Here is a 57,671-nt window from a genome sequence, read left to right as displayed (position 1 = left end):
GCCGCCGAGACCGACGTGATCATCGAGAACTTCCGGCCGGGGACGCTGGAGCGCTGGGGCCTGGGCTGGGCGGAGCTGCACGCGGTCAACCCGCGGCTGGTCCTGGTCAGGGTCACCGGGTTCGGACAGTTCGGCCCGTACGCGCACCGCCCCGGCTTCGGCACCCTGGCCGAGGCGATGAGCGGGTTCGCCGCGATCACCGGGGAGCCGGACGGGCCGCCCACGCTGCCGCCGTTCGGGCTCGCCGACTCGATCGCGGCGCTGGCCACCGCGTACGCCGTGATGGCCGCGCTCGCCGGACGGGAGCGCACCGGCCAGGGGCAGATCGTCGACATGGCGATCATCGAGCCGATCCTGACCGTGCTCGGCCCGCAGCCCATCTGGTACGACCAGCTCGGCTACGTACAGCCGCGCACCGGCAACCGCTCCCGCAACAACGCCCCGCGCAACACCTACCGCACCTCGGACGGGCACTGGGTCGCGGTCTCCACCTCCGCGCAGTCGATCGCCGAACGGGTGATGCGCCTGGTCGGCCGGGCCGAACTGATCGACGAGCCCTGGTTCGCCACCGGCACCACCCGCGCCGAGCACGCCGACGAGCTCGACGAGGCGGTCGGCAACTGGATCGCCCGGCACACCCGTCAGGAGGCGGTATCGGCCTTCGAGAAGGCGGAGGCGGCCATCGCGCCGATCCACGACGTCCAGGACGTGATGGAGGACCCGCAGTACCGGGCCCTGGACTCCGTCACCGAGGTCGACGACCCGGAGCTGGGCCCGCTGCGCATGCAGAACGTGCTGTTCCGGCTCTCCGCGACACCGGGCGCGATCCGCTGGGCGGGCCGGCCGCACGGCGCGGACACCGAGGAGATCCTCACCGCACTGGGCCTGTCGGGCCCGGAGATCGCGGCGCTGCGGGCGGAGCGCGTCCTGTGACGGCGGCGGTCCCGCTCACCTGGCTGTACGTCCCCGGGGACCGGCCGGAGGTGGTGCGCAAGGCGCGGGATTCGGGCGCGGACGTGGTGATCGTGGATCTGGAGGACGCGGTCGCGCCGGACCGCAAGGAGTACGCGCTGTCGGCCACCATCGAGCTGCTCTCCGAAACGGCCGGGGACACCGCCGTGCCGGTCCACGTCCGGGTCCACACCGAGGCGGACGTGCTCGCCCTGGCCGGGCTGCCGGGGCTCGCCGAGCTCCGGCTGCCCAAGATCACGCATGCGGCGTCCGTCCATCACATCGCGGCCGTGGCGCCGGGGGTCGCGCTCTGTCCGCTGCTGGAGTCGGCGCTCGGCATCGAGCACGCGTACTCGGTGGCCGCCTCCCACCCCCAGGTACGTTCCATCGCCCTCGGCGAGGCGGACCTGCGCGCCGATCTGGGGGTTCGGGACGACGCCGGGCTCGACTGGTCGCGCAGCCGGGTGGTGGTCGCCGCCCGCGCGGCCGGGCTCGCCCCGCCCGCCCAGTCGGTGTTCCCGGACGTCCGGGACCTGGACGGTCTGTGGGCGTCCTGCGCGCACGGCCGGGCGCTGGGCTTTCTGGGCCGGGCGGCGATCCATCCCCGCCAGCTCGCGGTGATCGAGCGGGCGTTCCGCCCGACGCCGCAGGAGATCGAGGCGGCGACGGAGATCGTGGCGGCGGCCGTGGCGGACGAGGGCGCGCTCGCGCTGCCGGACGGCCGGTTCGTCGACGCGGCGGTGGTGGCCTCGGCCCGCCGGACGCTGGCGCTGGCCGACGGGTGAGACCACATGCGTGGGGCCCCGGACCGCGATCGGTCCGGGGCCCCACGAACGGGTTCACACGGCTCAGCCGTTCTTGGCCGCTTCCGCGGTGTCGTTCTTCTCCAGAGCCGTGACGGCGGCCTCGGCCGTCTTGGAGTCCACGTCGCTCTTGACTGTCGCGTCGCTCTTGGCTGCCGCGTCGTCCTTGGAATCCTCGGCGCTCTCGGAATGCGCGTCGGCCTCGGCGGTCTCGACGCCCTCGGCGTCACCGGTCTTCGCCGCCTCCGCAGCTTCCGCGGCCTCGGCCGCCTCCTCCGCGGCACCCGGCTCCACGATCTCCTCGCGCCCCGGCCGCAGCTTCGCCGAGATCACGAAGTACACCACGGCCAGCACGAAGACGATCAGCGCGGTCCACACGTTCAGGCGCAGGCCCAGGATGTGGTGGGCCTCGTCGACCCGCATGTACTCGATCCAGGCCCGCCCCGCGCAGTACGCGGCGACGTACAGGGCGAACACCCGGCCGTGTCCGAGCTTGAAGCGGCGGTCCGCCCAGATCACCAGCAGGGCGGCACCGACGCACCACAGCGACTCGTAGAGGAACGTCGGGTGGTAGGTGCCGGCGACCCGGTTGGGGCCCTCACTGATCTTCAGCGCCCACGGCAGATCGGTCGCCTTGCCGTACAGTTCCTGGTTGAACCAGTTGCCCCAGCGGCCACAGGCCTGGGCCAGGGCGAGGCCGGGGGCGAGCGCGTCGGCCCAGGCGGGCAGCGGGATCCCGCGGCGACGGCAGCCGATCCAGGCGCCCACGGCACCGAGCGCGACCGCGCCCCAGATGCCGAGGCCGCCCTGCCAGATCTTGAAGGCGTCGACCCAGTTCTCACCCTCGCTGAAGTACAGCTGGTAGTCGGTGATGACGTGGTAGAGCCGTCCGCCGACCAGGCCGAAGGGCACGGCCCAGACGGCGATGTCGGCAACGGTGCCGGATCTGCCTCCCCGGGCGACCCAGCGCTTGTTGCCGAACCAGACGGCGACGAAGACACCGATGATGATGCAGAACGCGTAGCCGCGGAGCGGGATCGGGCCGAGATTGATCACGCCGGTCGACGGGCTGGGAATATAGGCAAGGTCCATGGCAAGGTCGACGCTACCTTGCCGGGTGGGGCGTTCGGCAACCCACCCGACAACTTCTGGGTAACGGGCAGGTCATCGATTCCCCTTGCCGGACCCCGCCCGGGGAGCGGTCAGGAACCCGACGGGGCGGGGGTGGCGGCGGCCGGCCCCGAGGGAGTGGGGGTGGCCTTGGCCGGCCCCGAGGGAGTGGGGGTGGCCTTGGCCGGCCCCGAGGGAACAGGGGTGACCTTGGCCGGCCCCGAGGGAGCAGGGGTGACAGCGGCCGGCTTCTTGCCCTTGTTGGCCTCGGCCACCCACTTCTTCAGGTTCTCCACGGTGATCGGCTCGTTCCCCTTCTTCGGGAAGATCGATTCCCCGTTGAGCAGCGCGGTCGGTGTGCCCTCGAATCCGCCGTTCTGGAACGCCGTGTTGGACTTCTTGACCCAGCTGTCGTGCGTGCCGTCGTTCACACAGCTGCGGAAATCGGGGGTGTCGAGCCCGGGGACCTTCCCCGAGAGCTCGATCAGCTTGTCGTTGTCGCTGAAGCCGTCGACGGTCTCCTGCGGCTGGTTGCGGTAGAGCACGTCGTGGTAGGCGGGGAACTTGCCCACGTCCTGTGCGCAGGCCGCCGCGTTGGCCGCCCGCAGCGAGCCGCTGCCGCCGAGATTGCCGTCGATGATCGTGGCCAGGTGGTACTCGATCTTGAGCTGTCCGCTGTTCTCCAGCTGGTGGATCGTGTCGCGGAAGGCGTTCTCGAACTGGGCGCAGACCGGGCAGCGGAAATCCTCCCAGACGGTGAGCGTGGACGGGGCTCCGTCCGCGCCGACCTGGATGGCCAGGCTGTCCTTCCCGGTCGCGCCGGACGGTGCGACCACGGGGCCCGAAGCCTCGCCCTTGCCGCTCTTGCCGCCCGAATTCGCGGCGATCACGCCGACGACGGCGGCCAGCGCCAGCACGCCCACCACCGCGCTGGTGACGATCAGCGTGCGCCTGCGGCGCTCGCTCACCCGCTGGCGCTCACGCTGCTGTACGAGCCGGTCTCGCGCGGCCCTTTTTCCCTTTTCGTTCTTCTCGCTCACACCCGCAGCAACGAACCGGGGAGGCACGTGCGTGCCTCCCCGGTCCAGGTCCACCCGTTCGGGTTACACCCGTTTCACCGCTTTCGAACGCCTTCGGCGAGTTCGCCCGCCAGGGAGCGGACGGCGGCCAGGCCGGCCGCCTCGTCGGGGGCGTCCAGGACGGCCTTGACGAAGGCCGAGCCGACGATCACCCCGTCGGCGAAGCCCGCGACCTCGGCGGCCTGCTCGGCGTTGGAGACGCCCAGGCCGACGCAGACCGGCAGCCGAGTGGTGGCGCGGGTGCGCAGGACCAGCTCCTGGGCCTGCTCGCCGACCGAGGCGCGGGTCCCGGTGACGCCCATCAGCGAGGCCGCATAGACGAAACCGGAGCCGGCCGCGGTGATGGTGGCGAGGCGCTCGTCCTTGCTGCTCGGCGCGACGACGAAGACGGTCGCCAGACCGTGCTTGTCGGCGTGCTCGCGCCACAGCTCGGACTCCTGGACCGGCAGGTCGGGCAGGATGCACCCGGCGCCGCCCGCCTCGGCGAGCTCGGCGGTGAAGCGCTCGACGCCGTACCGGTCGATCGGGTTCCAGTACGTCATGACGAGGATCGGGACGCCGGTCGCCTCGTGCGCCTCGCGGACGGTGCGCATCACGTCGGCGATCTTCACCCCGCCGCGCAGAGCGATGTCGTCGGCGGTCTGGATGACCGGTCCGTCGAGCACCGGGTCGCTGTGCGGCAGCCCCACCTCGACGATGTCGGCGCCGCCCGCCACGACCGCCTTCACGGCCTCGATCCCGCCGTCGACGGTCGGGAACCCGGCCGGGAGGTACGCGATGAGGGCGGCCCGGTTCTCCGCCTTCGCCTGTGCGAGGGCGGAACTCAGCAGCTCCACGTTGCCGCTCACTTGGTGACCTCCTCTTCCCCGTCGGCCACATCGGCCTCGACGACACCGTCGGCTCCGTCGTACAGCCCGAAGTAGCGGGCTGCCGTGTCCATGTCCTTGTCGCCGCGGCCGGACAGGTTGACCACGAGCAGCCCGTCCTTGCCGAGCTCCTTGCCGACCTCCAGGGCACCGGCCAGCGCGTGGGCGCTCTCGATGGCCGGGATGATCCCTTCGGTGCGGGACAGCAGGCGCAGCGACTGCATGGCCGCGTCGTCGGTGACCGCGCGGTACTCGCCGCGGCCGATGTCCTTGAGGTACGAGTGCTCCGGGCCGATGCCCGGGTAGTCCAGACCGGCCGAGATGGAGTACGGCTCGGTGATCTGGCCCTCGTCGTCCTGGAGGACGTAGCTGCGCGAGCCGTGCAGGATGCCGGGCTCGCCCGCGGTCAGGGTCGCCGCGTGCTCGCCGGTCTCCACACCGTGTCCGGCGGGCTCGCAGCCGATGAGCCGGACGTGCGCGTCCGGGATGAAGGCGTGGAAGAGCCCGATGGCGTTGGAGCCGCCGCCGACGCAGGCGATGGCGGCGTCCGGCAGCCGGCCGGTGCGCTCCAGGATCTGGCGGCGGGCCTCGACGCCGATGACCCGGTGGAAGTCGCGGACCATGGCCGGGAAGGGGTGCGGTCCCGCGACGGTGCCGAAGAGGTAGTGCGTGCGGTCCACATTGGCGACCCAGTCGCGGAACGCCTCGTTGATGGCGTCCTTCAGGGTCCTGGAGCCGGACTTCACGGCGATGACCTCGGCGCCGAGCATCCGCATCCGCGCCACGTTCAGCGCCTGCCGCTCGGTGTCGATCTCGCCCATGTAGATGGTGCATTCGAGGCCGAAGAGCGCGCAGGCGGTCGCGGTGGCGACGCCGTGCTGGCCGGCGCCGGTCTCGGCGATGACCCGGGTCTTGCCCATGCGCCTGGTGAGCAGCGCCTGGCCCAGCACATTGTTGATCTTGTGCGAGCCGGTGTGGTTGAGGTCCTCGCGCTTGAGGAAGATCCGGGCGCCGCCCGCGTGCTCCGCGAAGCGCGGGACCTCGGTCAGCGCGCTGGGCCGGCCGGTGTAGTTGACCATGAGCTCGTTGAGCTCGGCGGCGAAGGCCGGGTCGTGCTTGGCCTTGTCGTACTCGACGGCGACCTCGTCCACGGCGGCGACGAGCGCCTCCGGGATGAACTTGCCGCCGAACGCACCGAAATACCCCTCGGCGCTGGGGATCAGACCCTCCGGGTCCGGAATGAAGAAGTCAGATGACATCCGACGTGCTCCTCGACATCGCAATGGGTGGATTCACCGTATGCGCCATGAGCGGAGCGCCACCGCGACCGGCGATCGGTCGGGCGGTGCGGTCGTACGTACGACGGGAGTGGTGCGGGTACGTCGGCCGGGGCTCGCTACAGCGCGGTCCCCGTGCGCCATCGCATGCCGTTGACCTGGCCGGGCTCGTCGCCGATCACGTACCGCACCCGCCGGCCGTGCACCCGGCGCGCGGGGGCGCGGCAGCCGCGGGGGCGGCAGCCGCGCGCCAGCGGCGCGTGCGGAACCCGGGCCGTGGCTCCGGTGGGGCGCAGACCCCGCCGGCGACGGGACGCGGGACGTTCGGCGGACACGGGTCGGGTCAGCTCCGTCCGTGCCGAAGGGCGGGGTGGGCGCCGGCGGCGACCAGGTCGGCGACGGCGGCCCGCGGGTCGCGGCCGGTGACCAGCGACTCGCCCACGAGCACCGCGTCGGCGCCCGCGTTGGCGTACGCGATCAGGTCGTGCGGGCCCCGGACGCCGGACTCGGCGACCTTGACGATGTGGTTCGGGATCTCGGGGGCGACGCGCTCGAAGGTGGAGCGGTCGACCTTGAGGTCCTTCAGGTTTCGCGCGTTGACACCGATGATCTTCGCGCCGGCGTCCACGGCACGCTCCGCCTCCTCCTCGTCGTGCACCTCGACCAGCGGCGTCAGGCCGATGGACTCGGCGCGCTCGATCAGGGAGACCAGGGCCTCCTGGTCGAGGGCTGCGACGATCAGCAGGGCGAGGTCGGCGCCGTAGGCGCGGGCCTCCCAGAGCTGGTAGGAGGTGACGATGAAGTCCTTGCGCAGGACCGGGATGTCGACCTTGGCGCGGACGGCCTCCAGGTCGGCGAGCGAACCGCCGAAGCGGCGCTCCTCGGTGAGGACCGAGATGACGGACGCGCCGCCCGCCTCGTAGTCCGCGGCGAGCGCGGCCGGGTCGGCGATCGCGGCCAGGGCCCCCTTGGAGGGGCTGGAACGCTTGACCTCGCAGATGACGGTGACGCCCTCGCCGCGCAGGGCGGCGACTCCGTCCTTGGCCCCTGGAGCGCGCGCGGCGCGTTCCTTCAGCTCGTCGAGGCTGACACGCGCCTGCCGCTCCGCGAGGTCGGCGCGTACGCCGTCGATGATCTCGTCGAGCACACTCACGCGAGCGGCCCCCTTCCGGGACGGTGATGAGGGAAACAGCAGAACAGGATCAGCCATATCAATGCTATCCGCAGGAGGGCTTTCGGCCCGAATCGGCCGGTGGATGTCCCACTACCTGGGCACTCAGGGCGCCAGAGCCGAACCGAACGGCAGGTTCCGTACCACCGAGAAGACCAGCAGTACGGCCCCGATCCCCCACCAGACGACGGGCTTCGCCGCGATGCTCATGGGCCGGCCCCGCCAGGCGCGGACCACCCAGAGGGCCCAGAGGACGGCGAAGGCCGCGTAGCCGGCCACCGCGAGCGCGTTGGAGCCGAGGGCGGCGGCGATGTCGCCGTGCGCGACGGCGTGGGCGCTGCGCAGTCCGCCGCAGCCGGGACAGTAGAGCCCGGTGAAGCGGAGCAGCGGGCAGACCGGGTAGTGGCCGGGCTGGTTGGGGTCGACGGCACCCACGTAGCCGAACGCCCCGACGACGACGGCCATCACACCCGCCGGTACGGCCAGCCGCCGGACGCGCGAGGCGGGCACGGGGGCCGGTGGGAGGACCGGCGGGAACGGGTGGCCGGGAGCGGGCCCGGGGGCCGGGGCCGGCACTGCGGCGGGGGTAGGCGATGCGTCCACCCGGTGATTGTCCCCGTTGACGCGGAAAGGCGCAGCCCGGACCGGGCTGCGCCTCGTGTGCGTACGGCTGCCGCGTGGTGTCAGGAGACCTGGGCCTGTGCGGCGCGGGCCCGTGCCTGGGCCATCTCCGCGGACTCCTTCGGCATGCCGAGGCCCGCTGCCTTCATCGCGAGACCGACGACGCCGCCGAGGAGGACGATGGCGATGCCGGCCCAGAAGCCGACGACGTTGGCCGCGACCATGAAGACGCCTGCGACGCAGAAGCCGATGAAGGAGATGATGACACCGGTCCAGGCGGCCGGGGTGTGTCCGTGGCTGCTGCCCGCCATGAGTTGCTCCTTGTTGGTGATGCGCTGTTGGTATCGCTGTACGCAAAGCTGGTGGCGCTGTTGGTGCCGCTGTGCTGAAAGCTCGACTTCATTGTCCCGTACGTACGGGTAGGACGTGAGTTGGGGGTCACGTCTCGCGCGTCGGGTCCTCGCCGCGGTCCAGGGCCTTCCAGAGGTCCTCGGGCCGGTCCGGGTCGGGGGCGGTGCGGGCGGCCTTGCGGGGGCGGGGGGTGCCGTCCCGCTCGTACCGTCCCGACATGGTGGGCCAGAGCTTTCCGTAGCGCAGGGCGAGCAGCCCGGCGAGCAGGATCAGCAGGCCGCCGGCGGCGGTGACGTAGGGCCACGCGGTGTGGGTGAGCGCGTCGATGGTCGCCGAGGTGTCGCCGGTCGACTGCGCCGCCTTCTCGTCGAGCGCCGCGCTGTCCGAGGCGCCGAGGCAGGCGCTCAGTCCGGCACCGAGGCCGCTGAGGGCGAGGAGTCCGGCGACGAGCAGCCGGCCGGCCCGGCGGACCGCGAAGACGGCGACGAGGGCGGCCAGACCGACGATGGCGAGGGCCGCCGGGAGGCCGGTGACGTCCTGGCCGTCGGCGGTCAGGGGCAGTGCGCCGCCGCCGACGGACGCCTCGCCCTCGGCCCAGGTCTGGCTGGAGGCGAGCAGGACGACGGCGGCGCCCACCGCCCCGAGGAGCAGGCCGGCGGCCAGGCTGCGGCGGCTTCCCGCGCCGCCGGACGCGGTCGCGGCTCGGGCACGGGGCTGGGGTACGGGGACAGCACTCACATACCCCACTATCCCCTACCGCCTCAGAGCGTGTGGAGCCGGTTGGCCGTATGCACCGCGCGGAGCACCGCCGCGGCCTTGTTGCGGCATTCGGTGTCCTCGGCGACCGGGTCGGAGTCGGCGACGACGCCCGCTCCGGCCTGGACGTACGCGGTGCCGTCGCGGAGCAGGGCGGTGCGGATGGCGATGGCGGTGTCGGAGTCCCCGGCGAAGTCGAGGTAGCCGACGCAGCCTCCGTACAGTCCGCGGCGGGTCGGTTCGAGCTCCTCGATGATCTGCATCGCGCGGGGCTTGGGGGCGCCGGAGAGGGTGCCCGCGGGGAAGCAGGCGGTGAGGACGTCGAAGGCGGTGCGGCCCTCGGCGACGCGGCCGGTGACGGTGGAGACGATGTGCATCACGTGCGAGTACCGCTCGATCGACATGAAGTCGACGACCTCGACGGTGCCCGGTGCGCAGACCCGCCCCAGGTCGTTGCGGCCGAGGTCGACCAGCATCAGGTGCTCGGCACGTTCCTTCGGGTCGGCGAGGAGCTCCTCGGCAAGCGCCTGGTCCTCCTGCGGGGTGGCGCCGCGGTGCCTGGTGCCGGCGATCGGGTGGACCATCGCGCGTCCGTCCTCGACCTTGACCAGGGCTTCCGGGCTGGAGCCGGCGACGTCGAAGCCGTCGAACCGGAAGAGGTACATGTACGGCGAGGGGTTGGTGGCGCGCAGCACCCGGTAGACGTCCAACGCGCTTGCCGTGCACGGGGTTTCGAAGCGCTGGGAGGGAACGACCTGGAAGGCCTCGCCGGCCCTGATGCGTTCCTTCACGTCCTCGACGGCGTCCTGGTACGCCTCGCCGCCCCACAGTGCGGTGTACGGGGGCAGCTCGGACGGCGGGAGGGCGGCGGGGACGTTCTCGACGGGGCGGGAGAGGTCCCGTTCCATGGCGTCCAGGCGCGCGACGGCGTCCGCGTACGCCTCGTCGACGCCGGTCGTCAGGTCGTTGTGGTTGATCGCGTTGGCGATCAGCAGGACGCTGCCGTCCCAGTGGTCGAGCACCGCCAGGTCGGAGGTGAGCAGCATCGTCAGTTCGGGGACGTGCAGGTCGTCCTCGGCACTGTCGCCGATCTTCTCCAGGCGGCGCACGATGTCGTAGCCGAGGTAGCCGACCATGCCGCCGGTGAACGGGGGCAGTGCGTCGTCGACGACCACGTCGTGCGGGGTGTGCAGGGTCTCGATGGTGGCGCGCAGGGCCTGAAGCGGGTCGCCGTCGACGGGGACGCCGACGGGCGGGACGCCCAGCCAGTGGGCCTGTCCGTCGCGTGCGGTGAGGGTGGCGGCGCTGCGTACCCCGATGAAGGAGTAGCGCGACCAGGTGCGGCCGTTCTCCGCGGACTCCAGGAGGAAGGTGCCGGTGCGCTCGCCCGCGAGTTTGCGGTAGAGCCCGACCGGGGTGTCGCCGTCCGCGAGGAGCCTGCGGCTGACGGGGATGACGCGCCGGTCGACGGCGAGTTTGCGGAAGGTGTCGAGATCCATGGCGGCTGGCCCTTTACTGCGCGAGCGGGAGGACGTCGGCGTCGAAGCAGGTGCGGTCGCCGGTGTGGCAGGCGGCACCCGTCTGGTCGACCTTGACGAGGACGGTGTCGGCGTCGCAGTCCAGGGCGACGGACTTGACCCGCTGGATGTGGCCCGAGGTGTCGCCCTTGACCCAGTACTCCTGGCGGCTGCGGGACCAGTAGGTGCAGCGGCCGGTGGTGAGGGTGCGGTGCAGGGCCTCGTCGTCCATCCAGCCGAGCATCAGCACCTCGCCGGTGTCGTACTGCTGGGCGACGGCCGGGACGAGTCCGTCGGCACCCCGCTTGAGCCGGGCCGCGATGGCCGGGTCGAGGTTGCTGGACGGCGGCGGGGTGCTGGGCGTGGGCGCGCTGGTCATGCGCCCATTGTGCCGTGGCCCCGGCAGCGTTCCGGTGCGGCGTCCACTGGGCGGACCGGGCGCGTCGGCCGTACGCTGGCGACCATGTCGACCCATGCGAAGCGTGAACGACTTCTGCTCGCCGACCTGTTGGAGGCGGCGGGACCGGAGGCCCCGACCCTGTGCCACGGCTGGACGACCCGGGACCTGGCCGCCCATGTGGTGGTCCGGGAGCGCCGGCCGGACGCGGCGGGCGGGATCCTGCTGGGCGCGTTGCGGAACCGGCTCGAACGGGTGCAGGCCGAGTTCGCCGCGAAGCCGTACGAGGAGCTGATCCAGCTGATCCGTACGGGGCCGCCGCGATTCTCCCCGTACGCCGTGAAGCAGGTGGACGAGGCCGCCAACACCGTCGAGTTCTACATCCACGCGGAGGACGTCCGCCGGGCCCAGCCCGACTGGTCGCGGCGGGAGCTGGACCCGGTGTTCGCCGATGTGCTGTGGGCGCGCGCCGAGCGGACGGCCCGGATCCTGGGCCGCAGGTCCCCGGTGGGTCTGGTGCTGCGCCGCCCGGACGGCCAGACGGCGGTGGCGCACAAGGGGACCCCGGTGGTGACGGTGACCGGCGAGCCGGGCGAGCTGCTGCTCTTCGCGTTCGGGCGGCAGGACGCGGCCGTGGTGGGCCTGGAGGGCGACAAGGAGGCGGTGGACCGGCTGCACACGGCGGAGCTGGGGATGTAGGGCGTACGGGGGCGGGCTCAGCCCGGGAGTTCCGCGCGGCGCAGCCGGGTGAAGGCCAGGCCCGTCAGCGCTCCGGCGGCGCACAGCGAGGCGCTGGCGGCGAAGACCGGGCCGGTCCCCCAGATCGCGACGGCGGCACCCGTGACCGGGTAGCTGAGCGGGGCGATCGCGTGGGTGAACAGGGTCGAGACCGAGGTGACCCGGCCGAGGTAGGCGGGTTCGGTGACGGTCTGGATCAGGGCCCCGCACAGGGAGCCGCCGAGGCCCGCGAAGAGCCCGACACAGGCCGCCGCGGTGGCGGCGAGGGCCACCGAGGGCAGCTGGGCCAGGGAGCCGATGGCGACCGCGCCGACCAGCACGGCCAGGCACATCACCAGTCCGGCGCGCGGCACCCGGCCGCGCACGGCGAGCAGCAGTGCCGTCGCGCCGGCGCCGATCCCGAAGGCGGCGATGATCCAGCCCATGCCGGACGCCCCCCAGTGGCGCTCCTCGGCGAGCAGGATCAGGCCGAGGTTGAGCGGCCCGACGAAGCCCAGTTCGCTGACGGCGACGACGATCATCAGCGGTCCGAGCAGCGGGTGGCGGCGGATGTGGCGCAGCCCGTCGGCCAGGTCGTGCCAGGCGGTGCCGGACGGTTCGGCGCCCTTCCGGTCGGGCAGCGGGCGGATCCGCAGGGACAGCAGCAGCGGCAGCGACACGGCGAAGAGCACCCCGGCGGCGGCGAACGCGAGCGTCGGTCCGCCGAGGGCCACCGCGACGCCGCCGAGCGGGGCGCCGACGACATTGGCGAGGCGTGTGGCGAGCCCGCGCATTCCCTGGACGCGGGCCAGCTGTCCGGGGGCGGTGACCCGGGGCGGCAGCGCGCCGACGGCGGGCAGGAAGAGGGCGTCGACCACGCCGAACACGAGCGCGACGGCGATCAGCATCCACAGCGCGGGCGAGGTGAGCAGCAGCGCGCCGGCCAGGCCGAGGACGACCAGGCAGCGGGCGGCGTCGCTGCCTATGACCACGCGGCGCGGGCCGATCCGGTCGGCGAGCACTCCCCCGCCGAGCATCAGCACGGCCCGGGGTATGGAGCCGACGGCGAGAACGACCCCGGTCTGGGTGTCGCCGCCGGTGCGGGCGGCGGCCCAGGCGAGCGCCATGTAGTAGACGCTGTCGCCGATCATCGAGGCGGTGTAGGCGCCGAGCCAGCGCAGGACGTTGGCATCGCGGTGGGCGGGGCGTTCGGCGGCTTGCGGGGGCGCGACTGTGACGGTCATGGCTCGTCCTCCTCGGGTGGCCGGTTCAGGTCCGGAACGGGAATCCGTACACGTGCAGGGCTACTTGTTCGCGGCCCTCCGAACCACCGGCCTCCTCACGGGCGCGGCTGGCCTCCTGGTATCGGTCGATCAGCTCGTGCATCTCGCGGGAGAGCGCGGCGAGCTCCTCGGCGGTGAGCCGGGGCAGGTACTCGGAGGAAAAGGAGGCACTGCGCCACTCGGGGGCCCAGGACTGGGCCGAGTCGAGGTGGCGGCGGTAGAGCTCGACGTGCTGGTCGAAGGAGAGCCGGCCGACGGCGGCGTGCGTGGCGACCAGCTCGGGGGCGTCACTGAAGTCCTCGTCGTGGAAGCTCAGCCCGTCCGAGGCGAGTTGCCACCAGCGTTCACGGCCGTCCTTCCCCTGCTGCTCGGCCTCCTCGATCAGGCCGTGGTCGGCGAGCTTGCGCAGGTGGTAGCTGACGAGCGAGACCGCCTCGTCGACCTGGTCGGCCAGTTGGGACGCGGTGGCCTTGCGGGCGATGTAGAGCGCCCGGTAGAGCCGCATCCGCAGGGGGTGACCGAACGCCTTCAGGGTCTCCAGGTCCGAGATCCGGCGTGATTCCTTGCTTGCCATGCCCCGACCGTAGATGGAAAAGAAAACTTGCGCAATATTAATTGCGCAATAAAAGCTGCGGAATCGTGGACGGTGGAAGAGCCAGACGCCGGGCGGGGCCGGTTCCTCGGCTCCGCCCGGCGTCGGGCTCGGTGAGTGCTGCGGGTCAGCGGACCGGGTGCCCGGCCTCCCTGAGCGCGTCCTTGACCTCGGAGATCCGCAGATCGCCGAAGTGGAAGACGGAGGCGGCGAGCACCGCGTCGGCGCCCGCCTCGATGGCGGGTGCGAAGTCCGCGAGCCGGCCGGCACCGCCGGAGGCGATGACGGGGACGGTCACGTGCTTCCGTACCGCCGTGATCATCTCGGTGTCGTAGCCGTCCTTGGTGCCGTCCGCGTCCATCGAGTTGAGCAGGATCTCGCCCGCGCCCAGCTCGGCGGCGCGGTGCGCCCATTCGACGGCGTCGATGCCGGTGCCCTTGCGGCCGCCGTGCGTGGTGACCTCGAAGGTGCCGGCGGGGGTGCGCCGGGCGTCCACGGAGAGCACCAGGACCTGGCGGCCGAAGCGCTCGGCGATCTCCCGGATGAGGTCGGGGCGGGCGATGGCGGCGGTGTTGACGCCGACCTTGTCCGCACCGGCCCGCAGCAGCTTGTCGACGTCGTCGGCGGTGCGGACGCCGCCGCCGACCGTGAGCGGGATGAAGACCTGCTCGGCGGTGCGGCGCACCACGTCGTAGGTGGTCTCCCGGTCGCCGCTGGAGGCGGTGATGTCCAGGAAGGTCAGCTCGTCGGCGCCCTCGGCGTCGTACAGCTTCGCCATCTCGACGGGGTCGCCCGCGTCGCGCAGGTTCTGAAAGTTGACGCCCTTGACGACCCGGCCGTTGTCGACGTCCAGGCAGGGGATGACGCGTACCGCGAGGCTCATCGCGCACCTGCCCGGTAGGCCTCGACCTCGACCTCGACGACCAGGCTCGGGTCCACGAAACCGGACACGATGAGCATCGAGGCGGCGGGGCGCACGTCGTCGAAGAGCTCCTTGTGGGCGCGGCCGACCTCGTCCACGTCCCGGGCGTGCGTGATGTACATCCGGGTGCGGACGACGTCCTCGCGGCCCAGGCCGAACTGCTTCAGCGCGTCGAAGGCGACCCTGAAGGCGGTGACGGCCTGCTCGTACGGGCCGCCCGCGGAGATCTGGCCGTTCTCCACCGAGGTGCAGCCGGCGACCAGGACGAGGCCGTTCGGCAGCTCCACCGCGCGGGAGTAACCGAACTTGTCCTCCCACGGGCCGCCGGAGGAGACGCGGTTGACGGTGTCGCTCATCCGGAGACCACCTGCAGCGCTTCTTCGAGGGTGAACGCCTTCGCGTACAGCGCCTTGCCGACGATCGCGCCCTCGACGCCGTCCGGGACGAGCGAGGCGATGGCCCGCAGGTCGTCCAGCGAGGAGACGCCGCCGGAGGCGACGACGGGCTTGTCGGTGGCGGCGCAGACGTTCTTCAGGAGCTCCAGGTTGGGGCCCTGGAGCGTGCCGTCCTTGGCGATGTCGGTGACGACGTAGCGGGCGCAGCCCTCGGAGTCGAGGCGGGCGAGCGTCTCGTAGAGGTCGCCGCCGTCGCGGGTCCAGCCGCGGCCGCGCAGCGTGGTGCCGCGGACGTCGAGGCCGACGGCGATCTGGTCGCCGTGCTCGGCGATGACCTTGGCGACCCATTCCGGGGTCTCCAGGGCGGCGGTGCCGAGGTTGACCCGGCGGCAGCCGGTGGCGAGGGCGGCGGCGAGCGAGGCGTCGTCGCGGATGCCGCCGGAGAGCTCGACCTTGATGTCCATGGCACCGGCCACCTCGGCGATCAGCGCCCGGTTGTCCCCGGTGCCGAACGCGGCGTCCAGGTCGACCAGGTGCAGCCACTCGGCCCCGGCGCGCTGCCAGGCGAGGGCGGCCTCCAGCGGGGAACCGTAGGAGGTCTCGGAGCCGGACTCGCCATGGACGAGGCGGACGGCCTGGCCGTCGCGGACATCGACGGCGGGGAGCAGTTCAAGCTTCGGCATCAGAGTGTCTCGATCCAGTTGGTCAGCAGCTGGGCGCCGGCATCGCCGGACTTCTCGGGGTGGAACTGGGTGGCCCACAGGGCGCCGTTCTCCACGGCGGCGACGAACGGCTCGCCGTGGGTGGCCCAGGTGACCCGGGGGGCGCGGATCTTGGGGTTGGTGACTTCCAGGCTCCAGTCGTGCACCGCGTAGGAGTGCACGAAGTAGAACCGGGCCTCGGCGTCGAGACCGGCGAAGAGCTGGGAGTCCTCGGGGGCCCGCACGGTGTTCCAGCCCATGTGCGGGACGACGGGGGCCTTCAGCGGGGCGACGGTGCCGGGCCATTCGTCCAGGCCCTCCGTCTCCACACCGTGCTCGATGCCGCGCTCGAAGAGGATCTGCATTCCGACGCAGATGCCCATGACGGGGCGGCCGCCGGAGAGCCTGCGGCCGATGATCCATTCACCGCGGGCCTTCTTCAGCCCCTCCATGCAGGCGGAGAACGCGCCGACGCCGGGCACCAGCAGCCCGTCGGCGTTCATCGCCTTGTCGAAGTCGCGGGTGATCTCGACGTCCGCGCCGACATGGGCCAGGGCCCGCTCGGCGGAACGGACGTTGCCGAAGCCGTAGTCGAAGACGACGACCTTCTTGTTGTCGCTCACAGCTCGTTCCCTCAGTCCCAGAGTCCCTGGATCCGCAGAATGCCTGCCACCAGGCACATCACGGAGGCGAGCGAGAGCAGGACGATGACGCCCTTGGGCATGCCCTGCTTCGCGAAGGAGTAGACGCCGCCGGCCAGGAAGAGGCCGACGACGATCAGGATGGTGTTGAGGCCGGTCACAGCGCGCCCTTCGTGGAGGGGAGTATCCCGGCGGCGCGCGGGTCGTGTTCGCTGGCGTAGCGCAGGGCGCGGGCGAGCGCCTTGAACTGGCACTCGACGATGTGGTGGGCGTTGCGCCCGTACGGCACGTGGACGTGCAGGGCGATCTGCGCCTGCGCGACGAAGGACTCCAGGATGTGCCGGGTCATCGTCGTGTCGTACTCGCCGATCATCGGCGCCATGTTCTCCGGCTCGGTGTGCACCAGGTAGGGGCGGCCGGACAGGTCGACGGTGACCTGGGCGAGCGACTCGTCCAGCGGGACGGTGCAGTTGCCGAAGCGGTAGATGCCGACCTTGTCGCCGAGCGCCTGCTTGAACGCGGCGCCGAGGGCGAGGGCGGTGTCCTCGATGGTGTGGTGCGAGTCGATGTGCAGGTCGCCGTCGGTCTTGACCGTGAGGTCGAAGAGGCCGTGCCTGCCGAGCTGGTCGAGCATGTGGTCGTAGAAACCGACCCCGGTCGACACATCGACCTTGCCGGTGCCGTCGAGGTCGATCTCGACGAGTACCGAGGTTTCCTTGGTGGTGCGTTCGACTCTTCCTACGCGGGCCGCGCGAGTCATGCGTCGTGCTCCTTCTTCAGTTCGCGTACCGCATCGAGGAACGCGTCGTTCTCTGCCGGGGTGCCAGCGGAGACCCGCAGCCATCCCGGTACGCCGTTGTCCCGGACCAGGACGCCCCGGTCGAGGATCCGCTGCCAGGCGGTGTGGCTGTCGGCGAAGCGGCCGAACTGGACGAAGTTGGCGTCCGAGTCGGTGACGTCGTAGCCGAGGGCGCGCAGCTCGGTGACGATCCGGTCGCGTTCGTCCTTGAGCTGCGCGACGTATCCGAGCAGCGTATCGGTGTGCTCCAGGGCGGCGAGCGCGGTGGCCTGGGTGACGGAGGACAGGTGGTACGGCAGCCGCACCAGCTGGACCGCGTCGACCACGGCCGGGTCGGCGGCGAGGTAGCCCAGGCGCAGCCCGGCGGCACCGAACGCCTTCGACATGGTGCGCGAGAGGACCATGTTCGGCCGGCCCTCGATCAGCGGGAGCAGCGAGGCATGGTGGCTGAACTCGCCGTACGCCTCGTCGACCACGACCATCGACGGCCCGGCCGCCTGGGCGGCGTCGTACAGCGCGAGCACGGTCTCCGCGTCGACGGCGGTGCCGGTGGGGTTGTTGGGCGAGGTGATGAAGACGACGTCGGGGCGGTGCTCGGCGATGGCCTCGCGGGCGGCCTCGACGTCGATGGTGAAGTCCTCGTTGCGCGGTCCGGAGATCCAGCCGGTGCCGGTGCCGCGGGCGATGAGGGCGTGCATGGAGTACGAGGGCTCGAAGCCGATCGCGGTGCGGCCGGGGCCGCCGAAGGTCTGGAGGAGCTGCTGGAGCACCTCGTTGGAGCCGTTGGCCGCCCAGACGTTGGCGAGGGAGACCTCGTGCCCGGCGGTGCGGGTGAGGTAGCGGGCCAGTTCGGTACGGAGCTCGACGGCGTCCCGGTCGGGGTAGCGGTTGAGGTCGCGGGCGGCCTCGCGGACCCGCTCGGCGATCCGGTCGACGAGCGCCTCGGGCAGCGGGTAGGGGTTCTCGTTGGTGTTCAGCCGCACGGGCACGTCGAGCTGCGGCGCCCCGTAGGGGGACTTGCCGCGCAGTTCGTCCCGGATCGGGAGGTCGTCGATGCGGGTGCGGGGGGTGTTGCCGTTCGTCACTGCTGCGGGACCTTCCAGCCGAACCTGGCCTTGAGCGCGGCGCCGTGGGCGGGGAGGTCCTCCGCCTCGGCGAGGGTCACGACGTGGTGGGTGACCTCGGCGAGCGCGTCGCGCGTGTAGTCGACGATGTGGATGCCGCGCAGGAAGGACTGCACGGAGAGGCCCGAGGAGTGGCAGGCGCAGCCGCCGGTGGGCAGGACGTGGTTGGAGCCGGCGCAGTAGTCGCCGAGCGAGACCGGGGACCAGGGACCGACGAAGATCGCGCCGGCGTTGCGGACCCGGTCGGCGAGTGCGGCGGCGTCTGCGGTCTGGATCTCCAGGTGCTCGGCGGCGTACGCGTCGACGACCTTGAGGCCGTCCTCCAGGTCGTTGACCAGGACGATCGCGGACTGGCGGCCGGCCAGCGCGGGCTCGATCCGGTCGGTGACGTGCTTGGTCGCGGCGATCTGGGGCTTCAGCTCGGCCTCGGTGGCCGCGGCCAGCTCCTCGGAGTCGGTGACCAGGACGGCGGCGGCCATCGGGTCGTGCTCGGCCTGGCTGATCAGGTCGGCGGCGACGTGCACCGGGTCTGCGGTGGAGTCGGCGAGGATCGCGATCTCGGTGGGGCCCGCCTCCGCGTCGATGCCGATGCGGCCCTTGAGGAGGCGCTTGGCGGCGGCGACGTAGATGTTGCCGGGGCCGGTGACGAGGTTCACCGGAAGACATTCGGCCGTTCCGTACGCGAACATCGCGATGGCCTGGGCGCCGCCCGCCGCGTACACCTCGTCGATGCCGAGCAGGGCGCAGGCGGCGAGGATCGTGGGGTGCGGCAGGCCGTCGAAGTCCTTCTGCGGCGGGGAGGCGACGGCGATGCCCTCGACGCCCGCCTCCTGGGCCGGTACGACGTTCATGACCACGGACGACGGGTACACGGAGCGGCCGCCCGGCACGTACAGCCCGACGCGCTCGACCGGCACCCACTTCTCGGTGACGGTGCCGCCGGGGACGACCTGGGTGGTGTGCGTGGTGCGGCGCTGCTCGCGGTGGACGAGGCGGGCGCGGCGGATCGACTCCTCCAGGGCGGCCCGCACGGCCGGGTCGAGCCGCTCGACGGCCGAGGCGATCGCCTCGGCCGGGACCCGGATCGAGTCGAGCCGTACGCCGTCGAATTTCTCCCCCCACTCGATCACTGCCGCGGAGCCACGATGGCGTACGTCCTCGCAGATGGGCCGCACCGTCTCCAGGGCGGCTTCCACGTCGAACTCGGCACGGGGCAGCAGGTCGCGCAGGGCTCCACCCTCGGGGAGGGCATCGCCGCGCAGATCGATTCGAGAGATCACACCGCAATTCTCGCAGACCGGCTCCGGCGTCCGGTCGCCCGTATCACTGGCTGATACATGTCCCGGACGTCACTGCTGACAAAAAGCGTTCACGTCGTCACCCAGAGGGAAGAACAGCTCCGAGCGGAAGGGGCACCCGTGACCGAACCGCACGACGGCGATTTTCCGGACGGTCTGAGCGCGGCCGAGCTGGGCATGTGGCAGGCCTTCCGGAACGGCAGCACCTACGATCTGCGCGCCCGCGATCCCGCGCGCGACGATCCGTTCGCACCGCGTGTCTGGGGACCGGAGCGCAGTGTGGACGGGCGCGTCGTCGCCCGGCTGCTGCTGTCCGGGCCGCCGCCACGGCCGGGACGGGTGGCCGCGCTGAAGCTCCGGGGCGTCCGGATCACCGGCACACTCGATCTCGCGGGCGGGCGCGTCGCGCCGTACGTCGAGATGACCGGCTGTCGCTTCGAGAACGAGGTGGTGCTGCCGGAGTGCCACTTCACGACGTTGCGGATCGTCGGCTGCGCGATGCCGCGGCTGGAGGCGGCCCGGCTGCGCACCGAGGGCGATCTGCATCTGCCGCGCTGCCGGATCCCGCGCGGGATCCGGCTCACCGACGCCCAGATCGGCACCGATCTGCTGATCAACCAGATCGAGATCGGCCCGGACCGGGGCGGGCGGGCGCTGGCCGGTGACGGGCTGGCGGTCGCCCAGGACCTCCAGGCGGAGCTGATCGAGGCGCGCGGCGAGCTGAGTCTGCGCGGGGCGAAGGTCGGCGGTTCGCTGAGCCTGCGCGGCAGCCGGCTGCGCGGCAGGGAGGGGCGGCGCGCGCTGAACGCGCCTCAGCTGACCGTGGAGCGGACGCTGTACATGAGCGAGGCGTGGGTGAGCGTCGACACCGGCATCCAGGGCACCACTCCCCCGTACGGCATCGTCATGGCGTCGACGCCGGCGAACGGCACCCGTGCGCAGGGCTTCGAGTGCCGCGGCGGGGTGCGCCTGGACGACGGGCGGTTCGGTGACGCGGTCGATCTGCACAAGGCGCGGTTCGTGCTGGCCCGGCACGAGGAGCTGTCGCTGCGCCGGATCGTCACCCCGGAGCTGCGGTTCAACGCGGAACGGCCGGAGGAGGGCCGGGTCGTGCTGAACGGCGCGAAGGTCGTCACGCTGATCGACGTGTCGACCAGCTGGCCGGGTCCCGGCGGGCTGGCGATGGGCGGTTTCGTGTACGAGAACCTCGTCCCGTACGGGCACTTCCCGCTCTCCCGGCGCCTGGAGTGGGTGGCGGCGGCGACCCCGGAGTACGTCCCCGAGCCGTACGAGCGGCTCGCGACGGTGCTGCGCAACTGCGGGGAGGACGCGGACGCCCGGGAGGTGCTGCTGGCCAAGCAGCGGCGGCGGCGCGAGACGCTGCCGCTCGCCGGGAAGCTCTGGGGCTACCTCCAGGACTGGACGGTGGCGTACGGCTACCGGCCGGGGCGGGCCGCGCTGTGGATGGCGTTGCTGTGGGCGGCGGGGGCGATGGCCTTCTCCCGGCACGTCCCGGCGGCGATCAAGCAGGACGAGCATCCGCAGTGGAACCCGGCGCTGTACGCGCTGGATCTGCTGATCCCGGTGATCAATCTGGGCCAGGACGGCTACTGGCGGATGGAGGACGGCTGGCAGTGGGCGGCGGCCGTGCTCGTACTGCTGGGCTGGATACTGGCCACGACCGTGGCGGCGGGCGCCTCACGGCTGCTGCGGCGGGGCTGACGGGATCCGGCCACCACCGGCCGGACGACGGGCCGCCCGGCCGCTCGCGGCCCGTCGTGCCGAGCGGCCGTCCGGCGCCTGCGGACCGCGGTCGAACGGGCGCCCGAGCTGCGTCCGAAGTACCGCACACCATTGGCCGGACCAGCGGGAACAAGCCAGATTCCGGACTTTCCTTTACTTCTTCTTGACTCGGTCCGGTACAACCCATTCACTCGGCACCAAAGCTTCACAGCGAGCCTCTGGCGCCGCCCCGACCAGGGCTTTTCAATGGTCTGCACCATGCCAATCCTTCGTGCTCTGCTCCGCGCCGCGCGCGCGGTCCGGCTCCCTTCGCAGGGGCCCGCCGGACTGCCCGCGGACGACGAGGTGCTGCTCGACGCCCCCGACGAGCGGCTCTCCCCGGCACTCGTCGCCGCCGCCCTCGGGGAGTACGGACCGGCCGCGAAGCTCCTCGCCACCACCCGGGACGGCGCCGAGTGGGAGAACCGCGACCGCTACCTCGGCCGGCTCGTCACCTTCGCCCGCAACCGCGACGGCTGGCTGACCGACTGGCTCGCCGCCTCCCCGCACGACCCGGACGCGCTGCTCGTCAAGGCCGAGCTGGCGGTCCGCCGGGCCTGGGAGTCGCCCGCCCGCGCCGAGCAGCTGCGCGAGGTGGGGCCGCTGATCTCGGCGGCGGCCGAGAGCGATCCGCGCGACCCGGTGCCCTGGCGCCTGGCGCTCGACCACGCCCGCGGCACCCACGCCACGCACACCATGTTCGAGGCGCTGTGGGGGCAGGCGATCCGGCGCTCCTCGCACCACTACGGCTGCCATGTCGCGGCGCTGCGGTACCTCTCCGCGGCCTGGTACGGCTCGCACCGCGAGTGCTTCGACTTCGCCGAGCGGGCCGCCGAGGACTCGCTGCCCAGTTCGCTGGTGCAGGCGCTGCCGCTGCGGGCCGCCTTCGCCCTGCTGATCGAGGGGCCCGGCGCCCGGACCACCTCGGTGCAGGAGGAGCGGATCGACGCGGCGGCCGATCTGGCCATCGAGCTGTCCGCCTCGTTCGAGCCGGGCGACCCGTGGCCCGCCGAGGTCCGCAACCTGCTGGCGTTCGTGCTGGTCGGCCGGGGGCGCTGGGACGAGGCCCTGGAACAGTTCCGGCAGATCGGACCCCATGCGGCGTCGTTCCCGTGGTCGTCGGTCTCCGACGATCCGCTCGGCCGGTTCCTGGAGGCGCGGGACGAGACACGGCTCCGGGCGGCCTGCGCGGCAGCGATCCCGGGACGGGCCGACCGGGGCCGGGCCCGCGGCCATTACGCTTGACCGTTGTGACCACCGCTCGCCTGCCTCTGTTCCCGCTGAACGCGGTGCTGTTCCCCGGCCTCGTGCTGCCGCTGAACGTCTTCGAGGAGCGTTATCGCGCCATGATGCGCGAGCTCCTGAAGACCGACGAGGACGAACCCCGCCGGTTCGCCGTGGTAGCGATCCGCGACGGCCGCGAGACCGCCCCGACGGGCGCCGGAATGCCGGACGCGGTGAACGTCCCCGCCGAGCGCGGCCCCGCGGACGGCTTCGGCCCCGACCCGGTCCAGACCTTCCACCGGGTCGGCTGCATCGCCGACGCGGCGAAGATCCGGGAACGGCCGGACGGCAGCTTCGAGGTCCTGGCCACCGGCACCACCCGGGTCAAGCTGCTCTCCGTGGAGGCGAGCGGCCCCTTCCTGACGGCCGAGCTCGAAGAGCTGGACGAGGAGACCGGCGAGGAGGCGGGGGCGCTCGCCGAGGGCGTACTGAGGGCCTTCCGCAGCTACCAGAAGCGGCTGGCCGGGGCGAGCGAACGGTCGCTGACGACCGGCGCGGACCTGCCCGACGACCCCTCCGTCGTCTCGTACCTGGTCGCGGCGGCGGCCGTACTGGACGTCCCGACCAGGCAACGGCTGCTCCAGGCGCCCGACACCGCGACCCGGCTGCGCGAGGAGCTGACGCTGCTCCGCTCCGAGACCGCCGTCATCCGCCATCTCCCGTCCCTGCCCGCAGTGGATCTGACCCGCGCCCCGACCCACCCCAACTGATCCGAAGACCGACCGATCGACCGAGGACCGCTCCCCGTGGCGAAGAAGCCCAAGAAGCAGCAACAGTCCGGCGGCACCCCGGCAACGGTCGCCCTGACCGCGTCCGGCACGGCGTTCACCATCCACTCCTACGACCACGACCCGGCCTCGGCCTCCTACGGCGAGGAGGCGGCCGAGGCACTGGGCGTCTCCCCCGACCGGGTCTTCAAGACCCTGGTCGCGGACGTCGACGGCACGCTGACCGTGGCGGTCGTCCCGGTGGCCGGCTCACTGGACCTCAAGGCCCTGGCCGCCTCGGTGGGCGGCAAGCGGGCCACCATGGCCGACCCGGCGGCCGCCGAACGCACCACCGGCTACGTGAGGGGCGGCATCTCCCCGCTGGGCCAGCGGAAGCGGCTGCGTACGGTACTGGACGCGTCGGCACGGTCCCACGAGACGATCTGCGTCTCGGCGGGCCGCCGGGGCCTGGAGGTCGAACTCTCCCCGACGGATCTGGCGTCACTGACGGGGGCGGTGTTCGCGGAGATCGGCCGGGACGACTGACCCCGTTCCGGCCCGTCCGGCACCGCTCGCCCCGTCCGCGCCTGTTTCAGCCACCCGCGCCCATATCAGCCCACCCGAGCCCATTCCAGCCCGTCCGGCGGTCGAGGACCGGGGTCCGGGGCAGAGCCCCGGTTCCGGGAAGGGGCGGGTAGGGGACGAGCCCCGCGCAGCGGCCCACCCACCCGCACCCGCACACCTACGACTGCGCCGACGCCTCCGGGGAACCCGGCGCACCCGGAGCGCCCGGAGCGCCCGGAGCGCCCGGAGAACCCGGAAACACCCCCCACTCCGGCTCCGGATCCCGCGGCCCGAACATCGCGGTCAACCCGAGATGCACCGCCATCGCCCCCAGCGGCCACGCCAGCAGCGCCCCCTTCGCCCGCAGCTGGAGCGGCGCGTCGAAGACCACGCCCTTGCCGACCGCCCGCGCGTGCGCGACCACGTCCTGCGTCGGCCCGAGCCACACCCCCAGCCGCCAGGCCAGCAGCGAACCGAGCAGCCCGCCCAGCGCGAGCCCCACCACCAGGGCGATCCCGCCGCGCCGCTGGAACCAGAAGACCAGCGCCGCGGAGACCGCCCCGAAGGCCAGGGCCAGCAGCACGAACGTACCGTCGGCGCCGATCGCCTCCTCGCCCTCGCTGTCGCTCAGGAAGACGGCGGTGCTGTCGGAGATCAGCGGAACCCTCGGCGCCAGCCACAGCCAGAGGAGCCCGAGCGCGACGCCCGAGACGGTCACCAGAGCGGCGACGACCGCGGCCCTGCGCAGTTCCGGCGCGAGAGCCTTCTCCTCGGGCGCTCCCGGCAGCCCTCCCGGCTGGTGCGCACCGATCAGGTGCGAGCCCCCCGGGCCACCCCAGTTCGGCGGGGTCTGCCAGGGATCGTTGGACGAGGGCTGGTGAGGCGGCGTCAGAGGTGCGGTCACCGTGCCATCGTGCCAGGCGCCCCCGCGCCGCGCCTCACCGGACCGCTGCCCTGCGGTACGCCCACGTCGCCACGGCCAGCGAGAGCACGCCGACCACGGCACAGACGGCGAGGTCCAGCACGACTACCGCCCAGTCCGGGTGGGCGTCGAAGGACCGGGCCAGCGCCTCGACGCCATAGGTCGAGGGCAGCAGATCGCGCGCCCAGCCGACCGGCGTCGGCAGCCGGTCCGCGGGGAGCACACCGAGCAGCAGCGCCGCCGACATGCCCAGCTGGCCGAGGAGCGTGGCCAGCTCCTGCCGGGGCGCGAGCAGCCCCAGTGCCGCGCCCAGCCCGGAGAGCGCCGCCCCGGAGAGCGGGATGACCGCGACGAGCACCCACAGATGCGTCAGCGGCAGCCCGAACATCACGCTGCCGGCCACCGCCGTGACGATCGTGCCGGGCACGGTGAAGGAGGCGTACGCCCCGGCCGCACCGAGCACCACCGAGGCGGGCGGCACCGGCAGGGTCGCGTAGTGGTCGAGCCCGCCGCCGGCCCGCAGCTGCCCGAAGTACTGGGCGAGGAGATTGAGCGCGACGAAGGCCACGACGAGGACGCTGGAGCCGGCGACGACGGCCCGCGCCTCGGAGCCGCCGTCGACCACCCCGCGCATCAGCACCATGATCCCGACCGACTGGAAGGTCGCGACGAAGAGCAGCGGGATACGGGCGACCCTGGCCCTGGACAGCTGGGCGCGGTAGACCGCCGCGAGCGAGGGGAACAGCCGGGCGCTCGGGGCGAGCGGCGCGGGCGCCGCCCCCTCGCCGTCGAAGCCGTCGAGGCCGTCGCCAGGACCGTCCTCCGTGGCCGGGACGGGTCCGGTCACCGCGTGCGCGGGAACGATGCTCGTCACCTGGCGCTGCTCCTGTTCGTTCCCTGCCCGGCCACGCACCCGCACCCGGTCGTCCCACTGACCCCGGCCACCCCGTCGGCCCCCGTCATGACTTCACCAACCCCTTGGTCGCGTCCCCGCCGAGCGCGAGATAGACGTCCTCCAGGCTGGGCGTCGCCAGCGTGAAGTCGTCGAGTGCGGCGAAGGCCGCGCCGCCGGTCACCGCGGCGACCGCCGCCCGCGCCTCGTCGGGACCGAGCCGCAGCACCCAGCGCCGCCCGGACTCCTGGGCCGAGCAGCGCAGCGCGGCCACCTCGGGCACGTCCAGGGGCGCCCGCTCGCGCCACACCAGCTCGACCCGGACCTCGCCCGCGACGCGTTCCTTGAGCCCGGTCGGCGTGTCGCAGGCTATGACCTTGCCGTGTTCGATCACGGCGACCCGGTCGAGGACGGTCTCGGCCTCGATGACGTTGTGGGTGACGAGCAGCACCGTCGTACCGCGCTCGGCCCGGCGCCGGTCCACGGCGGCCCAGACGGCGCGCCTGGCGACGGGGTCCATGCCGGTCGTCGGCTCGTCCAGCAGCAGCACCGGCCGCTCGCCGACCAGCGCGGCGGCGAAGCAGGCGAGCCGCCGCTGCCCGCCGGAGAGCTTCTTCAGGGGGCGTCCCGCGATCTCGGTGAGGCCGAGTTCACCGAGTACGGCGTCACGTTCGGCGCGGGCGTCGGCCGCGGCGAGGCCGCGCAGCCGCCCGGTGGTCTCGGCGGCGAGCGAGACGGTCAGCTCGTCGAGAGCGGTGGACTCCTGCCCGAGGTAGCCGATCAGCCGGGAGGCGCGCTCCGGGTGGCGTACGAGGTCGTGGCCCAGCACGGTGACACTGCCGGAGTCGGGGCGCATCAGCCCGGTGAGCTGCCGTACCAGGGTGGATTTCCCGGCGCCGTTGGGGCCGAGGAGGCCGAAGATCTCGCCGCGCCGCACGTCCAGGCTGATCCCGTCGGTGGCACGCACCTCGGGTGTGGCGGGGGTGCCGCGGCGGCCGCGGGCTGCGGGATAGGTCTTGACCAGATCACGCACCGCGCACACGGTCCCGGTCGCCGGCTGCGCCTGTGCTGTGCCCGTACTCACGAGGTACGAGGGTACGGGGTCGGATGCCCCGGATTGCGCCCGGGGCCACGCCGGCCGGGCTCCGGCGCGGCGACCGGTGGCCGGGTCGCCCGCCCGTGACCCCGCTCCGCCGTCAGTCGGCGGACGGGCTCGTCCGCTCCGCCGCGGGGGTGTGCTCGGCCGCCGCCCGTACGTCGATCTCCCGCCAGAATCCCGCCCGGATCGCGTAGCGGTCGTGCTCGTCGATCTGGTCGTCCTTGTGGGCGAGCAGGCCGAACCGGGCGGCGTAGCGCAGCAGCTCGCCGTCGATGCGGTGCGGGATGCGCGGGTACATGGTCGACAGCTTCTGCAGATGGACGGTCTCCGGGAGTCGCTCCATCCAGCGACGGGCGAAGACCTGGCCCACCTCGAACGGGTCACCGCCGACGGTGGTGATGTCCTCCTCGCGGTCCGCCCAGCGCTGCTCGGCGCTGGTGAGCTGGGCCAGTGTCGGCAGCGAGGCGGTCTCGGCGGGCTCGCCCAGCGGTCCGCCGCGCTCCGCCCAGCTCTTGTCGGAGGACCAGCGCAGGGTCGCGCCGGCGGGCGACGGCTGCGGGAGGTGCCGGTCGGGCTGGGCACCGGGGCCGCGCAGGCTGCCTGCCAGGTCCTTGGGGGTGGGGACGCCCCGGCCGCCGGGCACGGGGCGGTCGGTGGCGGTGCTCTCCTCGGGCGGTGCCGCGGCGGCCGCCGCCTGGGCCTCCGAGGCTCGCTCGGCGGAGGCGGCGAGGGCGGCCTCGGGAAGCGGCGCGGAGAGGATCGCGGCGATCTCCGGGCGGGGCACGGGGGGCGGGGCGCAGACGCCGCCGGTCTCCTTGGCACGTACCGCCTGGGTGATCCAGGCCCGGTCGAGCACCCTTCGCTCGTCGGCCTCGGCGACCAGATCCTCGGACTGGTTGTAGTCGCCGTCGGCGGCCTGGACGGCCCACAGGTGGACGGCGACGCCGTGTTCCTTGGCGGACATCAGACCGGGCAGCAGATCGCCGTCGCCGGTCACCAGCACCACGTCGGAGCAGGCCCGGTTCCTGGCCAGCTCGGTGAGCTCGGCGTGCATCGCGGCGTCGACGCCCTTCTGGGCCCAGCGTCCGTCGCTGCGGGTCAGGGCACCGAGCCGGACGGTGACCCGGGGCATCACGCGCAGCCTGCGGTGCTCGGGCTGCGGCACCCGGTCGGGGGCGCCGTCGAACCAGTAGATCCGCAGCAGCGGCTGCTCCGTATCGGCCTCGGCCCGCTCGCGCAGGCCCCGGATGAGGGCCGCGTGGTCGACCGTGATGCGGGAACGGGCCGGTTCTCCTGCCAGCAGGCTCGCGGCTGCGCCCAGCAAGTAGCCGGCGTCCACCAGGACGACGCAACGGTCCACGCGATCCACCCTCTTCCAGAAGTTCGGGTGCGGTCTTTGCCAAGGGTTTCCTTCGAGTCTGCCCGACCGCGCAGGGGTTGACGGCCGGAACTCGATCATCGGCGTGGCGGATCCGGGAAACCACGTGCCCCGCACCCCACTACGCACGGTAATGATCCAAAATGCACGGGTTGCCCCGGCATGTGAATCTGAACGCGGTCCTGGCCCCGAGAGTCCCCATAGGAGGAACACCATGGCCAAGAACAAGAACCGCAAGCAGGGCAGCCAGCAGAACCGCGCGTCCGGCACGGAGCGCGGCGCGGAAGAGGCGAAGACGACCGCGTACGAGTCTCAGATACAGCCTCAGTCGCAGGCCCAGGGCAGCCCTTCTGATGTTGCCCGTAAGCACCAGCGGCGCTTCGGCCACAACTGACCGGAGACTTCTCCGGTCCGGCCGTCGGCCGGGTGACCGAGAGGGGCGCTCCCGCTTTCGCGGGGCGCCCCTCTCGTACGTTTGCGCGGGAGAGCCGGCTCAGCCGGCCAGGCAGGACGGGCCGAGCAGCACCTTCAGGTCACCGAAGAGCGCCGGGTCGGGCTTGACCCGGTGCCGGTCGAGCCGGAGCACCGTGGTCTTGCGGGGGCCCTGGAGCTTGATCCGCACCTCGGTGTCGCCCCGGTGGCTGCTGAGGACCTCGCCGAGGCGGCTGACCATGGGCGGGGTGATCTTGACGGTGGGGATGGTGAGGACCACGGGGGCGTTGGTGCCGGCCGACGAGATGTCGGGGACCTGCATCTCCATGGCGACCAGCCGGGGCACGTCCTCCCGCTTGTCGAGGCGCCCCTTGACGAAGACGACGGTGTCCTCGACGAGCTGGGTGGAGACCAGCTGGTAGGTGGCCGGGAAGAACATGCACTCGATGGAACCGGCCAGGTCCTCGACGGTGGCGATGGCCCAGGCGTTGCCCTGCTTGGTCATCTTGCGCTGGAGGCCGGAGATGATGCCGCCGACGGTGACGATGGCGCCGTCGGCGTGCTCGCCGCCGGTCAGCTGGGAGATCGAGGAGTCGGCCTTGTCGGACAGCACGTGTTCCAGGCCGAAGAGCGGGTGGTCGGAGACGTACAGGCCGAGCATCTCGCGCTCCTGGGCCAGCAGGTAGGACTTCTCCCACTCGATGTCGGAGAACTCCACGTCGAGCCCGAAGCCCGGCTCGTCGCTCTCCTCCTCGCCCATGCCGCCGAAGAGGTCGAACTGGCCCTCGGCCTCCTTGCGCTTGACCTGCACCACGTTGTCGATCATCGGTTCGTGGTGGGCGACCAGGCCCTTGCGGGTGTGGCCCATCTCGTCGAAGGCGCCGGCCTTGATCAGCGATTCGACGGTGCGCTTGTTGCAGACGACCGCTTCGACCTTGTCGAGGAAGTCGGGGAACGAGCTGTACTTCCCCTTCGCCTTGCGGCACCGGATGATCGAGTCGACGACGTTCTGGCCGACGTTGCGCACGGCGGTGAGGCCGAAGAGGATCACGTCGTCGCCCTGGGCGGCGAAGTTCGACAGGGACTCGTTCACATTGGGCGGCAGCACCTTGATGCCCATGCGGCGGCACTCGTTGAGGTAGACGGCCGACTTGTCCTTGTCGTCCTTGACCGAGGTCAGCAGCGCCGCCATGTACTCGGCGGGGTAGTTCGCCTTGAGGTACGCGGTCCAGTAGGTGACCAGGCCGTACGCGGAGGAGTGCGCCTTGTTGAACGCGTATCCGGCGAAGGGGACCAGCACGTCCCACAGGGCCTTGATCGCGGCGTCGGAGAAGCCCTTCTCCTTGGCCCCCGCCTCGAAGAGGACGAAGTTCTTCGCCAGCTCCTCGGGCTTCTTCTTGCCCATCACGCGGCGCAGGATGTCGGCCTCGCCGAGCGAGTAGCCGGCGACGATCTGGGCGGCCTTCTGCACCTGCTCCTGGTACACGATCAGGCCGTAGGTGAGGCCGAGGACCTCCTTGAGGGGCTCCTCCAGCTCCGGGTGGATCGGGGTGATCTCCTGGCGGCCGTTCTTGCGCTCGGCGTAGTTCGTGTGCGAGTTCATTCCCATCGGGCCCGGCCGGTACAGGGCCGAGACGGCGGAAATGTCCTCGAAGTTGTCGGGCTGCATCTGGCGCAGCAGGGAGCGCATCGGGCCGCCGTCGAACTGGAACACGCCGAGCGTGTCACCGCGGCAGAGCATCTCGTACGTCTTGGGGTCGTCCAGCGGGAGGCCGAGCAGGTCCAGCTTGACGCCCTTGTTGGACTCCACCATCTTCACGGCGTCGTCCATGATGGTGAGGTTTCGCAGGCCGAGGAAGTCCATCTTCAGCAGGCCGAGCGACTCGCACTGCGGGTAGTCCCACTGCGTGATGGTGACGCCGTCGGTGTGCCGCACCCAGATCGGGGCGTGGTCGACGATCGGCTCGCTGGACATGATGACGCCGGCGGCGTGCACGCCCATCTGCCGGACCAGGCCCTCGACGCCCTTCGCGGTGTCGATGACCTTCTTGACGTCCGGCTCGTTCTCGTACATCCCCCGGATCTCGCCCGCCTCGCTGTAGCGCGGGTGCTTGGGGTCGGTGATGCCGTTGAGGTCGATGCCCTTGCCGAGGACGTCGGCGGGCATGGCCTTGGTGAGCCGGTCGCCCATCGCGTACGGGTAGCCGAGGACCCGGGCGGAGTCCTTGATGGCGTTCTTCGCCTTGATCTTTCCGTACGTGCCGATCATGGCGACCTTGTCGGCGCCGTACTTCTCCGTCACGTACCTGATCACTTCGACGCGCCGGCGCTCGTCGAAGTCGATGTCGACATCGGGCATGGAGACGCGCTCGGGGTTGAGGAACCGCTCGAAGATCAGCCCGTGCTCGATCGGGTCGAGGTCGGTGATGCCCATCGCGTACGCCACGATCGAACCGGCGGCGGAGCCTCGGCCGGGGCCGACCGCGATGCCGTTGTTCTTCGCCCACATGATGAAGTCGGCGACGACCAGGAAGTACCCCGGGAACCCCATCTGGATGATGATGTCCATCTCGTACTCGACCTGCTTCTGCCGGTCCTCGGGGACACCGCCCGGGAAGCGCCGGTTCATCCCGACGCGGACCTCTTCCTGGAACCAGGTGATCTCCGTGTAGCCGTCCGGGATGTCGAACTTCGGCATCAGGTCGCGCTTCTCGAACATGCCGGTGGTGTCGATCTGCTCCGCGACCAGCAGGGTGTTGGCGCAGCCCTCCTGCCAGGCGTCGGAGGAGTCGACGCCGTACATCTCGTCGGTCGTCTTGAGGTAGTAGCCGGTGCCGTCGAAGCGGAAGCGGTCCGGGTCGGAGAGGTTCTTGCCGGTCTGGATGCAGAGCAGGGCGTCGTGCGCGGTGGCCTCGTGCGCGTAGGTGTAGTGCGAGTCGTTGGTCACCAGCGGCGGGATGTTCAGCTTCTTGCCGATTTCGAGGAGCCCGTCACGGACCCGGCGCTCGATCTCGATGCCGTGGTCCATCAGCTCCAGGAAGTACTTGCCCTCGCCGAAGATGTCCTTGTAGTCGGAGGCGGCCTGGACCGCCTCGTCGAACTGGCCGAGCCGCAGCCGGGTCTGCACCTCGCCCGAGGGGCAGCCGGTGGACGCGATCAGGCCCTCGGACCACTGGGCGATGGTCTCCTTGTCCATGCGCGGCCACTTCTGCAGCCAGCCCTCGGCGTACGCGTCCGAGGACAGCTTGAAGAGGTTGTGCAGCCCGGTGCTGTTCGCCGCCCAGATCGTCTTGTGGGTGTAACCGCCCGAACCCGAGACGTCGTCGCGCTTCTGGTGCGGCTGGCCCCACTGGATCTTCCGCTTGTGCTTGCGCGACTCCGGGGCGACGTACGCCTCGATGCCGATGATCGGGGTGACGCCCGCCTTCTTCGCCGAGTGGAAGAAGTCGTAGGCCCCGTGCAGGTTGCCGTGGTCGGTCATCGCGATGTGCGACATGCCCATTTCGTTGCAGGCAGCGAACATGTCCTTGAGCCGCGCGGCACCGTCCAGCAGCGAGTACTGGGTGTGGACGTGAAGGTGCGTGAAGGGCGGCTTGGTCACGGCGCTGTGCCTCCGGGAAACGGCTTTGGCGGGCTGGGGGGACAGCGTGGAAGTCTACGTCTTCGAGGGCACGGACGACGGGCACTCCCGGGTACGGTCGCGCGTTGTAGCACTGAGACGCCCGTCCCATTTGTCATGCACGTCTGTCATGCACGTCAGGTACCAGGAGGCACCCAGAGATGTCGGAAGCGCAGACCGGCGCAGCAGAGCGCGGGGAGCAGATTCTTGAGGTCTTCGACACCGCGTTCGGGCAGCTGCTGGCTGCCGATCCGGCTGCCTTCCGGGTCAAGTTCCGCAAGATGGCGGGCTCGGCCTTCGCCTTCTACCGGGGCACGGCGTGCCTGTTCTACAACGACCTGGAGCGGGAGCGGCACGGCGGCCCGTACCTGGACGAGCGGACCGGCCGGGTGTGGATCCACGGCGATCTGCACGCGGAGAACTTCGGCACGTACATGGACGCCAACGGCCGGCTGATCTTCAACGTGAACGACTTCGACGAGGCGTACGTCGGCCCGTTCACCTGGGACCTCAAGCGGTTCGCCGCCTCCGTCGCCCTGATCGGGTACGCGAAGGCGCTGAGCGACGAGCAGATCAGCGAGCTGGTCCGGGTCTACGCGGCGGCCTACCGCGAGCGGGTCCACGCGCTGGCGACGGGCGTCAAAAATGAAGAGGTGCCGCCCTTCACGCTGGACACGGCCGAGGGCCCGCTGCTGGGCGCGCTGCGCGACGCCCGGTCGCTGACCCGGTTCTCGCTGCTGGACTCGATGACGGAGATCCGGGACTTCGAGCGCCGGTTCGCTCCGGGCGGCGGCTCGATCGACCTGGACGCGGCGACACGCTACAAGGTGCTGGCGGCCTTCGACGGCTATCTGGAGACGCTGCCGGAGTCGAGCCTGACCCGCCCCGACTCGTACCGGGTGAAGGATGTCGTCGGCCGTCGCGGCATCGGGATCGGTTCGGCCGGGCTCCCCTCGTACAACATCCTTCTGGAGGGCAACAGCGACGCCCTGGAGAACGATGTGGTGATCTACCTCAAGCAGGCGCAGACCCCCGCGGTCTCCCGGCACATCACCGACGCGGCGGTGCGCGAGTACTTCCAGCACGAGGGCCACCGCACCGTGATCTCGCAGCGCGCCCTGCAGGCTCACGCCGACCCGTGGCTCGGCTGGACCGAGCTGGACGGGGCGGGGCAGCTGGTCGCCGAGGTGTCTCCGTACGCGGTCGATCTGGACTGGTCCGACATCGACGAGCCGGAGGAGATCGCGGCGGTCGTCGCGGATCTCGGCCGGGCGACGGCGACGATGCACTCCGCGGCCGATGACGAGAGCGGTCACTCGCTGGTGCCGTTCTCCACCGAGCGGGCGATCGACGCGGCGATCGCGGCCGACGAGGAGGGCTTCGCCGAACTGCTGGTGGACTTCGCCCACAGCTACGGCGCCAGGGCCCGCGCCGACCATCAGATCTTCGTGGACCTCTTCCGCAACGGCCGCATTCCGGGGCTCTGATCCCATCAGCCCCATCCCTTTAGGGCTCACTTACAGGTTCGCATGCGACACTCCTCGGCGATGGACATATCCGGGAAGCAGATCAGAGTCGTTCGCGCGGCGCTTTTCACAGCGCTCGTCGTGATGCTCTCCGCTGCGTCCCATGTGCTGCTCTCCCGGGTCCCGCTGCCACTGACCGCCGTCGCCCTGCTGGCCGGCGTGGTGTTCGCCGTGGCGTACGCGCTGGCCGGCCGGGAGCGCGGCTTCGGGGCGATCGCCGGGCTGCTGGTCCCGCTGGAGCTGGCCGCCGACACCGTCTTCACCACCGGTCAGCATGTCTGTTACGGCGCGGCCGGCGGCCCGATCGCGGGGCCGCTGCGTTCGGTCGGCGTCGACGTGCTGTGCGGCGGCATGGTCGGCGCCGGTGCGGCGCCGACCGGTGCCGAGGCCGCCCCGTTCGCCTCGGTGACCGATGCCGGGCACACGACGGCCGCGCTGCTGGCCTCGCCCGGCCCCGCGGTGCCGTGGCTGCTGCTCGCCGCCCATGTCTCGGTCGGCCTGCTCGCCGCGGCCTGGCTCCGGCGGGGCGAGTCCGCGCTGGCCGGTCTGCTGGAGGCGGCCGCCGTCCTGGCGTTCCGGCCGCTGCTGATCGCGGTCGCCGTGGTCGGAACGGCCCGCCGCCCGGCCCGGCGCCGGATGCGGCCCGCCGGACGTGGTCCGCACCCGCTCGTACACGCCCGTCTGCTCGTGCACTCCGTGGGACGGAGGGGACCGCCGCGCTCGGCCTTCACCATCGCCTGAGCACGCAATCCCCTACGACACGCCCCTCACACCATGGAGATACGGACATGAGCAACCGCAACACCCAGGCCAACAAGGCGGCGGCCCGCGAGCGTCTGCGCGCCGAGCGCGAGCGCCAGGCCAAGAAGGACAAGACCCGCCGGCAGATCATCGTCGGCGTCTCGATCGTCGGCGTCCTGGCCGTCGTGGGTGCTGCCGCCTGGGGCGTCATGCAGCTGAACAAGCCGTCCCACTGGGCGGCGGCCAAGGACGCGAAGAATGTGACCGCGCCCAAGAACACCTCGGGCAAGGACGGCACCACCGTCGTCATCGGCAAGTCCACCGCCAAGAAGACCCTGGAGCTGTACGAGGACTCGCGCTGCCCGATCTGCGGAACGTTCGAGCAGTCCGTCGGCGAGACGGTGCGCAAGGACGTCGATGCCGGGAAGTACAAGATCAAGTACATCGGTGCCACGTTCATCGACGACATGTCCGACGGCGAGGGCTCGAAGAACGCGCTGAGCGCGCTCGGTGCGGCGCTCAACGTCAGCCCGGATGCCTTCCTCGACTACAAGGCCGCGCTCTACTCCGCGAAGTACCACCCGGAGGAGACCGACGACAAGTTCAAGGACGACTCCTACCTGATCAAGGTCGCCGACACGGTGGACGCGCTGAAGGGCAATGCCGCCTTCCAGAAGGACGTCAAGGACGGCACCTTCGACAGCTGGGCGATGAAGATGTCGGCGGCGTTCGACGACAGCGGCGTGCGGGGCACCCCGACGCTGAAGATGGACGGCAAGGCACTCACCGACGGCCAGAGCGAGAACGCCCCGATGACGGTGGAGGCCTTCAACACCGCGATCACGGCCGCACTGAAGGGCTGACCGGCCGGCGACATCCCGGCAGCGGCCCCCGACGGGCAGGCGAACTTCCTGAATTCGCCTGCCCGTTCACCTTACCGGTCAGTAGGGTTCTGCCCCGTGACCAGTCGACGCGATTCCTCGCCGCTCTCCACCCCCAGCCGCCGCACGGTCGTCAAGGCCGCTGCCGCCACCGCCGTCGCGGCCCCCGTGCTGGGCTCCGCCACCGCCGCCCGCGCCGCCGACGGCCCGGCCTTCCTGCACGGCGTCGCCTCCGGCGATCCCCTGCCCGACGGCATCCTGCTCTGGACCCGTGTCACCCCGACCCCGGACGCGGTGCCCGGTTCGGGCCGCGGCGCCGATACGGCGGTGCACTGGGAGGTCGCCGAGGACAAGGACTTCGCCCAGGTCGTCGCCCGGGGCACGACCGTCGCGAAGGCCGCGTCCGACCACACGGTCAAGGCCGATGTGCGGGGCCTGGCACCCGCCACCGCGTACTGGTTCCGCTTCTCGGCGGGCGAGGGCACGCAGACGCTCTCCCCGGCCGGCCGTACCCGGACGGCGCCGACGGCCGGTGCCGCCACGCCCGGTGTGCGCTTCGGCGTGGTGTCGTGCGCCAACTGGGAGGCCGGGTACTTCTCCCCGTACCGCCACCTCGCCGCCCGCGCCGACCTCGACGCGGTGCTCCACCTCGGCGACTACATCTACGAGTACGCGTCGGGAAGCTACCCGGACGAGAAGTACGTCGTACGGCAGCACCGGCCGGTCCACGAGATCCTCACCCTCGCCGACTACCGCACCCGGCACGCCACGTACAAGACGGACCCCGACCTCCAGACGCTGCACGCCACGCACCCGGTGATCGCGATCTGGGACGACCACGAGTTCGCCAACGACACCTGGTCGGGCGGGGCCGAGAACCACACGCCGGGCACCGAGGGCACCTGGGCGGACCGGGTCGCGGGCGCCAAGCAGGCGTACTTCGAGTGGATGCCGGTCCGCGCCTCCACCGAGGGCACCGTCTACCGGCGGCTGCGCTTCGGCAACCTGGCCGACCTCCACCTCCTCGACCTGCGCAGCTTCCGCTCCCAGCAGGCGGGGATCGGCAGCGGCGCGGTCGACGACCCGGAGCGCAGCATCACCGGGCGGGCGCAGCTGGACTGGCTGAAGTCGGGGCTGGCCGGCTCGGACGCCACCTGGAAGCTGGTCGGCACGTCGGTGATGATCTCGCCGGTCGCGTTCGGCTCCGTACCGGCCCATCTGCTGGCGCCGCTGGCCGAGTTGCTGGGGCTGCCCAAGGAGGGCCTGGCCGTCAACGTCGACCAGTGGGACGGCTACACGGACGACCGCAAGGAGCTGATCACGCACCTGCGGGACCGGTCGATCACCAACACGGTCTTCCTGACCGGTGACATCCACATGGCCTGGGCCAACGACGTACCGGTGAAGGCGGCGACGTATCCGCTCTCCGACTCGGCCGCCACCGAGTTCGTGGTGACGTCGGTGACCTCGGACAACATCGACGACATCCTGCACGTGGCACCGCAGACGGTCTCGCTGGTCGCGGCCGCCGCGGTGAAGGCCGCCAACCGTCATGTGAAGTGGGTGGACATGGACTCGCACGGCTACGGCGTCCTGGACGTGACCGCCGAGCGCTCGCAGATGGACTACTACGCCGTCTCCGACCGGACGAAGCGGGACGCGGCGTCGGCCTGGACGCGTTCGTACCGGACGCTCAGCGGGACGCAGAAGGTCGAGCGGGTGGACAGCCCGGTACGCTAAGGGGCTATTTTCGGCCACCTCCGCATATGTTGACGGCGCATTGCGTCGCTACGGCGGGTGGTGTGTCCCGAGGATCGAATGGGGACACACCACCCGCCGGGGTAACGCCTACGGTTACTTCACCGTCTCAAACTCTGGAACGCGAAGAAAGATTCATTCCGGTTTCGACCCTTTTGCGAATGCTTGATTGGGCTTGATCGTTCCTCCTCGGAGGCTGACATGCGCACGTAATCTCCCGGCGGCGGGTGAGGAAATACCTCTCCCACACATCCGCGAGGAGTCCACGTGCGCGCTCTTGTCCGTATATCGCCGCGTATGCGAAACCGTGCGATCGGCACCGCCGTCCTGGCCGGAACCCTGGCCCTGGCACCGCTCTCCGCTCCTTCCGGCTCCGCCGCCTCGGCCACCTCCAAGACCTCCGCCTCCGCCGCCCAGAAGTGCGCGGACGACGCCGGAGCGAGCGCCACGGCGCGCGAGGCCCGCCCCTCGGGCACCGCGCACGCCGCGGACCCCAATGAACTCTCCGCGGCCCAGGCCAAGGCCATGGACGCGCAGTTGAAGCAGAGACTCGCGGACCGCCGGGTCAGCGGCTCCTCGCTCGCCGCGGGCGCAACGATCCCGGTGTACTTCCACGTCGTGCACTCCGGGACGACCGGCAAGCTCAGCGCCGCCGCGATCAGCAGCCAGATGAACGTCCTGAACGCCGCCTACAGCGGGCAGGGTTCGGGCAACACGAACACCGGCTTCCAGTTCACGCTGGCCGGCACGGACTACACGGACAACAGCTCCTGGTACGACGGCGTCTCCCCCGGCTCCGCCGCCGAGAAGGCCATGAAGTCCTCGCTGCGCAAGGGCGGCGCGAACGCCCTCAACATCTACACCGCCAACCTCGGCGGCGGCCTGCTGGGCTGGGCCACCTTCCCCAGCTCGTACAAGTCCAACCCCTCGGACGACGGCGTCGTCATGCTCGACGCCTCGCTGCCCGGCGGCTCCGCCACCAACTACAACGAGGGCGACACCGCCACCCACGAGGTCGGCCACTGGATGGGGCTTTACCACACCTTCCAGGGCGGCTGTAACGGCAACGGCGACTACGTCTCCGACACTCCGGCCGAGAAGACCCCCGCGTACGAGTGCCCGACCGGGCGTGACTCCTGCACCAACAAGACCGGGGTCGACCCGATCCACAACTTCATGGACTACACCTACGACTCGTGCATGACCCAGTTCACCGCGGGCCAGGTCCAGCGGATGAGCGACAGCTGGACCGCGTACCGGGGCTGATCCGGCCCGGGGCCCCGCGGTGCGGGGCCCCTCACCGCGTCACAGCGTGGCGAGGAAGCCGAGCGAGACCTTCCAGGCCAGCTCGGCCGACGCCTGGTCGAAGTCGGGCAGTTCGGCATCCGTGAAGAGATGGCCCGCGCCCGGATAGCGGTAGACCTCGACGTCGGCGCCGGTCCGCCGCATCTGCAGGTACCAGGAGTTCAGCCAGTCGTGCGTCTCGAAGGGGTCCGGGTCGGCGACGTGCAGCTGTACCGGCAGCTCGTCCACGGACGCGTTCTCGGCGATGTCCGACGTGCCGTGGAACATCAGCAGACCGCGGGCCTTCTCGTCGCCGAGCGCCAGGGTCTGCGCGGTGGAGGCGCCGAACGAGAAACCCGCGTACACCAGACCCCGGTCGGAGTAGGGGGCGGCGGCCAGCACGGCCCGCCTGAGCAGTTCGTCCTTGCCCACCTCTTCCTTGAAGGCCAGGCCCTCCTCGACGGTTTCGAACGTGCGCCCCTCGAAGAGGTCGGGCACATGCACCTCGTGCCCGGCGGCGCGAAGCCGGCCGGCCGCCGCGTGCACCGCGGGGCGCAGACCGTACGTCGAGTGGAAAAGCATGATGTTCATGAGTCCCATGGTGCCAGCTACGGTCGGGGGCATGGAGAACCTGCTGCGCCCACTGATCGTCGTCGGCGGCTCGGTCGTGATCACACTGCTGGTCGGCTGGCTGGTCGATCTGCTGCTCAGACGGGCCGACGGCCGGCACCACGACACCCCGCTGTGGGGGCTGTTGCGGCACTGCCGAATACCGCTCCAGCTGACGCTGGGCACGGCGCTGCTGCTGGGCTCGTACACCCACAGCCGGCTCGAAGCGGTCACCGCCCACCGGACCGGGATCGGCCAGACCCTGTCGCTGGTACTGATCGGGGCCTCGGCCTGGCTGGTGGTGCGGATCGCGACGGCCGTCGTCGACTCCCTCTACGCGAGATACGCCGCGAGCACCCCCGATCCGGCGCGCGTCCGGCGGGTCCGTACCCAGGTGACGCTGATCCAGCGGGTGCTCACCGCGATCGTGGCGACGGTCGCCGTCGGCGCGATGCTGCTGACGTTCCCGGGGATGCGCACGTTCGGCACCTCGATGCTGGCCTCGGCCGGTGTGCTCGGCATCGTGGCGGGCGTGGCCGCCCAGTCGACGCTCGGCAATCTCTTCGCAGGGCTGCAGATCGCCTTCGGCGACATGGTGCGCATCGGTGACACCGTGGTGGTGGACGGTGAGTGGGGCACGATCGAGGAGATCACGCTGACCTTCCTCGCGGTGCGGACCTGGGACGAACGGCGGATCACGATGCCGGTCTCGTACTTCACCAGCAAGCCGTTCGAGAACTGGTCGCGCGGCGGCGCGCAGATGACCGGCTCGGTCTTCCTCCACCTGGACCACTCGGCCCCGGTCGAGGCGATGCGCGAGCAACTGCGGGACATCCTGGGCGAGTGCGCCGCGTGGGACGGCCGTGACTGGTCCCTGGCCGTCACCGACACCACGCCGTCGACGATCCTGGTCCGCGCGGTGGTCACGGCGAAGGACGCGGGCGACATCTGGACGGTGCGCTGTGCCGTACGGGAACAGCTCATCGGCTGGCTGCGCGACCACCACCCGTACGCGCTGCCGAAGGTCGCGACGGCGGCCGCGGCGCTGCCGCCGGAGAGCGAGTGGCCGCATCCGTCCAGCTCCGTGCACGAGAAGCCGTCGGACCGGGACAGGTCCCCGCGCACGGGACGCGGCTGACCGGGGCCGGGGCCGGTCACCGCCTCACCGCCTCACCGCCTCACCGCCTCACCGCAGGCTGCGGACGTCCAACTGCCGCAGCACCCGGTCGACGATCTCCGGGTCCGCCCCGGTCTCGTTGCGGGCCGACAGCACCGCGTGGCGGGCGGCCGACATCATCTCGCGCTGGACGCGGCTGACCGCCTTGAAGCGCTCGGCCCGCTTCGCGTACGCCTCGCGGCGCTCGTCGTCGACCATGTCGGGACTGATCCGCGCCCCCACGTCGTACGCCAGCCGCTGGAGCCGCTCGGTGACCTCGTCCGGGAACTCCTCGACCTCCTGGATCTCCTTGAGGCGCTGCTTCGCGGCCTTGGCGGCGCGGATCGCGAGGTCCTTCTCCAGCGCCTCCTCGGCGTCCGTGTCCGCCTTGACCCGGAGCTTGCGGACCAGCCACGGCAGGGTGAGCCCCTGCACGACGAGCGTGGCCATGATCACCGCGAAGGCGATGAAGACGATCTCGTCGCGGCCCGGGAACGGCTTCCCGTCGTCCGTCTTCAGCGGGATCGCCAGCGCCAGCGCGACCGACGCCACTCCGCGCATCCCGGCCCACCACATGACGACGGTCTCCCGCCAGCTGGTGGGGATCTCCTCGCTGACGTCGCGCCGGGTGTGCAGCCGCTTGGCCAGCCAGGTGGCGGGCAGCAGATACAGCAGCCGTACGCCGACGACCACCACGACCACGGCGAGTCCCCAGCCCAGCAGCTTGAGTTCGCGCCCGTCCGCCGTGCCGAAGACGTTGTGCAGTTCGAGCCCGATCAGCCCGAAGGCGACCCCGGTGACGAGCGTGTCGACGATCTCCCAGAAGCTGCGGCCGGTGAGCCGGCCGAGGACGTCGTCGGCGTCGGCGGTGTGCTCGGCGAGGAAGAGCGCGGTGGTGAGGACGGCGAGGACGCCCGAGCCCATCAGCTCCTCCGCGAGCACGTAACTCACGAACGGCACCAGCAGGGTGAGGCCGACCTGGAGCGTGGCGTCGCCGAGCAGGCCCATGAGCTTGATGGTGAGCCAGCCGAGCACCAGGCCCACCACCACGGCCACCACAGCGGAGAGGATCAGCAGCCCGAAGGCCTCCGGCAGCGAGAAGCTCCCGCTCACCGCGGCGGCGATCGCCACGTGGTAGAGCACGATCGCGGTCACGTCGTTGAACAGCCCCTCGCCCTCCAGGATGGAGACGAGCCTGCGCGGCAGCCCGACCGAACCGGCGACGGCGGTCGCCGCGACCGGGTCGGGCGGGGCGACGAGCGCCCCGAGCGCCACGGCCGCGGCGATGGGCAGCCCGGGGACGATCGCGTTGGCGACCGCGGCGACGGCGGCCGTCGTGACGAAGACCAGCGCCACCGCCAGCAGAAAGATCGGTCGTTTGTTGGCGGCGAACTGCCGCCAGGAGGTTCGCTGCACGGAGGCGTAGAGAAGTGGCGGCAGCAACGCCGGAAGGATGATCTCGGGCGGGATGTCCACATTCGGTACGAAGCTGAGGAAGGCCATGCCGACCCCGGCGAGCGTCATCAGGACCGGCGCGGGCAGCCCGAGACGCTCGCCCAGCGGCACCGTGACCACAGCCCCGAGCAACAGCAGGAGGAGCAGTGCCATTTGGTCCACGGGATGCCTTCCGGAGCACGGGGTGCCGACCTCCGCGATCGGCGGATCCGACCTCTGTGATCGGCGGATCCGGGGTCAAAGCCTGTCACGCAAGGCCAGCAATCCAGACAACACCCCCTGATTCCTACTCCTGCGACCGACATTCCTCCGATGTATCCACGGTGTATCTGCGGTCGAACCCCTTCCCCTGCCTCCTCGGGGCGGGCAGTATGCGGCGTGCGTGATTCAAGGACAGGAACTCCCACCACGTACATGACTGGCAGGAGAGGCCACGTGACCGCGTTCTCCCGAAGGCATTTCGTCTCCACCGCCACTGCCGGAACATCCGCGCTCTGGCTGGCCGGCTCCCGTACCGCATGGGCGGCGGCCGGCCCCGTACCGACGGAGCACCGATCCATCGACATCCACGAGAAGACCGTCCGCGACGCCGCCATGACCTGGCGCACCCTCCCCACCGGCTGGCAGGAGGCGCCGTTCCTCGCCAACGGACACCTCGGCGCCCAGCTGTACGCCGGAACGACCGCGAACACGCTGAAGCTGATGACCAGTCACAGCCAGGTGCAGGACCAGCGCGGCCAGTGGCGCGGCGGCATCGGCTACTCCCGCCTCCCCATCGGGTACTTCACCCTGACCCTCGCCGGGGAGATCACCGCCGTCGACTGGACCCTGGACCTGTACGACGCCGAGCTGCGCGGCACCGTCACCACCACCCGGGGCTCGCTGGCCTTCTCCGCCCTGGTCCAGAACGACACCGGCGCGCTGCTGGTCTCCACCCGCCCCACCCCCGGCGAGGAGTCCGCGGCCTGGACCTTCCACTGGCTGCGGGCCGCCACCACCCGTACCAGCGGCAGGCCCGAGGACTACACGCCCAATCCGGAGCCCCGGACCGGTGACGGCTTCGCCGAGCAGCCGCTGCTGGCCGGCGGCGGCTGGACCACGGCCTGGCGCGAACGGCGCGAGGGCACCGGCCGGCTGCTCGCCGCCCACCTCGTGTACCGCTTCCCCGGCCAGGTGTCCGAGGCGACGGCCGAGGCGCTGCGGGCCGTGGACCGCACCCTGGCCGCCGAGCCGGACCGGCTGGTGGACCGTCACCGCCGCTGGTGGCACGCGTACTACCGGCGCAGCTTCCTCTCCGTACCGGACAAGCGGCTACAGAGCTTCTACCTCGTCCAGCTCTACAAGCTCGCCGCGTCGACCAGGGCCGACGGCCCGACGATCTCCGAATGGGGCCCGTGGTTCCCCGAGGTCGGCAACAACTGGACGGCGGTCTGGTGGAACCTCAACGTCCAGATCGGCATGGCCCCCGTCCACGGCTCCAACCACCCCGAACTCGACTCGGTGACGGGCGCGTTCCGCCGCTTCGAGCACAACCTCCCCGCCTCGGTCCCGGCCGATTACCGCGACGGCGAGAGCTACGCCCTGGGCCACCCCTCCGATTGGCAGCTGCGCGCGGGCGACACCTATGACGTCGGCGCCCCCGGCTCGTCCCATGTCTCCGACAACTTCGGCAACCTCACCTGGGCCCTGCACAACGTCTGGCAGTCCTACCGGCACTCGATGGACCTGTCGGTGCTGCGCGACGTGGTGCACCCGATCCTCGCGAAGGCCGTCAACTTCTACGCGCGCTTCCTCCACGAGGGCCCGGACGGCCTGCTGCACCTCCCGGAGACCCGCTCCCCCGAGTATGCGAACGCCGTGGACTGCACCTACGACCTCTCGCTGATCCGCTGGGGAGTGCGTACCCTGATCGCGTCGGCGGAGCTGCTGCGCAACGGCGATCCCAGGCTGAAGCGCTGGCAGGACATCGAGCGGCGCCTGGCCCCGTACGCCGAGGACCCGGCGGCCGGCGTCATGATCGGCAAGGACGTCCCGCTGGCCGGCTCGCACCGGCACCACTCGCACCTGCTGTGGCTGTACCCGCTGCGCGAACGGAACTGGGACCGGTCCCGGGACCGCGAGGTGATGCGGCGCTCCATGGACCACTGGGTCTCCATGCAGGAGCTGTGGCACGGCTACAGCTACGCCACCGCCTCGTCCATGTACTCGGTGATGGACGAGCCGGAGAAGGCCCTCGACTTCCTGACCTTCTTCACCGATCTGAACGTGGTCGCGGACTGCACGATGACGGTCAACACGATGTACCGGGAGGGCAGGAACCTCGCCCTGGAGAGCCCGCTGTCCGCCGCCCAGTCGATGCTCGACATGGTGGTGCAGGGGCACGAGGGGGTGGTGAAGGTCTTCCCGTCCGTCTCGGAGCGCTGGGCGGACGCCTCGATCGCGTCCCTGCGGACCCAGGGCGCCTTCCTGGTGGACGCGGACCGCTCGGGCGGTGCCACGCGCTGGGTACGGGTGCACAGCGAGGCGGGCGCGCCGCTGACCCTGGAGCACTCGGTCAGGGGCCGGATCGAGGTACGGGACGCGCACGGGCGCCCGCTGCACTGGCGGGAGACCGGACCGGGCCGGATCACGCTCGCCCTGCCCCGCGGCGCCACGGCGGTGATCACTCCGCAGGGCGCTCCCCGCCCGCACGCGGCCCCGCGCGATGTGCCGTCGAACGGCGCCTGGACCCGGTGGGGGATGCCGGAGTAAGGCCGGCTTCCCCGGCGCCTCAGTCCCGCAGGGTGCGGCGCATCGCCCGATGGGGGATGCCCGCGTCCGGGAACTCGGGGCCGTACGCCTCATAGCCGAGGCGTTCGTAGAAGCCGAGCGCATGGGTCTGGGCGTGCAGGTCGACGGCGGCCAGACCGAGCTCACGGGCCGCGTCCTCGATGGCCCGGACCAGTGCGGCACCGACCCCGAGGCCGCGTGCCGCCCTGGTCACCGCGAGCCTGCCGAGCGAGCCGACGGCCGGGTCGCCGCCGGTCTTCGCGGCGGCAGCCGGGCCGTGCAGCAGCCGCCCGGTGCCCAGCGCCGAGCCGTCCGCCGCGAGGGCGATCACATGCAGGGCGACCGCGTCGTACTCGTCGTACTCGATCTCCTCGGGCACGTCCTGCTCGCCGACGAAGACGTCCTTGCGGACCAGGAAACAGGCCGCGAGGTCCTGCTCACCGACGGCGCTACGCGTGGTGTACAGGGCGGGCGTGCCGGTCATTCGCTCTCCGCCGCGATCTTGTCCAGGGCCTGCTGGAGGTCGTCCGGGTAGCTGCTGGTGAACTCCACCCAGCTGCCGTCGGACGGGTGCTCGAAGCCGAGCCGGACGGCGTGCAGCCACTGCCGGGTCAGGCCCAGGCGCTTGGCCATCGTCGGGTCGGCGCCGTAGGTGAGGTCACCGACGCAGGGGTGGCGGTGGGCGGACATGTGCACCCGGATCTGGTGCGTACGGCCCGTCTCCAGCTTGATGTCCAGGAGGCTGGCGGAGCGGTAGGCCTCGATGAGGTCGTAGTGCGTCACGGAGGGCTTGCCCTCGGCGGTGACGGCCCACTTGTAGTCGTGGTTGGGGTGGCGCCCGATGGGGGCGTCGATGGTGCCGCTCATCGGGTCCGGGTGGCCCTGCACCAGCGCGTTGTACTTCTTCTCCACGACCCGGTCGCGGAACTGCGCCTTCAGCAGGGTGTAGGCCCGCTCGGACTTGGCGACGACCATCAGGCCGGAGGTGCCGACGTCGAGGCGGTGGACGATGCCCTGGCGCTCGGCGGCGCCGGACGTCGAGATCCGGTACCCGGCCGCGGCCAGACCGCCGATGACGGTCGTGCCGGTCCAGCCGGGGCTGGGGTGGGCGGCGACGCCGACCGGCTTCACGATCACGACGATGTCGTCGTCGTCGTGCACGATCTCCATGCCCTCGACGGGCTCGGCGACGATCTGCACCGGAGCGGGAGCCTGCGGCATCTCCACTTCCAGCCAGGCGCCGCCCTGGACCCGCTCGGACTTCCCGACCACCGAGCCGTCCACCTGCACCTTCCCGGCGGCCGCCAGCTCGGCGGCCTTGGTGCGGGAGAAACCGAACATCCGGGAGATGGCGGCGTCGACACGCTCGCCCTCCAGACCGTCGGGTACGGGCAGGGTGCGGACCTCGGGATACGTACTCACCTGTCGAGTATGCCTTGCGCCCGTCAGTCCTTGTGCACGGTGCCGTCGGGGTCCAGGCCCTTGAAGGAAAGGATCACGATCAGGATGCCGCCGCAGACGATCGCGGAGTCGGCGAGGTTGAAAACGGCGAAGTGGGCGGGGGCGATGAAGTCGACCACCGCGCCCTCGAAGACGCCGGGGGCGCGGAAGATGCGGTCGGTGAGGTTGCCGAGCGCACCGCCGAGCAGCAGGCCGAGCGCGATGGCCCACGGCAGACTGTAGAGCTTGCGCGCGAGCCGGGCGATCACCACGATGACGGTCGCCGCGATGAACGTGAAGATGATGGTGAACGCCTCACCGATACCGAACGCGGCACCGGCGTTGCGGATCGCGCTGAGCTGCAGCCAGTCCCCGATGAGCTCGATCGGTTCGTGGTGCTCCAGCTTCGCGACCACGATCATCTTGCTGATCAGGTCGATGAGGTAGGCGAACACGGCCACGACGAAGAGCACCGCGACCTTCCGCCTGCCCCTGTTCGGGGCGGTCTCCCCGCCCCGGTCGTCGGCCCGGTCCGCGGTCTCGTCCCCTTCGGCCCCCTCAGCATCGGGGATGTCCGGCGTACCGATGATGCGCTCCGCCTCTGCCACGTGAATCCCTCAACCTAGGTTCCTGACTGAGGACGAGGGTACGACACACCGCCGGGGATCAGCCTCGTCGCTCCTGCTTCTGTTTGTCCTCGACACAGAGCGTGGCGCGCGGGAACGCCTGCATCCGCGCCTTGCCGATCGGATTGCCGCAGATCTCGCACAGTCCGTACGTCCCGGCGTCGAGCCTGGCCAGCGCCCGCTCGGTCTGGTCCAGCATCTCCTGGGCGTTGGCGGCGAGCGACATCTCGTGCTCGCGGGTGATGTTCTTGGTGCCCGTGTCCGCCTCGTCGTCACCCGCGCCGTCGCCGGAGTCGCGCATCAGCCCGGCGAGCGCGGCGCTCGCGGCCTCCAGCTCGCTGCGCAGCCGCATGGTCTCGCTGCTCAGCTCGGCCCGCGCGTCGGCGACCTCCTCCGGCGTCCAGGGGTCCTCGCCCGGACGGACCGCCAGCTCGCCGGGGGCCGTCGTGACTCCCCCGCCGGCCGAGGGCAGGGGCGCCGCGCCCGTGCCGGCCGTGCGGGTCCGGGCCGCGCTCTTCTTGGCTACCACCGTGTGGGCTCCTGTCTTCCCGGCGGCCTCGGCCGCCACCTCGGCCGCGGACGCGGCCTTCTTCGAAGCCTTCCTGGCTGCGCTCTTCCTCGCAGGTGCCTTCTTGGCGGCGGGCTCCTTCGCCGCGGTCTTCTTCGCGGCGGCCTTCTTCACCGCGGTCCCGGCCGCACCGGCCTCCGGGACGGTCTCCATTCCCGCGTCGCCACCCGTCTCTCCGGCTGCCGCGCCCGTGGATCCGGCTGATGCCGTCTTCTTTGCGGCGGTCTTCTTCGCCACCATGGCCGCGGCCCCTTCACATATTGTGATCTTGCACGCGAATCGTGCTGGGACGATAAATCGACCCCAGCACCGCGGCAACGGGGCACGCCGCCGAATCGCTCCTTCCCGCGTCCGGTTCCGGACCTGCCTGCATCCGTTGTGCCCAGCTCACGGCCGGGTAATCCGCCTCCGGGCCGCCCGCCCGGAGGCCGTAAGCCTCCGTCTGGCCATTCGGGTCACGCCCCGCCCTCCGCGTTAAACCGGTCGGCCGTCCCCCGTACGGGCCCGTACACTGGCCTCAGCGAGAGGCGTGGATGGGACGAGTAGCGTCGTACGCAGCCAGGAGCGACCCGGGGACGGTGGAAGCCCGGGGGCGAGCGCGTCGTGAAGATCACCCGGAGCTGCCGGAAGAACGCCGCAGGGCAAGTAGAACCGGCATCGCGCCCCAATGAGGGGGCCACGGGCGCACGCCCGGGGTCAAGGAGGGTGGTACCGCGGGAGCCGATGAGGCCCTCGTCCCTCCGACGGAAGTGGAAAACGTCCGCCGGAGGAAGTCCGCCCATGACATCGCCGCAGTACCACCAGGTACCCGCCCAGGTCGACCTGCCCGCGCTGGAGCACGCCGTGCTCGATTTCTGGCGCGACAGCAAGGTCTTCGCCAAGAGCCTCGAACAGTCCGAGGGACGCCCCGAGTGGGTCTTCTACGAGGGCCCGCCGACCGCCAACGGCATGCCCGGCGCCCACCACATCGAGGCCCGCGTCTTCAAGGACGTCTTCCCCCGCTTCCGGACCATGCAGGGCTACCACGTCGGCCGCAAGGCCGGCTGGGACTGCCACGGACTGCCGGTCGAGCTCGCGGTCGAGAAGGAGCTGGGCTTCAACGGCAAGAAGGACATCGAGGCGTACGGCATCGCCGAGTTCAACGCCAAGTGCCGTGAGTCCGTGACCCGCCACACGGACGCGTTCACCGAGCTCACGACCCGCATGGGCTACTGGGTCGACCTCGACGACGCGTACCGCACGATGGACCCCGAGTACGTCGAGTCGGTGTGGTGGTCGCTGAAGGAGATCTTCAACAAGGGCCTCCTGGTCCAGGACCACCGCGTCGCCCCCTGGTGCCCCCGCTGCGGCACCGGCCTCTCCGACCACGAGCTGGCGCAGGGGTACGAGACGGTCGTCGACCCCTCGGTCTTCGTCCGCTTCCCCCTCACCTCCGGCCCGCTGGCCGGCGAAGCCTCCCTCCTCGTCTGGACGACCACCCCCTGGACCCTGGTCTCCAACACCGCCGTCGCCGCGCACCCCGACGTCACCTATGTCGTCGCGACCGATGGCGAGGAGAAGCTCGTCGTCGCGCAGCCGCTCGTCGAGAAGGCGCTGGGCGAGGGCTGGGAGACCACCGGCGAGAGCTTCACCGGCCGCGAGATGGAGCGCTGGACCTACGAGCGCCCGTTCACCCTCGTCGACTTCCCCGCCGAGGCGCACTACGTCGTCAACGCCGAGTACGTGACGACCGAGGACGGTACGGGTCTGGTCCACCAGTCCCCCGCGTTCGGCGCCGACGACCTCCTGGTCTGCAAGGCGTACGGCCTGCCGGTCGTGAACCCGGTCCGCCCCGACGGCACCTTCGAGGAGGACCTGCCGCTGGTCGGCGGGGTCTTCTTCAAGAAGGCCGACGAGGCGCTCACCGAGGACCTGGCCGCCCGCGGCAAGCTCTTCCGGCACGTCCCGTACGAGCACAGCTACCCGCACTGCTGGCGCTGCCACACCGCGCTGCTCTACTACGCGCAGCCGTCCTGGTACATCCGCACGACCGCCATCAAGGACCGGCTGCTCCAGGAGAACGAGAAGACCAACTGGTTCCCGGACTCCGTCAAGAACGGCCGCTTCGGCGACTGGCTGAACAACAACGTCGACTGGGCGCTGTCCCGCAACCGCTACTGGGGCACCCCGCTGCCGATCTGGCGCTGCGAGGACGGCCACCTCACCTGCGTGGGCTCCCGCACCGAGCTCGGCGAGCTCGTCGGCACCGACCTCTCGGGTCTCGACCCGCACCGCCCGTTCATCGACGAGGTCACGTTCACCTGCTCGCACGAGAACTGCCAGCTGGAGGCGTACCGCGTCCCGGAGGTCATCGACGCCTGGTACGACTCGGGTTCGATGCCGTTCGCGCAGTGGGGCTACCCGTACAAGAACAAGGAGCTCTTCGAGAGCCGCTACCCGGCGCAGTTCATCTCCGAGGCCATCGACCAGACCCGCGGCTGGTTCTACACGCTGATGGCGGTCGGCACCCTGGTCTTCGACAAGTCGTCGTACGAGAACGTGGTCTGCCTGGGCCACATCCTCGCCGAGGACGGCCGCAAGATGTCCAAGCACCTGGGCAACATCCTTCAGCCCATCCCCCTCATGGACCAGCACGGCGCGGACGCGGTCCGCTGGTTCATGGCGGCGGGCGGCTCCCCGTGGGCGGCGCGCCGCGTCGGCCACAACACGATCCAGGAGGTCGTCCGCAAGACGCTCCTCACGTACTGGAACACGGTCGCCTTCCAGGCCCTGTACGCCCGTACGTCGAACTGGGCGCCGTCCGCGGCCGACCCGGCCCCGGCGGACCGCACGGTCCTGGACCGCTGGCTGCTGAGCGAGCTGAACGCACTGGTGGACCAGGTCACGCAGGCCCTGGAGAGTTACGACACCCAGCGCGCCGGCAAGCTGCTGTCCTCCTTCGTCGACGACCTGTCCAACTGGTACGTACGCCGCTCGCGCCGCCGCTTCTGGCAGGGCGACAAGGCGGCGCTTCGCACCCTGCACGAGGTCGTCGAGACGGTGACCCGGCTGATGGCCCCGCTCACCCCGTTCATCACCGAGCGGGTCTGGCAGGACCTGGTCGTCCCGGTCACGCCGGACGCCCCCGAGTCGGTCCACCTCTCCACCTGGCCGAAGGCCGACTTGGCGGCGATCGACCCCGCCCTCTCCACGCAGATGGCGCTGGTCCGCCGCCTGGTCGAGCTGGGCCGGGCCACCCGCGCCGAGTCGGGCGTCAAGACCCGCCAGCCGCTGTCCCGCGCCCTGGTCGCGGCGACCGGCTTCGAGTCGCTCTCCCCCGAACTGCACGCCCAGATCACCGAGGAGCTGAACGTCTCCTCGCTGGCCTCGCTCTCGGAGGTCGGCGGCTCACTGGTCGACACGACCGCGAAGGCCAACTTCCGGGCGCTCGGCAAGCGGTTCGGCAAGGGCGTCCAGGCGGTGGCCAAGGCGGTCGCGAACGCCGACGCGGCAGCCCTCTCGCTGGCCCTGCGCGAGGGCACGGCGTCGGTCGAGGTGGACGGCGAGACGGTCACCCTCTCCCCCGACGAGGTGATCATCACCGAGACCCCGCGCGAGGGCTGGTCGGTGGCGTCCGACTCGGGCGCGACGGTCGCCCTGGACCTGGAGATCACCCCGGAGCTGCGGCGCGCGGGCCTCGCCCGTGACGCGATCCGCCTCGTCCAGGAGGCCCGCAAGAACAGCGGCCTGGACGTCGCCGACCGCATCGCCGTCCGCTGGACATCGGCGGCCCCCGCCACGGTGGAGGCCCTGACCGAACACGCGACCCTGATCGCGGACGAGGTCCTGGCCCTGGACTACGCCCAGGGCGAGGCGGACCCGACGTACGGCGAACCGTTCGAGGACGAGGGCCTGTCCCTGACGTTCCGCCTCCGCAAGACGGAGCAGTAACCCACGAGAAGCAGGAGGGCCCGGCCGGACTGGTGTCCGGCCGGGCCCTCCTACTGTCACCTCAACTTCCCAGCACCGCTTTCAGCCCGCCCCGGCGCCGCTTTCAACCCCTCCCCGTGTCACTCTTCAGCCCGCCCAGGCGCTGCTTTTCAGCCCCTCCGGCGATTGAGGAGCGGGGTCTGGGGCAGAGCCCCAGGTTCGGGAAGGGGCGGGTAGGGGAACAGCCCGGCACAGCGCCCCCCACGCCCCACCCGCAGCCCCGCACCCGCACAGCAAAAGGGCCGGGCCCCGGGGAAATCCCCGGGGCCCGGCCCTCAGCCTGCCGACGGCTACGCGCTCATCGCGCGCACCCGGCTCAGTTGTCGTCCTCGTCGATCAGGAACCCACGCATCGGCGAAGGAGCCTGCTGCATCGGCTGCGGCGCCTGCGGCCGCACCGGCGCCATCGGCTGGGTCATCGCCGGCGACATCTGCTGCTGGCCGCCGTACGAGGGCCCACCGCCCATGGACGGATTGCCGCCCATCGGCTGGTTGCCGTGGTTGCCGCCCATGGCGTGGCCCATGGCACCCGCACCGGCCGGAGCCAGCGAGGGCGACGGCGGCAGCGAAGCGGTCGCCGGGGTCCGCGGCGGAGCCAGCGAGTCGTCCGCCTGGGTCTCCAGCTGCCGCAGCTGGCTCTCCAGGTAGGACTTCAGACGGGTCCGGTACTCACGCTCGAAGCCACGCAGATCCTCGACCTTGCGCTCCAGCGTCGCGCGGGCCGACTCCAGCGAGCCCATCGCCACGCGGTGCTTCTCCTGAGCGTCCCGCTCCAGGGCGTCCGCCTTGGCACGCGCGTCCCGCTCCAGACCCTCGGCGCGGCTGCGCGCCTCGCCGACGATCTTGTTGGCCTCGGAACGGGCCTCCGCGATCGCCTGGTCGGCGGTCTGCTGCGCGAGCGAGAGGACACGGGCGGCACTGTCGCCACCGGGGCCCTGACCGGGCTGCTGCATCTGCGGCGGCTGCATCTGCTGCATCTGCTGCTGCGGAGCGTGACCGCCCATGGGGCCGCCCATCGGGCCACCCATGGGACCGCCCTGCATCGGGCCGGGGCCGTGCGGGCCCTGCGGACCGGGGCCGTGCTGGCCCTGGGGACCAGGACCGTGGCCACTGGGACCGGCGGGCAGCTGCGGAGCACCACCGGGCAGCTGGGGGGGACCCATCTGCGGGGGCTGCTGCTGGACCGGCGGACCCGATATGGCGGCGGGCACAGGTGCCCCGGGCCTGTCCTGCGGCTCCGGCTTGCGCATGCCCTGCTGCTGGTTCTGCGCGGCGGCACGCGTGGCAGCGGCCAGCTTCGCGCGCAGGTCCTCGTTCTCACGGAGCAGGCGGGTCAGCTCGGACTCGACCTCGTCGAGGAAGGCATCGACCTCGTCCTCGTCATAGCCTTCTCGGAGGCGGACGGTCGTGAACTGCTTGTTCCGCACGTCCTCAGGAGTCAGCGGCATCTCTTCTTCACCTCTACGTAGTCGTCGGCAGTCGGCAAGACCGTATCGCTCACAGCCTGATCACGACGTTGATCAGGATGTAGACGATGATCATCAGAACGAAGAAGGACAGGTCGAGTGCCACGCTCCCGAGACGCAGCGGCGGGATGAACCGCCGCAGAAGCTTGAGCGGTGGATCGGTGACAGTGTAGGTGGCCTCAAGTATGACCACCATCGGCTTGCCGGGCTGCCATGAACGCGCGAACTGGAAGACGTAGTCCATGACCAGCCGGAAGATCAGCACGATGAGGAAACACATCAGCGCGATATAGACAACCTGCAGTGCGACGCCCATTTCGCGCTTCCCTCTCCCCTGGCTCTCGTAGCTCCGGCCTCGCGGCCGGGTTGTTCCCGGTGTCGTGTTCTCAGCTCTGGTTGAAGAATCCGCCCTCAGCGATACGGGCCTTGTCCTCCGCCGTGACATCGACGTTAGCAGGCGACAACAGGAACACCTTCTGCGTCACGCGCTCAATGCTGCCATGGAGACCGAAGACGAGTCCTGCGGCAAAGTCGACAAGTCGCTTTGCGTCCGTATCGTCCATCTCCGTGAGATTCATGATCACCGGAGTGCCCTCACGGAAGTGTTCCCCGATGGTACGGGCCTCGTTGTAGGTCCTGGGGTGCAGCGTGGTGATGCGGTAGGGCTCCCGCTCGGACACGACCTTGGGCATGATCACCGGTGCGTTCTTCTCCATGTTCGGGCGTTCAGGTGTGATGGATGCCACGGGTGCGATCCGGGCGGGTCGCTCTCTCTCCGCCGGGATCTGAACCGGCTCCCGCTGCGCGGGAGGCTGCACCGCTCGCACCGGTTCGTCCCGTTCCCGATCCCGCTCCACCTGATGCGCGGGCTGGTGCCGCCGCCGGTCTCGCTCGGGCTCCGGCTCGGGTTCGAATTCGTCGTCGGGGTCGAACCCCGGACCGTCGTACCCATCGTCCTCCACGAGGCCGAGGTAGACCGCCATCTTGCGCATCGCGCCGGCCATGCTCTGAGTCCTCCGCTCTGTGGTGGATCGGCATCTGTCACCAAGTGCCCCGCGATCCACTGAGGCCTGCCCGCCATAGGCGGGAATGACCATATTTTCTGCTGTGGTCCGACCTGCTTGGCGACGTTACCCGAGCCCGGGTCGGACTCCGAGTACCGCCGTACCGACGCGCACATGTGTCGCTCCGGCCGCAACCGCGTCCTCGAGGTCCGCGCTCATCCCTGCAGAGACCATGTTCGCAGCCGGATGGTTCCCGCGCAGGCGGGATGAGAATTCCATCAGCCGGTCGAAGGCGGCCCGTTGGCGTCCCGCGTACGGTCCGGCGAGCGGCGCGACGGTCATCAGACCACCGAGCCGCAGCCCCGGTGCGGATTCGACCGCGGCGGCCAACTCCTCGATCCCGTCCGGCGCGACGCCGCCCCGGTCGCCCCGCTCGCCGCTCTCCGCGTCGAGCGCCACCTGGATGAGGCAGCCGAGTTCGCGCCCTTCGCGCTCGGCGGCCGCCGAGAGGGCCGTGACCAGTCTGACCCGGTCCACCGACTGCACGACATCGACATAACTCGCCACAGAACGAACCTTATTCGTCTGCAATTGACCGACAAAGTGCCATGTGAGCGACAGATCCGCACATTCGGCTACTTTGGGTGCCGCGTCCTGGTCACGATTCTCCGCGACATGACGTACACCCAGTTCGTGCAGAATCCGCACATCGCTCGCGGGGTAGGTCTTGGTGACCACGATGAGGGTCACTTCCTCCCGCTCGCGACCGGCGGCGGAGCAGGCGGAAACGATGCGTTCCTCCACCCGCGCCAGGTTATCGGCGAGTTGAGCCTTACGGTCCGTCATGCCCTATCAGTCCAACCAGACATATCCGGCGAGCCGCCCGGTGGTGCGGTCGCGGCGGTACGAGAAGTGATCGCCCGATTCGAGGGTGCAGACCGGCGAGGCCTGCCGGTCCTCGATGCCGAGTGCTTCGAGCTGGGCATGGACCCCGGCGGTGACGTCCACGGCCGGAGTGCCCCAGCTGGTCTCGGACCAGGCGGCCGGGACGCTCTTCGCGACCTCGGCGCGCATCTCGGCCGGGACTTCGTAGCACCGTCCGCAGACCGCGGGCCCGGTGCGGGCGACGATCCGGGAAGGGGCGGCGCCAAGCCCGGTCATGGCCTCGACCACGGCGGGGACGACCCCGGCGACCAGGCCGGGACGGCCCGCGTGCGCCGCAGCCGCGATCCCGGCGACCGGGTCGGCGAGCAGTACGGGGGTGCAGTCGGCGGTGAGCACGGCGAGGGGGAGCCCGCGCCGGGCGGTCACCACCGCGTCCACCGCGGGGATCTGCGAAGCATCCCCCCACGGCCCTTCGACGACCGCGACGTCCCGCCCGTGCACCTGGTTCATCCACACGACCCGCGCCGGGTCCAGGCCGAGGGCCCGGGCGGCGCGTTCGCGATTGGCCAGAACGGCGGCGGGGTCGTCTCCGACCGCGCCGCCGAGGTTGAGCTCCTCGTACGGAGCGGCGCTCACTCCGCCCCACCTGTCGGTGAAGGCGAAGTGCGCGCCGCCCGTCGAGGACAGTGCGTGGTGCTGAGCTATCACTTCAAGAAGTCCGGGACATCCAGCTCTTCGGCCTGCGAGTCCTGGTACGCGGGACGGGCCGGCGGGACGTGCGGCGGCGCGACCGGGGGCAGGTGGCTCTCGCTCACCACCGGTACGGGCTCCGCCTGGACCGGCGGCTCCTCGCGGATGGGCACGGAGCCCAGCCCACCGGCCTGACGCACCGGCTCCGGAGTCCGGACCGGCGCGGCGGGCTCGTCGCGCTTGGCCGAGTTGGCGCCCAGCACGTTCTCGCGACGGGCCGGCGGCTGTCCGCCGTCGAAGCCCGCGGCGATCACGGTGACCCGCACCTCGTCGCCCAGCGCGTCGTCGATGACCGCGCCGAAGATGATGTTCGCCTCGGGGTGCGCCGCCTCGCTCACCAGCTGGGCGGCCTCGTTGATCTCGAAGAGACCGAGGTCGCTGCCGCCGGAGATGGAGAGCAGGACACCGCGGGCGCCGTCGATGGACGCCTCCAGGAGCGGCGAGGAGATCGCCATCTCCGCGGCGGCCACCGCGCGGTCGTCGCCACGGGCCGATCCGATGCCCATGAGTGCCGATCCGGCCTCGGACATGACCGACTTGACGTCGGCGAAGTCGAGGTTGATCAGACCCGGGGTGGTGATGAGGTCGGTGATGCCCTGGACACCCGACAGCAGCACCTGGTCGGCCGACTTGAACGCGTCGAGCACGCTGACCTGGCGGTCCGAGATCGACAGCAGTCGGTCGTTGGGAATGACGATGAGGGTGTCGACCTCTTCGCGGAGTTCGGCGATGCCGTCCTCCGCCTGGTTCGCACGTCGCCGGCCCTCGAAGGTGAACGGGCGGGTGACCACGCCGATCGTCAGGGCGCCGAGCGAGCGCGCGATGTTGGCGACGACGGGTGCGCCGCCGGTGCCGGTGCCGCCGCCTTCTCCGGCGGTGACGAAGACCATGTCGGCCCCCTTGAGGACCTCCTCGATCTCCTCACGGTGGTCCTCTGCCGCCTTGCGACCGACTGCCGGGTTGGCGCCGGCGCCAAGGCCGCGGGTGAGTTCACGACCGACGTCGAGCTTGACGTCGGCGTCGCTCATCAACAGGGCTTGCGCATCAGTGTTGATCGCGATGAACTCGACGCCCTTGAGACCGACCTCGATCATTCGGTTGATGGCATTGACACCACCGCCGCCGACACCGATGACCTTGATGACTGCGAGGTAGTTCTGCGGTGCTGCCACGTCGAAGGCCTCTCGCCTCGAGTTACGTGTCGTCGCTTCGCGGTAGTCCCGCCGCGACGACGGATGCCGATTGGGTCGGTCCGAAACGCCGACCCAAACCCTAACGTTGAAGTTTAGGGTTACCAGTGTGTCTGTTTCATGGACTCTTCCGAACAGGACACTAAGTCGACAAGTGGCGCACGTTCAACGAACACGCCGAACCTCCCGTTTTTCTTTTCACCCTATGTGATCACCCGTAGCGCTGACCAACCAGGGTGCTGGCCAGGCCAAATGTGCGTCAACTGCCCGACACGGAAGGGGCGGTGGGTGCACTCACGTCGAAGTGTCCCGCTTTGGGAGCGGCTTTCATGAGAGCGGTGAGAACTCTCGCCTTCACCGGACCCGCTTCGCCGCTGCCCCAGATCACCGTTCGCCCCCGGGTGAGCCGCAGGGAGATCGAGTCGTACGAGGTGACCCGCACGACCTCGGTGTCCTTGGCGACGCCGCCCGGGAGTTCGCCCGCGACCCGGACCGCTTCCCGCACCAACCGGTCACTGCCGAAACGGCGCAGACTCGCGGACTGATCAGGTTTCAGTTCCAGCAGAGGTACGCGTCCGGGCGATTTGTCCACCGTTGCGAAATGCACGCCTTTCGCGTCCACTTCAATGAACTTCGCGCCCTTTTTGACCAACAGGACCGGCTGTCGTTCTGTCACCTTAAGTCCGATTCCGTGCGGCCATGACCGTACGACATCCACGGAGTCGATACGAGGCAACTTCTGGCGCAATCGATCGGCGATGGCGTCGGTGTCGACGGAGATCAGCGGGGCGCCGATCGGGACCGCCGCGACGGCCTCCACCTCGGCCGGCGTCAGTACGTCGACACCGGTGGTCCTGACCTGTTCGGCCCGGAGCCAGGAGGAGCCGTAGAGCGCCCAGACGACGCCGGAGGCGAGCAGCAGCACGAGGACGCCGGAAACGATCAGCGTTCTGCGGCTGGGCAGTCGGCGCCCTTCGGGGCGCGGACGCGGCGGGCGGGCCGGGGAGCCCTCCTGCTGCGTTGCTCCGCGCTGGGCGGTCGTCGGTCCGGCCACGCTCGCTCCTTATGCCGGGTCCGGGGGCGCCGCCCCCGGACCCGTCCGCCTCACGCGCCTCGGCGTGCGGCAATCGCCTCGTACACCATGCCGACGAGCAGGTCGTCGGCGTCCCGGCGGCCGAACTCGGCGGCGGCGCGGGACATCTCGTACAGCCGGTGCGGATCCGCGAGCACCGGGAGGACGTTGCCCTGCACCCACTCGGGGGTGAGCGCCGCGTCGTCCACCAGCAGACCGCCGCCGGCGTTGACCACCGGTTGGGCGTTGAGCCGCTGTTCGCCGTTGCCGATGGGCAACGGGACGTAGGCGGCGGGGAGCCCGACGGCGGAGAGTTCGGCGACGGTCATCGCGCCGGCGCGGCAGAGCATCATGTCGGCCGCGGCGTACGCGAGATCCATCCGGTCCACGTACGGTACCGGGATATAGGGCGGCATCCCGGGCATGTTGTCGACGCGCGGCAATTCGTTCTTCGGTCCGACCACGTGCAGGAT

56 protein-coding genes (2 of these 56 cut by a window edge) are annotated in these 57,671 nt (G+C 71.0%); 16 read left to right on the top strand and 40 right to left on the bottom strand.

Features of this window, described 5'->3' with window-relative positions:
- Positions 1-933 carry the 3' portion of a CaiB/BaiF CoA transferase family protein gene (locus OG842_RS29280; protein WP_266736649.1) on the top strand. The gene continues 267 nt to the left of window position 1, outside the view, so the window shows 933 of its 1,200 coding nt (coding positions 268-1,200); the start codon falls outside the window, past its left edge; the stop codon is at positions 931-933.
- Positions 930-1,736, top strand: coding sequence for an HpcH/HpaI aldolase/citrate lyase family protein (locus OG842_RS29275; RefSeq protein ID WP_266736651.1), 807 nt, complete (start codon positions 930-932; stop codon positions 1,734-1,736). Before OG842_RS29280 ends, OG842_RS29275 begins: the two co-directional genes overlap by 4 nt.
- Before the next feature lie 63 nt (positions 1,737-1,799).
- Here the strand turns inward: OG842_RS29275 and lgt are convergent, their stop codons facing one another.
- The 11 genes from lgt to hisI all read right to left on the bottom strand — a co-directional run bounded on the left by lgt (position 1,800) and on the right by hisI (position 10,881).
- A complete protein-coding gene (gene lgt / locus OG842_RS29270) occupies positions 1,800-2,846 on the bottom strand; it encodes a prolipoprotein diacylglyceryl transferase (protein WP_266736652.1) in 1,047 nt (348 codons plus the stop codon).
- Positions 2,847-2,956: 110 nt separating this feature from the next.
- Complete coding sequence (locus tag OG842_RS29265; RefSeq protein WP_266736653.1) at positions 2,957-3,904, bottom strand: DsbA family protein; 948 nt, start codon at positions 3,902-3,904, stop codon at positions 2,957-2,959.
- 74 nt (positions 3,905-3,978) lie between these two features.
- The gene (trpA, locus tag OG842_RS29260) at positions 3,979-4,791 is read right to left on the bottom strand and encodes a tryptophan synthase subunit alpha (RefSeq protein WP_266736655.1); all 813 of its coding nucleotides are present in this window, start codon (positions 4,789-4,791) and stop codon (positions 3,979-3,981) included.
- Positions 4,788-6,068: a tryptophan synthase subunit beta gene (gene trpB, locus OG842_RS29255; RefSeq protein ID WP_266736656.1), complete on the bottom strand. Its 1,281-nt coding sequence runs from the start codon at positions 6,066-6,068 to the stop codon at positions 4,788-4,790. Before trpB ends, trpA begins: the two co-directional genes overlap by 4 nt.
- A 137-nt stretch (positions 6,069-6,205) precedes the next feature.
- On the bottom strand, positions 6,206-6,421 hold the full coding sequence (gene trpM / locus OG842_RS29250; RefSeq protein ID WP_373302390.1) for a tryptophan biosynthesis modulator TrpM: 216 nt from the start codon (positions 6,419-6,421) through the stop codon (positions 6,206-6,208).
- An 8-nt stretch (positions 6,422-6,429) separates the two neighbouring features.
- The gene (trpC, locus tag OG842_RS29245) at positions 6,430-7,239 is read right to left on the bottom strand and encodes an indole-3-glycerol phosphate synthase TrpC (protein ID WP_266736658.1); all 810 of its coding nucleotides are present in this window, start codon (positions 7,237-7,239) and stop codon (positions 6,430-6,432) included.
- A 123-nt stretch (positions 7,240-7,362) separates the two neighbouring features.
- Entirely contained in the window at positions 7,363-7,860 is a 498-nt protein-coding gene (locus OG842_RS29240; protein ID WP_266736659.1) for a DUF2752 domain-containing protein, read from the bottom strand.
- 80 nt (positions 7,861-7,940) lie between these two features.
- A complete protein-coding gene (locus OG842_RS29235; protein WP_266736661.1) occupies positions 7,941-8,189 on the bottom strand; it encodes an HGxxPAAW family protein in 249 nt (82 codons plus the stop codon).
- A 127-nt stretch (positions 8,190-8,316) separates the two neighbouring features.
- A complete protein-coding gene (locus OG842_RS29230; RefSeq protein WP_266736663.1) occupies positions 8,317-8,976 on the bottom strand; it encodes a TIGR02234 family membrane protein in 660 nt (219 codons plus the stop codon).
- 14 nt (positions 8,977-8,990) lie between these two features.
- Entirely contained in the window at positions 8,991-10,562 is a 1,572-nt protein-coding gene (locus tag OG842_RS29225; protein ID WP_266736665.1) for an anthranilate synthase component I, read from the bottom strand.
- A complete protein-coding gene (gene hisI, locus OG842_RS29220) occupies positions 10,498-10,881 on the bottom strand; it encodes a phosphoribosyl-AMP cyclohydrolase (protein WP_266736667.1) in 384 nt (127 codons plus the stop codon). Before hisI ends, OG842_RS29225 begins: the two co-directional genes overlap by 65 nt.
- A gap of 84 nt (positions 10,882-10,965) precedes the next feature.
- On the opposite strand from hisI, the gene OG842_RS29215 reads away from it, so the two are divergent.
- Entirely contained in the window at positions 10,966-11,598 is a 633-nt protein-coding gene (locus OG842_RS29215) for a TIGR03085 family metal-binding protein (protein ID WP_266736668.1), read from the top strand.
- A 17-nt stretch (positions 11,599-11,615) separates the two neighbouring features.
- Here the strand turns inward: OG842_RS29215 and OG842_RS29210 are convergent, their stop codons facing one another.
- From OG842_RS29210 to hisD, 10 genes are all read right to left on the bottom strand, one after another.
- Positions 11,616-12,860 (bottom strand): MFS transporter, encoded by a 1,245-nt coding sequence (locus tag OG842_RS29210; RefSeq protein WP_266736669.1) that lies wholly within the window; start codon positions 12,858-12,860, stop codon positions 11,616-11,618.
- A gap of 25 nt (positions 12,861-12,885) precedes the next feature.
- Complete coding sequence (locus tag OG842_RS29205) at positions 12,886-13,473, bottom strand: ArsR/SmtB family transcription factor (protein WP_266736671.1); 588 nt, start codon at positions 13,471-13,473, stop codon at positions 12,886-12,888.
- Positions 13,474-13,618: 145 nt separating this feature from the next.
- The gene (gene hisF, locus OG842_RS29200) at positions 13,619-14,374 is read right to left on the bottom strand and encodes an imidazole glycerol phosphate synthase subunit HisF (protein ID WP_266494637.1); all 756 of its coding nucleotides are present in this window, start codon (positions 14,372-14,374) and stop codon (positions 13,619-13,621) included.
- Positions 14,371-14,769 (bottom strand): RidA family protein, encoded by a 399-nt coding sequence (locus OG842_RS29195; RefSeq protein WP_266736673.1) that lies wholly within the window; start codon positions 14,767-14,769, stop codon positions 14,371-14,373. Before OG842_RS29195 ends, hisF begins: the two co-directional genes overlap by 4 nt.
- Positions 14,766-15,491: a bifunctional 1-(5-phosphoribosyl)-5-((5-phosphoribosylamino)methylideneamino)imidazole-4-carboxamide isomerase/phosphoribosylanthranilate isomerase PriA gene (gene priA / locus OG842_RS29190; protein ID WP_266736675.1), complete on the bottom strand. Its 726-nt coding sequence runs from the start codon at positions 15,489-15,491 to the stop codon at positions 14,766-14,768. The genes OG842_RS29195 and priA overlap by 4 nt, the downstream gene beginning before the upstream one ends.
- The gene (gene hisH, locus OG842_RS29185) at positions 15,491-16,132 is read right to left on the bottom strand and encodes an imidazole glycerol phosphate synthase subunit HisH (RefSeq protein ID WP_266736677.1); all 642 of its coding nucleotides are present in this window, start codon (positions 16,130-16,132) and stop codon (positions 15,491-15,493) included. The genes priA and hisH overlap by 1 nt, the downstream gene beginning before the upstream one ends.
- Positions 16,133-16,143: 11 nt before the next feature.
- Positions 16,144-16,311, bottom strand: a complete 168-nt coding sequence (locus OG842_RS29180) for a hypothetical protein (protein WP_164493121.1) — start codon at positions 16,309-16,311, stop codon at positions 16,144-16,146.
- The gene (gene hisB / locus OG842_RS29175; RefSeq protein WP_266736679.1) at positions 16,308-16,910 is read right to left on the bottom strand and encodes an imidazoleglycerol-phosphate dehydratase HisB; all 603 of its coding nucleotides are present in this window, start codon (positions 16,908-16,910) and stop codon (positions 16,308-16,310) included. The genes OG842_RS29180 and hisB overlap by 4 nt, the downstream gene beginning before the upstream one ends.
- Positions 16,907-18,034, bottom strand: a complete 1,128-nt coding sequence (locus OG842_RS29170; protein ID WP_266736681.1) for a histidinol-phosphate transaminase — start codon at positions 18,032-18,034, stop codon at positions 16,907-16,909. The genes hisB and OG842_RS29170 overlap by 4 nt, the downstream gene beginning before the upstream one ends.
- Positions 18,031-19,353: a histidinol dehydrogenase gene (gene hisD / locus OG842_RS29165; RefSeq protein ID WP_266736683.1), complete on the bottom strand. Its 1,323-nt coding sequence runs from the start codon at positions 19,351-19,353 to the stop codon at positions 18,031-18,033. The genes OG842_RS29170 and hisD overlap by 4 nt, the downstream gene beginning before the upstream one ends.
- A 138-nt stretch (positions 19,354-19,491) precedes the next feature.
- Between hisD and OG842_RS29160 the strand changes: the two genes are divergently transcribed.
- The 4 genes from OG842_RS29160 to ybaK all read left to right on the top strand — a co-directional run bounded on the left by OG842_RS29160 (position 19,492) and on the right by ybaK (position 23,690).
- On the top strand, positions 19,492-21,093 hold the full coding sequence (locus OG842_RS29160) for an oxidoreductase (protein WP_266736685.1): 1,602 nt from the start codon (positions 19,492-19,494) through the stop codon (positions 21,091-21,093).
- Between the two features lie 267 nt (positions 21,094-21,360).
- Positions 21,361-22,398, top strand: coding sequence for a hypothetical protein (locus OG842_RS29155; RefSeq protein WP_266736687.1), 1,038 nt, complete (start codon positions 21,361-21,363; stop codon positions 22,396-22,398).
- Between the two features lie 5 nt (positions 22,399-22,403).
- Positions 22,404-23,147: an LON peptidase substrate-binding domain-containing protein gene (locus OG842_RS29150; protein WP_266736688.1), complete on the top strand. Its 744-nt coding sequence runs from the start codon at positions 22,404-22,406 to the stop codon at positions 23,145-23,147.
- Between the two features lie 36 nt (positions 23,148-23,183).
- A complete protein-coding gene (gene ybaK / locus OG842_RS29145; protein ID WP_266736689.1) occupies positions 23,184-23,690 on the top strand; it encodes a Cys-tRNA(Pro) deacylase in 507 nt (168 codons plus the stop codon).
- A 196-nt stretch (positions 23,691-23,886) separates the two neighbouring features.
- On the opposite strand, the gene OG842_RS29140 is transcribed toward ybaK, so the two are convergent.
- The 4 genes from OG842_RS29140 to OG842_RS29125 form a co-directional block, all read right to left on the bottom strand.
- The gene (locus OG842_RS29140; RefSeq protein WP_266736690.1) at positions 23,887-24,612 is read right to left on the bottom strand and encodes an ABC transporter permease; all 726 of its coding nucleotides are present in this window, start codon (positions 24,610-24,612) and stop codon (positions 23,887-23,889) included.
- Between the two features lie 34 nt (positions 24,613-24,646).
- Complete coding sequence (locus tag OG842_RS29135; protein ID WP_266737359.1) at positions 24,647-25,375, bottom strand: ABC transporter permease; 729 nt, start codon at positions 25,373-25,375, stop codon at positions 24,647-24,649.
- 214 nt (positions 25,376-25,589) lie between these two features.
- Complete coding sequence (locus OG842_RS29130; RefSeq protein WP_266737361.1) at positions 25,590-26,564, bottom strand: ABC transporter ATP-binding protein; 975 nt, start codon at positions 26,562-26,564, stop codon at positions 25,590-25,592.
- A 154-nt stretch (positions 26,565-26,718) separates the two neighbouring features.
- Positions 26,719-27,990 carry an NYN domain-containing protein gene (locus tag OG842_RS29125; RefSeq protein WP_266736691.1) on the bottom strand — a complete coding sequence of 424 codons (1,272 nt, stop codon included), beginning with the start codon at positions 27,988-27,990 and terminating at the stop codon, positions 26,719-26,721.
- A gap of 223 nt (positions 27,991-28,213) precedes the next feature.
- Here OG842_RS29125 and OG842_RS29120 point away from each other — a divergent pair, with 223 nt between their 5' ends.
- A complete protein-coding gene (locus OG842_RS29120) occupies positions 28,214-28,393 on the top strand; it encodes a hypothetical protein (protein WP_266736692.1) in 180 nt (59 codons plus the stop codon).
- A gap of 99 nt (positions 28,394-28,492) precedes the next feature.
- Here the strand turns inward: OG842_RS29120 and dnaE are convergent, their stop codons facing one another.
- Positions 28,493-32,032 (bottom strand): DNA polymerase III subunit alpha, encoded by a 3,540-nt coding sequence (gene dnaE / locus OG842_RS29115; RefSeq protein WP_266736694.1) that lies wholly within the window; start codon positions 32,030-32,032, stop codon positions 28,493-28,495.
- Between the two features lie 179 nt (positions 32,033-32,211).
- On the opposite strand from dnaE, the gene OG842_RS29110 reads away from it, so the two are divergent.
- From OG842_RS29110 to OG842_RS29090, 5 genes are all read left to right on the top strand, one after another.
- Positions 32,212-33,537, top strand: a complete 1,326-nt coding sequence (locus tag OG842_RS29110; protein ID WP_266736696.1) for a DUF2252 domain-containing protein — start codon at positions 32,212-32,214, stop codon at positions 33,535-33,537.
- Positions 33,538-33,597: 60 nt separating this feature from the next.
- Positions 33,598-34,317: a hypothetical protein gene (locus OG842_RS29105; protein ID WP_266736698.1), complete on the top strand. Its 720-nt coding sequence runs from the start codon at positions 33,598-33,600 to the stop codon at positions 34,315-34,317.
- Between the two features lie 47 nt (positions 34,318-34,364).
- Complete coding sequence (locus OG842_RS29100; protein ID WP_266736699.1) at positions 34,365-35,180, top strand: DsbA family protein; 816 nt, start codon at positions 34,365-34,367, stop codon at positions 35,178-35,180.
- Between the two features lie 96 nt (positions 35,181-35,276).
- On the top strand, positions 35,277-36,938 hold the full coding sequence (locus tag OG842_RS29095; protein WP_266736701.1) for an alkaline phosphatase D family protein: 1,662 nt from the start codon (positions 35,277-35,279) through the stop codon (positions 36,936-36,938).
- A gap of 315 nt (positions 36,939-37,253) precedes the next feature.
- The gene (locus OG842_RS29090; protein WP_266736702.1) at positions 37,254-38,222 is read left to right on the top strand and encodes a zinc metalloprotease; all 969 of its coding nucleotides are present in this window, start codon (positions 37,254-37,256) and stop codon (positions 38,220-38,222) included.
- A gap of 39 nt (positions 38,223-38,261) precedes the next feature.
- Here the strand turns inward: OG842_RS29090 and OG842_RS29085 are convergent, their stop codons facing one another.
- Complete coding sequence (locus OG842_RS29085; protein ID WP_266736704.1) at positions 38,262-38,840, bottom strand: dienelactone hydrolase family protein; 579 nt, start codon at positions 38,838-38,840, stop codon at positions 38,262-38,264.
- Positions 38,841-38,862: 22 nt separating this feature from the next.
- On the opposite strand from OG842_RS29085, the gene OG842_RS29080 reads away from it, so the two are divergent.
- The gene (locus tag OG842_RS29080) at positions 38,863-39,987 is read left to right on the top strand and encodes a mechanosensitive ion channel family protein (protein WP_266736706.1); all 1,125 of its coding nucleotides are present in this window, start codon (positions 38,863-38,865) and stop codon (positions 39,985-39,987) included.
- A gap of 48 nt (positions 39,988-40,035) precedes the next feature.
- Here OG842_RS29080 and OG842_RS29075 read toward each other — a convergent pair whose 3' ends face one another.
- A complete protein-coding gene (locus OG842_RS29075; RefSeq protein WP_266736708.1) occupies positions 40,036-41,622 on the bottom strand; it encodes a Na+/H+ antiporter in 1,587 nt (528 codons plus the stop codon).
- Between the two features lie 273 nt (positions 41,623-41,895).
- On the opposite strand from OG842_RS29075, the gene OG842_RS29070 reads away from it, so the two are divergent.
- On the top strand, positions 41,896-44,211 hold the full coding sequence (locus OG842_RS29070; protein WP_323185886.1) for a glycosyl hydrolase family 95 catalytic domain-containing protein: 2,316 nt from the start codon (positions 41,896-41,898) through the stop codon (positions 44,209-44,211).
- A gap of 19 nt (positions 44,212-44,230) precedes the next feature.
- Here the strand turns inward: OG842_RS29070 and OG842_RS29065 are convergent, their stop codons facing one another.
- Genes OG842_RS29065 through OG842_RS29050 form a run of 4 tightly spaced genes read right to left on the bottom strand, consistent with a single transcriptional unit; the run spans position 44,231 to position 47,103 of the window.
- Positions 44,231-44,713: a GNAT family N-acetyltransferase gene (locus tag OG842_RS29065; RefSeq protein ID WP_266736709.1), complete on the bottom strand. Its 483-nt coding sequence runs from the start codon at positions 44,711-44,713 to the stop codon at positions 44,231-44,233.
- Complete coding sequence (locus OG842_RS29060) at positions 44,710-45,651, bottom strand: RluA family pseudouridine synthase (RefSeq protein ID WP_266736710.1); 942 nt, start codon at positions 45,649-45,651, stop codon at positions 44,710-44,712. The genes OG842_RS29065 and OG842_RS29060 overlap by 4 nt, the downstream gene beginning before the upstream one ends.
- A 23-nt stretch (positions 45,652-45,674) precedes the next feature.
- On the bottom strand, positions 45,675-46,277 hold the full coding sequence (lspA, locus tag OG842_RS29055) for a signal peptidase II (protein WP_266736711.1): 603 nt from the start codon (positions 46,275-46,277) through the stop codon (positions 45,675-45,677).
- Positions 46,278-46,335: 58 nt separating this feature from the next.
- On the bottom strand, positions 46,336-47,103 hold the full coding sequence (locus OG842_RS29050; RefSeq protein ID WP_266736713.1) for a TraR/DksA family transcriptional regulator: 768 nt from the start codon (positions 47,101-47,103) through the stop codon (positions 46,336-46,338).
- A gap of 540 nt (positions 47,104-47,643) precedes the next feature.
- Here OG842_RS29050 and ileS point away from each other — a divergent pair.
- A complete protein-coding gene (ileS, locus tag OG842_RS29045) occupies positions 47,644-50,793 on the top strand; it encodes an isoleucine--tRNA ligase (RefSeq protein WP_266736715.1) in 3,150 nt (1,049 codons plus the stop codon).
- Between the two features lie 355 nt (positions 50,794-51,148).
- Here ileS and OG842_RS29040 read toward each other — a convergent pair whose 3' ends face one another.
- The 8 genes from OG842_RS29040 to murG all read right to left on the bottom strand — a co-directional run.
- Positions 51,149-52,279 (bottom strand): DivIVA domain-containing protein, encoded by a 1,131-nt coding sequence (locus OG842_RS29040; RefSeq protein WP_266736717.1) that lies wholly within the window; start codon positions 52,277-52,279, stop codon positions 51,149-51,151.
- Between the two features lie 49 nt (positions 52,280-52,328).
- On the bottom strand, positions 52,329-52,613 hold the full coding sequence (locus OG842_RS29035) for a YggT family protein (protein WP_266736718.1): 285 nt from the start codon (positions 52,611-52,613) through the stop codon (positions 52,329-52,331).
- Positions 52,614-52,683: 70 nt separating this feature from the next.
- Positions 52,684-53,301 carry a cell division protein SepF gene (locus OG842_RS29030; RefSeq protein ID WP_018104459.1) on the bottom strand — a complete coding sequence of 206 codons (618 nt, stop codon included), beginning with the start codon at positions 53,299-53,301 and terminating at the stop codon, positions 52,684-52,686.
- Positions 53,302-53,427: 126 nt separating this feature from the next.
- A complete protein-coding gene (locus OG842_RS29025; RefSeq protein ID WP_266736720.1) occupies positions 53,428-54,147 on the bottom strand; it encodes a YggS family pyridoxal phosphate-dependent enzyme in 720 nt (239 codons plus the stop codon).
- A 6-nt stretch (positions 54,148-54,153) separates the two neighbouring features.
- Positions 54,154-54,894, bottom strand: a complete 741-nt coding sequence (pgeF, locus tag OG842_RS29020; protein WP_266736722.1) for a peptidoglycan editing factor PgeF — start codon at positions 54,892-54,894, stop codon at positions 54,154-54,156.
- On the bottom strand, positions 54,891-56,108 hold the full coding sequence (gene ftsZ / locus OG842_RS29015) for a cell division protein FtsZ (protein ID WP_266736724.1): 1,218 nt from the start codon (positions 56,106-56,108) through the stop codon (positions 54,891-54,893). Before ftsZ ends, pgeF begins: the two co-directional genes overlap by 4 nt.
- A gap of 277 nt (positions 56,109-56,385) precedes the next feature.
- The gene (locus OG842_RS29010) at positions 56,386-57,180 is read right to left on the bottom strand and encodes a cell division protein FtsQ/DivIB (RefSeq protein ID WP_266736725.1); all 795 of its coding nucleotides are present in this window, start codon (positions 57,178-57,180) and stop codon (positions 56,386-56,388) included.
- Positions 57,181-57,230: 50 nt separating this feature from the next.
- On the bottom strand, positions 57,231-57,671 hold the 3' portion of the coding sequence (murG, locus tag OG842_RS29005) for an undecaprenyldiphospho-muramoylpentapeptide beta-N-acetylglucosaminyltransferase (RefSeq protein ID WP_124718176.1). The gene runs 654 nt beyond the window's last position; 441 of the gene's 1,095 nt are visible here — the last part of the coding sequence; its start codon lies off the right edge, out of view — the gene reads right to left on this strand; its stop codon occupies positions 57,231-57,233.

This window comes from Streptomyces sp. NBC_00376 (genome assembly GCF_036077095.1).
Lineage (GTDB): Bacteria > Actinomycetota > Actinomycetes > Streptomycetales > Streptomycetaceae > Streptomyces.
This window is presented reverse-complemented; position numbering and strand designations above follow the sequence as displayed.

Coding starts and splice junctions, on each gene's coding strand:
- OG842_RS29035 (WP_266736718.1), bottom strand. CDS start 52,613: ATGGGCGTCGCACTGCAGGTTGTCTATATCGCGCTGATGTGTTTCCTC.
- OG842_RS29155 (WP_266736687.1), top strand. CDS start 21,361: ATGGTCTGCACCATGCCAATCCTTCGTGCTCTGCTCCGCGCCGCGCGC.
- OG842_RS29085 (WP_266736704.1), bottom strand. CDS start 38,840: ATGGGACTCATGAACATCATGCTTTTCCACTCGACGTACGGTCTGCGC.
- OG842_RS29105 (WP_266736698.1), top strand. CDS start 33,598: ATGGACATATCCGGGAAGCAGATCAGAGTCGTTCGCGCGGCGCTTTTC.
- OG842_RS29110 (WP_266736696.1), top strand. CDS start 32,212: ATGTCGGAAGCGCAGACCGGCGCAGCAGAGCGCGGGGAGCAGATTCTT.
- OG842_RS29215 (WP_266736668.1), top strand. CDS start 10,966: ATGTCGACCCATGCGAAGCGTGAACGACTTCTGCTCGCCGACCTGTTG.
- OG842_RS29210 (WP_266736669.1), bottom strand. CDS start 12,860: ATGACCGTCACAGTCGCGCCCCCGCAAGCCGCCGAACGCCCCGCCCAC.
- OG842_RS29025 (WP_266736720.1), bottom strand. CDS start 54,147: ATGACGGACCGTAAGGCTCAACTCGCCGATAACCTGGCGCGGGTGGAG.
- hisF (WP_266494637.1), bottom strand. CDS start 14,374: ATGAGCCTCGCGGTACGCGTCATCCCCTGCCTGGACGTCGACAACGGC.
- ileS (WP_266736715.1), top strand. CDS start 47,644: ATGACATCGCCGCAGTACCACCAGGTACCCGCCCAGGTCGACCTGCCC.
- OG842_RS29050 (WP_266736713.1), bottom strand. CDS start 47,103: ATGGTGGCGAAGAAGACCGCCGCAAAGAAGACGGCATCAGCCGGATCC.
- OG842_RS29080 (WP_266736706.1), top strand. CDS start 38,863: ATGGAGAACCTGCTGCGCCCACTGATCGTCGTCGGCGGCTCGGTCGTG.
- OG842_RS29235 (WP_266736661.1), bottom strand. CDS start 8,189: ATGGCGGGCAGCAGCCACGGACACACCCCGGCCGCCTGGACCGGTGTC.
- OG842_RS29195 (WP_266736673.1), bottom strand. CDS start 14,769: ATGAGCGACACCGTCAACCGCGTCTCCTCCGGCGGCCCGTGGGAGGAC.
- OG842_RS29120 (WP_266736692.1), top strand. CDS start 28,214: ATGGCCAAGAACAAGAACCGCAAGCAGGGCAGCCAGCAGAACCGCGCG.
- OG842_RS29205 (WP_266736671.1), bottom strand. CDS start 13,473: ATGGCAAGCAAGGAATCACGCCGGATCTCGGACCTGGAGACCCTGAAG.
- OG842_RS29040 (WP_266736717.1), bottom strand. CDS start 52,279: ATGCCGCTGACTCCTGAGGACGTGCGGAACAAGCAGTTCACGACCGTC.
- hisB (WP_266736679.1), bottom strand. CDS start 16,910: ATGACTCGCGCGGCCCGCGTAGGAAGAGTCGAACGCACCACCAAGGAA.
- OG842_RS29030 (WP_018104459.1), bottom strand. CDS start 53,301: ATGGCCGGCGCGATGCGCAAGATGGCGGTCTACCTCGGCCTCGTGGAG.
- hisI (WP_266736667.1), bottom strand. CDS start 10,881: ATGACCAGCGCGCCCACGCCCAGCACCCCGCCGCCGTCCAGCAACCTC.
- OG842_RS29065 (WP_266736709.1), bottom strand. CDS start 44,713: ATGACCGGCACGCCCGCCCTGTACACCACGCGTAGCGCCGTCGGTGAG.
- OG842_RS29100 (WP_266736699.1), top strand. CDS start 34,365: ATGAGCAACCGCAACACCCAGGCCAACAAGGCGGCGGCCCGCGAGCGT.
- trpB (WP_266736656.1), bottom strand. CDS start 6,068: ATGTCATCTGACTTCTTCATTCCGGACCCGGAGGGTCTGATCCCCAGC.
- OG842_RS29090 (WP_266736702.1), top strand. CDS start 37,254: ATGCGAAACCGTGCGATCGGCACCGCCGTCCTGGCCGGAACCCTGGCC.
- priA (WP_266736675.1), bottom strand. CDS start 15,491: ATGCCGAAGCTTGAACTGCTCCCCGCCGTCGATGTCCGCGACGGCCAG.
- lgt (WP_266736652.1), bottom strand. CDS start 2,846: ATGGACCTTGCCTATATTCCCAGCCCGTCGACCGGCGTGATCAATCTC.